The sequence below is a fragment of the Marinomonas balearica genome (assembly GCF_004362145.1).
GTDB lineage: Bacteria > Pseudomonadota > Gammaproteobacteria > Pseudomonadales > Marinomonadaceae > Marinomonas > Marinomonas balearica.
On record NZ_SNXC01000004.1, the window covers coordinates 1 to 57,671 of the forward strand.

Below are 57,671 nucleotides of genomic sequence, written 5' to 3' on the forward strand. Positions count from 1 at the left end.
GTAGTGTGGGGGATCCCATGTGAGAGTAGGTCGTCGTCAAGCTTCTAATACAGAAAGCCCTGATCAGAAATGGTCAGGGCTTTTCTCGTTTCTGAACGCGTAATCCAGAATAAAAAAGAATAGCCTACTCTGCTCCCTGAGCCTGCCGAAGGGAATTTGAAAGGGGTTACAAAGAGGTTATAAAGTGTCCATGGCTTCGACAAGCTCAGCCAACGGTAACACTATAGCTATCTTATCCTACCTTCACAAATACACCGCTGTCACCTAGATAAGTTCCAGCATGTTCCCTGAGCTTGTCGAAGGGAAAAAGACCATACCGTCCCAATAAGTGTGTCTAACGAGGTATTGTAAAAGAGAGACTATGAATAATCTAAAGCTAAATCAAACTCAGATACAAGCCGTTGTTGATCAACTCACATCACAACCTGACGGTGTGAACTGGTTGTTAGAGATAGCAATGAACAGTCTGTAGTGGTCAACTAAACAGGGTTGTACTGCTCAACTAAGCGTTCAATATAGTTTTTGAACTCCTTCATTCTAAAGTACATAACTAAGTTGAAAGCAGCCAAAATTAGCATAATCACAGGTACTACAATTGGAGGGTTGTCCGAATCGATAGTTTGTACGACTACTAGCAAAAGGCATGCTATTAAGAATGAAATACCAATACCGATGGGAGTAAGTGAGGGATTATTTGAGGTGACGGAAAGTTGGCCGTTTTCATACGACTTTTCTACTTCTATTTTTGAAAAAGTACGTTTGATGCTAATTCGGTTAACGTAAATAGGCTCTATTTTATATCCCTTGGTTTTACATAGAGTCGAGAGTTTGTCTAAGTCCATGAATTCTTCCTTGAAAATCTGCGAACATGCTAGAGTATAAACTATGTACCTTCCCTTCCAAAAATTCGCATTATTCGTCATCTATCTCGCAAATATACCGTTTGTCTATTGGACTCTCGGCGCTCTCAAAACATCTTTAAATTTTATCGATTCTTTCAAAACTCGACATTAAGTGGCGAAATTTCTCGCCTTGAATAGCGACGTGACCACGTAGTAATTGAGCTGCCTGATCAGCGTCTCCCTGTGTGAGAGCTTCTACAATGTCTTCATGTTCAGACATAGATTGTGGCATACGCCCTCTCACATGGAGTTGAAGGCGGCGATAAGGTTTTAACCTTTGATGGAGGCGTTTTGTTTCCTGTTCTAAAATACTGTTGCCTGATTGCTTGTAGATGATCATATGAAACACTTCATTGGCGTAATAGTACGTATCTGCTTCTCCCGCGAGCATGGCTGCCTTACATTTACTATTTGCTTCTTTTAATTGTTCCAAAGCCTCGTCAGATATTCTTAACGCCGCCAACCTTCCGCAGGATGCTTCTAGTTCTGCCATTACTTCAAACAGCTCGATTAGCTCAACAGGGCTGTGTCTTCTAACGAAAACACCTCGTCTATGGATTTGTTCTACGAGGCCTGATTTGCTGAGTTTTTGTAGAGCTTCGCGAATAGGTGTTCGGGAAACCTTAAACTGTGCCGCAAGATTAACTTCGTTAAGTCTTTCTCCGACTTGGTAGTCTCCACGTAGGATAGATTCTTCTAAAGCGCTTGCAATAATGTCTGAATTCTTCATGAGCTTAAGTGTATCACAATGATCAAGGAGTGAATAAATTGTATACAATAACTTGTTTTTGTGTATTTTTATTTATAGTCTGTATTATAAATGAACAGTGATGTGTTGTTATGTTTGCAAATAAGCCCATTCTTTATGACACATAATGCAGTGGGTAACTCTCTAAAATAAAAATAAATCAGTTGGAGAAAACAATGAAAACGATCCTATCAAGCAGCCTTCTTGCGATGACTTTGCTCGGCAGTAGTGTTATTGCCAGTGCGGAAGAACTTAGGCTATCGCATCAATGGTCAAATAAAGACATTCGCCATAAGGTCGCGCAAATGGTGGCCGACGAGGTGAAAGCGGCGAATGTTGATCTCAGCATTCGAATTTTTAGCTCGAAATCTCTTTTTAAACCACGTGAACAGTACCGCCCCGTTAGTCGCGGTCAGCTGGATATGACTTTGGTTCCTCTCAGCTACGCCGGTGGTCAGCAACCTGCGTACAATCTAACGTTAATGCCGGGGTTGGTTAAAAATCACGATCATGCCGCACGTTTAAGTGATTCTGCTTTTATGCAAGAAATTGAAAAGAAGATGGCAGAAGACGATGTGATGGTGTTGGTGCATGGTTATTTAGCCGGTGGTTTTGTAGGAAAGGATCGATGCATTACCAAACCCTCGGATGTGAAAGGTTTACAGATGCGCGCCGCGGGAAAATCTTTTGAGCAAATGCTAGCAGGTGCAGGTGCCTCTATTGCTTCTATGGCGTCGTCTGAAATATATAACGCGATGCAAACAGGCGTTCTAAACGGCGCGAATACATCATCCTCTTCTTTCGTTTCTTACCGTATTTATGAGCAAGCCAAATGTTACACACCAGCGGCGGATGTTGCATTGTGGTTTATGTATCAGCCTTTGTTGATGAATAAAACGACGTTTGAAGACCTTAATGACGATCAACAAAAAGCGCTAAAGCTGGCTTCGAAAAAGGCTCAAGACTTTTATTTGATGGAGGCGAAAAAACAAGATTCTGCTTCAGCGGAGGTTTTTCGTAAAGCGGGTGTCGATGTTGTAGAAATGACGCCGGAAGATTTCTCTGAGTGGCGAGAATTAGCCAAAACCACGTCTTACAGGAAGTTTGTCGAGGATGTGTCTGATGGTCAAAGGTTATTGGATTTAGCGTTAGCGGTTGAATAGGGATAAGTTCATGACGTTACCAAAGAAGCTTTCGAATGGAGGTCAAGGGATACCACATAAGTTTATATATGCGGTTTCTTGGCTTTCTACCGTGTCGGGTTGGTTAGCCGCGCTGATGATTGTTGCCGCTGTGGTTATTACGTGTCAGATGATCTATGTTCGAGCAGTGCTTAATCTTTCAACCATTTGGCAAACAGAAGCGGTTGTTTACTTGATGATCTCTGCCACTCTGATGGGGCTGCCGTATGTGCAGCTTTTAAGAGGTCATGTGAATGTTGATCTTATTCCCCTTTTGTTATCTGCTGCGAAGCGTAAATACTTGTACTTTTTTACCTTGCTGCTTTCCATAACAATTGTATTCGTAATGGTCTTTTACGCATTCGAGCATTGGCATTTAGCATTCGAGCGTAATTGGCGATCCGATACAGTTTGGGGGGTTCGGTTGTGGATTCCGTATTTGTCACTTCCTGTCGGGTTTTTCTTACTGTTGCTGCAATTAACTGCTGATTTTTCAGCTGTGTTGATCCGCAAAGATACCCCTTTTGGCTTGGAGGAAAACTGATGGATCCTTTGATTTTAGGCGCAATTGTCGCCGCCATGACAATATTAGTATTATTTTCAGGGGTATCTGTCGCACTGGGTTTGTTGATTGTGTCAGGTGGTTTTTTATTAGTATTTGATGGCTTGCGGTCATTGGAGCTATTGCCTGAAATATTTTTCGGCAAACTTGATAGTTTTGCTCTGCTGTCGATTCCCATGTTTATTATTATGGGATCTTCTATTGCATCAACCCGTGCAGGCGCTGACTTGTATGAAGCGCTTGAGCGCTGGCTCACGCGTATGCCAGGCGGCTTGGTTATCTCAAATTTGGGAGCCTGTGCTTTATTTGCGGCTATGTCGGGTTCTTCTCCTGCAACCTGTGCAGCAATAGGTAAGATGGGAATACCTGAAATGCGTAAGAGAGGTTACCCTGATGGCGTTGCGGCGGGATCAATTGCGGCAGGGGGGACGCTTGGAATCTTGATTCCACCGTCTGTCACAATGATTGTTTATGGCATCGCAACAGAGACCTCTATTGGTCGCTTGTTCTTAGCGGGAGTCGTTCCCGGGTTTATGTTAGTTGTTTTGTTTATGGCTTGGTCTTTGTACTCAACGAAGAGGTCTGGGAATAAAGAGCTTCTCGCAACAGTTCGCTACAGCTGGCGTCAGCGCTTTGAAATCCTGCCTCGTGTTGTGCCATTTTTATTGATTATTGTTGGTGTTTTATACGCTATGTATGGCGGAGTAGCGACTCCCTCAGAAACGGCAGCTGTGGGAGCCTTGCTGTGTTTGGTCATAGCGATGATTATCTACCGTTTATGGCATCCAAAAGATCTATGGGTGGTTCTTCGAGACAGTACTCGTGAAAGTGTGATGATTCTCTTCATCATTGCGGCTGCGGGTGTGTTTAGCTACATGCTTTCTAGCTTGTTTATTACTCAGTCAATTGCTGAATGGATCGGTACATTAGATGTAAACCGTTGGGTATTAATGATTGCGGTTAATATCTTTCTATTAATTGCTGGGTTCTTTTTGCCCCCTGTTGCCGTCATATTAATGTCCGCGCCAATTTTGCTTCCCATTATTACCTCTGTTGGTTTTGATCCTATTTGGTTTGCGGTGGTGTTGACGATTAACATGGAAATTGGACTGATCAGTCCACCTGTTGGGCTGAATTTATATGTCATAAATGGCATTGCTCCTGACATATCTCTAAAAACCATTCTGTTGGGGTCGTTGCCCTACGTCGCTTGCATGATCATTGCGATTGTCCTTTTGTGTTTGTTTCCAAGTATTGCAACTTGGTTACCCGATCTAGTCATGGGAGTAAGTCTATGAGCATGATGATGGAACTATTGAGTAACATATTTGATCGACGTTATCGGCCTCTCGCGAAAAGTAAATTAGAGGAAGATAGCTCAATCATTACGCTAGTTGATCAGTTAATTGGTACGGCGGGTGAATCGTCTGGTATAACACTGGCAACTCAAGTGTTAGATCGATTTGATATGTTGGATGATGAGGAGAAACTTATTTTCTTCCATCACTTAGCCGATAACATGGACATTGATCCGGTTGCCGTTGGAAAGGCTTTACAGGCGTATCAAGAACAGCCGTCTAAAAAGACATATTTAAGGTATATGGCGGCGGTGGAGCCAAGGCGGCAAGAACTAGTAAGACGTTTAAATCAAGTTTCTGGAGCGACCCGAAAGCTCGTTAATATGCGCGCAGATTTGCTAAGGCTAAAAGGAACGTCTGATACGCTTGCGGCATTAGATTTGGATTTTAGACATTTATTTGTCTCTTGGTTTAATCGTGGTTTTTTAGTTCTTCGCCCAATTAATTGGGAAACCCCTGCGTATATATTAGAAAAAATAATCGCTTATGAGGCTGTTCATGCGATAGACAGCTGGGATGATTTGCGCCGTCGGATGCAGCCAGAGGATCGTTGTTGTTTTGCGTTTTTTCATCTATCCATGCCGGACGAGCCGCTAATTTTTGTAGAAGTTGCGCTAACTCAAGGAATTGCGAATTCGGTACAAGATGTTTTGTCTGATAATCGGCAAGAAATATCAGTGGATGATGCAGATACGGCCGTGTTTTACTCCATCTCAAATTGTCAGCAAGGTCTGAATAGTATTTCCTTTGGTAACTCGCTTATTAAACAGGTTGTTGCAGACTTATCTTCAACATTTAGTAACCTAAAGAACTTCGTTACTTTGTCTCCCATTCCTAGCTTGATTTCGTGGGCGCAAGAGCGTGGGATTAATACAGAAGAACCGCCATTTAATGATATGAAATCGTTAGCCGCACACTACTTACTCAATGAAAAAGCGGCAAATGGTAAACCACGAGATCCTGTAGCGCGCTTTCATTTAGGCAATGGTGCGAAAATACATGCGATTCACAATGATTCAGATGTGTCCTCAAAAGGGCTGCTTCAATCGGGCGGAGCAATGGTGAATTACCTCTATGAGTTAAATACAGTGTCCGAAAATCATGAAAAATTTGCTGCAACAGGGTATATCTCTGCTGTTCAAGATGTCCATAAACTCAGTGAACACCTATCTCCATTATTAAGGGGGAACAATGTCCAATCCACTTTATGAGGGTTTATTTGCCGCTCATCAAGGTAAGCAAACCACGTTTATTATTGATTCTCAAAACAATACAGAAGTGTCTTACGATGCTTTTTTAAAGCAAGCATCACAATACGCAAATGCGATTACTCAGCAAGGTTTACAGCCGGGAGATCGTTTAGTTGCGCAGGTTGGTAAGTCTGTTTCAACACTGACGCTTTATGCCGCCTGTGTTCAAGCTGGGGTTGTTTACTTACCCCTTAATACGGCTTATACCCTGTCTGAAGTAGAATACTTTGTCCAAGATTCAGGCGCTAAGTTAATTGTCTGTGCGCCTGAATCCGAGCCCGGTATGGCAGAGATTGCGAAACAGCATAATGCCGCATTAATGACCCAATCCAATGATGGCTTATCAGGTAGCTTGCCTGATATGGCACAACAGCTCGCCACTGAGTTTTCTGCAGTAGAACGTTCCGTCGATGATATCGCCTCATTTTTATATACCTCAGGTACCACGGGGCGTTCAAAAGGCGCTATGTTAACGCAGCAAAACCTATTGTCGAACTGTAATGTACTGAAAGAGGTTTGGGAGTTTACAGAAGACGATGTGCTGCTTCATGCACTGCCGATATTTCACATACATGGCTTATTTGTCGCAGTTAATGTGGCGTTGAAGTCTGGCGCTAAGTTGCTTTTAGAACCGAGTTTTAATCTTGATCGGGTCATTGAGAAGCTCCCTGAAGTAACAACGCTGATGGGCGTTCCTACTTTTTATACGCGGCTTCTAGGTGATGAAAGGTTCAATCGTGACCTGACAAAACAAATGCGATTGTTTGTCTCTGGCTCAGCTCCTTTGTTGTCTGAGACGCATGTTCAGTTTGAGCAACGAACAGGCCACCGGATTTTAGAGCGGTACGGCATGACAGAGACGAACATGAATACGTCTAATCCTTATCATGGCGAGCGTCGAGCAGGAACGGTTGGTCTTCCGTTGCCCAATGTGGAATTAAAAATTACTGACCCCGTTACAGGAGAGACGTTACCAACTGGCGAAATAGGGCAAATTGAAGTCCGTGGGTCTAATGTATTTAAAGGCTATTGGAATATGCCTGAGAAGACCGCTGAAGAACTTCGTAGTAACGGATACTTTATTACGGGAGACCTAGGAATGATTGACGGAGATGGATACGTCAGCATTGTTGGCCGAAATAAGGATTTGATTATATCCGGTGGCTACAACATTTATCCGAAGGAGATTGAACTCATACTGGATGAACAGCTGGGTGTCGTTGAAAGTGCTGTTATTGGAGTTCCTCATCCTGATTTCGGAGAAACGGTCGTCGGTGTTTTGGTTGCGAATGCAGAGTCAGTGGATCTGGAAAAAATCCAGCTAGCAGTAAAAGAGAAGCTCGCTCGTTTTAAGCACCCTCGGAAACTTGTCATAATCGATGAATTACCGAGAAATACGATGGGTAAGGTGCAAAAAAATATATTGAGGGAAGAGTATAAGTCGTTGTTTGTATAAAGCTAAATATGAGGCTTAGTGAACATAGCTACACCTTAACTTATCAAATTAAGGTGTAGCGTAAAAAACGAAACGTATTAGGTTTTGTTTTTGGGTAAACGAGTGTCTTGTACGCTCGTTTTTAGTTTCTTAAGGTGAGTATTAAACTCTGGACCACGCTTCAGAAGTACGCCCGTTGCTAATGCATCAATTAACGTCAAGTAGACGATACGTGAGCTCATAGGTGTATAAATATCGGTATCTTCTGTTTCTTCAATCGGCAGTATGATTGAACAATGCTCAGTAAGCGGAGAATTTGGGTTAGTAATACCGATAACAGAAGCGCCGGCTTCACGTGCAACACGAGCCGTTTCGATCAAAGGCAAAGTGCGGCCAGTATAAGATATCAATACCACAGCATCGCCGGGATGAGTGCCCGCAGCAGCCATTCGCTGTACTAAAATATCCGTATAAGCGACGACAGGTACATTTAAGCGGAAAAACTTATGGTGCGCATCTTTTGCTACAGGGCCTGAAGCACCTAGACCATAAAACTCGATACGACGAGCACCAGCAAGCACATCCACTGCACGACTGATAAGAGATTCAGGCAAAAGTTCTTGAGCACGAGTAAGATTATTTTTGGCTGCTTCAAAAATTTTGTTTGTTACGGCACCGGGTGCATCATCGGGTTCGACATTGAGGTTCACATAAGGTGTTCCTGTTGCCAAGCTTTGTGCGAGAGCCACTTTAAAATCCGGAAAGCCGCTGCCGATTAAGCTTCGACAGAAACGGTTCACTGTAGGTTCGCTGACTTCTGCACGAGCAGCCAGTTTCGCGATACTTGAATGTATAGTCGTCTTCGGATCAACTAAGATCGCTTCCGCAACTTTTCGCTCAGACTTACTTAACGTACTGAGCTTTTCCTGGATTTTACGAATAATATCGTCATGTTTGTTCATTAATTTACTTCAACGGTAACTATTGACTGTAGGTGTTGTAACTATCATTCTGACAGCGACTTTGCCAGTTGACAACAAAAGGATGAAAAATGACCACATTATCAGCGCTTTTTGAGCAAATGAAGGGGTATTTGCCTCCTCAAGAGGCGGTAAAAGTGGAAAATATCGAAGATGGGTTCTCAAATCATGTAATGAAATTACATTGGTGTAATGCGCCCAGAGCGGTATTGAGGGTGCCAATCTTGGATACAACAGTCTTTTTGATAGATCGTAAAGCAGAGTTGAATGCGCTAAAAGCCGCGCAAAAGGAAGGTATTTCTCCCGCTCTAATATGGGAGAACGATCAAGGTGCAATACTCTGTGAGCACATTAATGCTCCTGCATTGAGCTGGGAGGTCAAACATCAAGACAATGATATTAAACGAATTGGGCGTGTTTTTTCTCGTGTACACCAGCTCGATGTACAGGCTAAGTCACAAAATATTTATCAGGTTATCGATCACTATATACAAAGCATTCGGCTTAATGATGCACACGGTAAGCACAGTGAAGAAGTAACCTATCTCCGACATTGTTGCCAGCGTATGAATCGAGTGGATTACCACGCAAGGCAAGAGGTGCTGTGTCATAACGATTTAAACCCTAAAAATATTTTGTTAAATGAAAAGGAGGTTTGGTTTATCGATTGGGAATACGCCGCGTTGGGTGACCCGTTATTTGACCTAGCTGTCGTGTCGCGATCGCATAATTTAAACATTGATCAGCAAAAAGTACTTATCAATGCGTATGACGAGACATTGGAGATAGAGGACACTCTTGATATTATTCGCGATTACAGTATCGCATATGGATTGAGAGAAATGGCATGGTTGCTTCTGAAGCACTTAGTAACGCCCAACGATATTCAGTCGCTAGACTACTATCGAGAATTCAAAGAATCGAAAACGTTGAACCCTTTCATCTAAATTACATTAAAAAGCCGAGGATTAAATCGTAGGCTTCTTAATCCGTTTTATAAACCGGAATTTAACCAAGAAAACACTATGTGGAATTTAGCGCAAGATTGGCAGGAAAAACTTTCTCCAGAATTTGATAAAGAGTATATGCAGTCTTTGCAGGCCTTCTTAGCCTCGCAGACAGAACAAGAAAAAACCGTATACCCTCATTCACAAGAATGCTTTTCTGCTTTAAACCACACACCGTTTAAGCACGTTAAGGTTGTCATTCTAGGGCAAGACCCTTACCACGGACCGGATCAGGCTCACGGGTTGTCGTTTTCGGTGAAACCGGGTGTCAAAACGCCTCCTTCGTTGGTGAATATTTACAAAGAACTTGAATCCGATTTAGGGATACCAAAGGCGAATCATGGTTATCTGGAAAGTTGGGCTGATCAGGGCGTTTTATTGCTCAACAGTGTGCTCACGGTAGAAGCCAGCAAAGCTGGGTCTCATCAGGGTAAAGGTTGGGAAACCTTTACGGATAAGATCATTGCAATACTAAATGAAGAGCGTAAACACATCGTCTTTCTTCTTTGGGGATCGTACGCTCAAAAAAAGGGGAGAATGATCGATCGATCGAAACATTTGGTGTTGGATAGTGTCCATCCTTCGCCGTTATCAGCGTACCGCGGTTTTTTCGGGTGTCGACATTTTTCACAAACAAATGCCTATCTAGAGCAAGTTAATCAGGCTCCTATAAATTGGGCGTCGCATTTGTAAAAAGGGGCGCTTCTTTAACTCGGTCAATCTAAGGGGCTTTTCCTGTTTTCTATTGATGACATTTTAGCTATATAGTCAGATTTACACGGGCGAAGCTTACAAGCAGACTCTTTTGTAAATATCGCCCGTTTTAGATCAACCCTCAGTGGTAACAAATGGCGCTTTGCTTATCCAATCTTTGGAATGAATGTTATCGAGCATAAAATCCGTTAAGTGTTCAACATCTACTTTATTTCCTTTGAGAAATTCAGAGCTGACCTGCAAAGAGCCTTTCACATTTTCTTGTATCAATGGTGGTCGAATGGTTGTCCACTCCAAGGCTGAATTTTGTAAAATTGCCAGTTCCTTCTCTTTTGCTGGAATCACAACAGGCGCTGTGATCGAGAAAAATAGCCTTATCAAGCCTCTAATGAACACGACTTTTTCGCCTTCGAATCTTGTTCCTGCACTGGCTAAATTAATGAACCTTTTCACGTTTGCATGTGTCATTGAGTCAATTAATTGAGTCATTGCATCTGCGAAGTTATCGGCATTTAAAGATGTTTTTCTCGTCGCGGGAGCGCCAATGGTCGATAACACAACATCGATACCTTCTACGACTTGATTGAGCGCCTGTTCGTCAAAGTAGTCGCCCTCGATTATTTCTATCGCGTCTCCAAAAGATGCCAGTTTGTTCGGATCTCTTGCTAACACTCTTACAGAATAGTGGCGTTCTAGAGCTTTTTTAACCAGCACTTTACCTGTGAAGCCTGTCGCACCTAAAATCGCAATCTTCATTCCTCTTCTCCTGTAAATATTAGGTTTTACCCATACTCGCATTGACTCTCCTCTTTAGCAATGAGGAGAAAACAGCAGACAAATGTTTGAAGAGCGCAGCGTTGTTTGTAGCAGTAACTACAAGGCTTTAATCATCATTATTGCGCTCTTTCGGTCAGTCCGATAAATATTGAACGAACTCCGGCTGCATTGGTTGTGGTTGTCTTTCCCTGACGAACCGCCCAATTTATAACGACTAAGACAAACGTTCAGGAGAAGGCAGTGGGCCGATACTTCTAGATCGAAAAGTGCAATTGGAATAACGGAATGAAGAGAGACATCGGATTGTATAGGTCGAAGGTGTTCTTGTAGGTTGTGAGTCGAAGGCATTTCTGAGCTTGTCGAAGAGCACATGGCTTCACAAGCTCAAAATGCTGCGAATAGGTCATTTTCAATATAAGAAAATGACCTAACTTTGTTTGTTTTTGAATCTAACTCACGTCTTTTGCCAATATCTCTTCCAAGGCATTTTTAAAGACGTCAACGGGCTGGCCGCCAGAGATGGCGTATTTGTTATTGATGATTACAGTTGGCACGGAGCTGATGCCATTTTGTTTCCAGAATTGCACTTGTTCTCGAACATCATCTGCATACTGTTGAGTTTCTAATATTGTTTTCGCTTCCACTGAATTCAGATCCACACTGGCGGCGAGATTAGCTAACACAGAATAATCACTTATGTCTTGGTTGTGAGTAAAGTGTGCTTTGAACAAGGCTGCTTTCAATTCGGCTTGTTTGCCTTGAATACCTGCCCAGTGCAATAAGCGATGTGCGCCAAAGGAATTACGCATTCGGCTGTCAGCGGTAAAATTAAAATCGAAGTCGACTTCTTTTCCTCGACTTTGAATCATGGTGCGGTTTTGATCTGACTCTTGCTCGGTAATTCCGTACTTCTCGATGACGTGCTCACGCACATTTTGCCCTTCCGAAGGCATATTCGGGTTTAGTTCAAAAGGTTGAAAAGATAAATCGACTGAAATGGTCTCATCTAGCTGACCAAGGGCTTTGTTTAAATTACCTAATCCCACTACGCACCAAGGGCACATAACGTCGGATACAAATTGGATGTTAAGTGATGAACTCATGGTTAGAAACCTAAAATATGAATGTTAGAAGCTTGTTATGGGCAAATCATGAAAATAAAAGCAGATAACGGGGAGGGCAGTGAAAATGCCTCTAATTTGCACAATGCAAAGAGGTTAAGAAGTCGTTGTCTGGGATAAAGCTTATATGTTTCTTAAGCTTTCGAGATTGAAGTGGCTTCGATTTACTCACGGAGTGGTTCTGATACAATTCGACTTTTGGTCGCTGTTAATTTTCTGTGAAACGGGCTAAGAATTTGGGGATAGCGATACCGATCAATTTACAGCGCCTTTTCTCAATGTACTAAAAGTGAGTGAATGCCTAATACAGTTAACAAAAGATTAAGCTGGGTTAACAAAAAATCACTTAGATAAAAACTCTCTGTGGGAAATGTACCGTAAAAGTAATACCTCTGGTTAATGTTTTTTTATTTAAATTATGGTGTTCATCATAATTTTATTGAGTTTTTTATATATCTATTTGTAATATCTTCTTTCTAAATAATATAACGAAAAAAACACTTGGAACTGAATGTGCCTTCATAAAAGCAATGAGTGTTAATAAAATACTTTATCGGCATCTCTGCATCGATAATATTGCAACATACGTTAGACTAGGGAAGTAAAAAAGCGAGACAAATCTTTCAATACGAATTTTTTCATCCCCAAAGGCCCCAGAGTAGGAGCCTGATACTCTCGCTCTAAAACTAGCCTATTTTGAGATTATAAACCGTCGAGGGAAATGCCAATCGTAATAGCGCCAATCGCTGCCCCCGTATTTGGGTCTACAATCGTACTATTAAGCTGAGACTGGAATGCGCCAGTTGATTCATCTTCTTCTAATTCTCCGATGTTAACTGCTCCAGGCCCCATAGAGTATGTTTTTTGCCACTTGGCCTCATCGCCTTGCCAATAATCCGAAGTAATGTCAGATTGCCCAACGTTTAAACCTTTGTTGTCCATAATGAAAATTTCAGTATAAAGGTCTTCATGCTCAGCTTTAACGCCTTCGAGATAGCTTGAAACAGGCCTACTCAATACAGAGTCAATTAAACTGGTGTCTCCCCCGTTCACACCTGCTCGCCATTCTTTATCCAATGCATCGATTTCGGCATTCGAAATATTAATGTGTTTTCTGTTCTGAGCTTTTATAGCATCGATGATCATTGGGTTATTGATCCATGCCATAGCAGTATCTTCTAGATGAGCTTTAATCTCTGGGGCGAACTCATTTGCTTGAGCGGAGTAAGACAAGAAAACCAAACAAACGGATGCAATAGGCGTGAAAGTGTATTTCATATTTTACCTCTTATTTGCTGTAGTTGATCATATTTTTTGAAGTATAGACAATAAAATAAAAATGCAAAACTGTTTCGTTTTTGTTTCTCACGCTATTAGATCTCTCTCTTTGGCTGGCGTCATATTAATAAATATTTATAAATTTCTCCTTATCTGAAATTTTATTCTACACTTTCTAAAAACTTTTTAGGAAAGGACTGTATTGTGGAAAGATTGTCTATTTTACAACGCATTGTTCTATTTATGGTGGTGACATTTTCTATTGCTGCGATTGTTAATGTTGTTTCTGTTAGTAGTGTATTGAACGAAAAGTTTCTCGAACAATCCTTGAATGGAAACCGTTCAATTACAATGAACATGGCAGATCAAATGGCAAGTGGCGTTCGTTTTAAAAAAAGCAGCATTTTAATGAAGCCGATAACTGCATTAATACATACGAAAAACATGGCTTATTCAGGTGCGTCAGTGACTGATATGAAACAAGAAATACTGTTGACTCATGTTGCTCATGAAGAGGCGCCACCAATGGAAAGTATGAAACAAGGGCTCCGTTTCGAAGAAACGAAAACCGAACATCGCCTTGTCGAACATCAACTTCTGATCGCAACCCCGATAATTAACCTAAAAAATGAGAAGCAAGTGGGTTGGTTAATCGTTTACTGGAATCTAGATAGTGTTTTTGAGTCCATCAATGTGGTAGTGATGAGCCTCGTTATTAATACAGCCGTGTCATTACTCATCGCTATATTTTTGATTAGTATTATTATTTCAAAACAAATAACGACCCCGCTAAAGACATTGCGAACCCTTCTTAAAGAATTAAACAATGGTAATGGGGATTTGACGTCTAGGTTGCAGCAAGTGGGAACACCAGAGTTAAAAGCAGTGTCTCGCTCTATCAACAGTTTTGTTGAGACGCTACAAACTTTAATTAAGGATGTGGACATTCAGAGCAGTAATCAATGGAACATCGTCAAAAAAACACGAGAATCTGCCGATAACGTTCAATCTCGCTTATTAGAAAAAGATAAAAAAATGGACATTGTTCTGACTTCTATGAACGAATTGGGTGACAAGGCCATGGAAAGCAGCTCCTATGTCACCCAGATAACAGATAGCCTAAATGAAGCGAGTGAAATTACGAAGGATGGCCGAAACCAAGTAGAAGAAAACAAAAATGTTATTCACGGTGTTTCCAAAGAAGTAGACGCGGCTGCATTAGTGGTTGAAAATTTATCAGAGCTTAGCCTTCAAGTAAGCACGGTTATGGATGTGATTAGAAATATCGCAGAACAAACCAACTTATTAGCCTTAAACGCTGCCATTGAAGCAGCTAGAGCTGGAGAGCAAGGGCGGGGATTCGCTGTTGTAGCCGATGAGGTGAGAGAATTAGCAGGAAAAACCCAAAAATCAACAGATCAAATTAAAGAGCAAATCGACAACCTAATCCAAGGCACAGAAGAAGCCGTGACATCGATAAAGCTTAGCAGTGAGCAAACCAAAAGCGCAGTGGCTCAGGCCGACAGTTTACTCTCCATGTTCACAAACCTAGCCAACAAAGTTCAACATATTAATCAGTTAAATCAGAACATATTAAGTGTCACCGGGGTCCAAAAAGACATTACCAATTCGGCCAATGCTGAAATCTCTATCATTCGTGATATAAGTAAAGATTCCTACGACTTGTCTACAGAAAGCATCATGTTTTGTGACAACCTCGCCAAACAGTCTGAGAAAATAAAACACTCTTTATCTAAGTTTCAGGTATGACAGGACAGGTTCTCTAGGCAAAAAAAACAATACGGTTGGGTGTCTAACAATACGACCCTTGAGTCAGAATATATCTCAACATAGAGGAACCATACCTAAAATTAGAAAGCGCAGGATGGTACCTCTTTTAATAAGGACGCTGTATTTATGAATTTATATCATAGGTCAAACAGACAATTAGTTTCTTTATTCAGAGACAAATTATTGAACTCGCGATCAATCCAACCCATAAGGCAGCGCTAGAAGCTCGGCTGCCTTACCATCAAGCATTACCAACTCTAGCTCTTCTTGATCCACATTGAGAATGGCTTGTGCTACATAGCTGCTTTCGAAGGAGGCTACGTCATGCAGTGTGCCGATGGTTTTCCCTTCTTGATTGGTTACGTCCATTCCTGCCGTTAATTCAGATTCTGAACTGACAAGCGCCATGTGCTTTTTGGACTTGCCTCGGTATTTCATACGGGCGACGATTTCTTGGCCTGTGTAGCAACCTTTGGTGAAACTAATGGAACCGTTGCGTTGCATGTTGAACCATTGCGGTAAGATTTCTTCGCTGTCTTTGAGTTCTATAAATGGGCGCGTTGCAAGCAAGGAGATAACACGGTGTGCTTCCTCATTGGTCGCTGCTTGGTCTTGTAAATGCTCCGTTGCGGCAATCGAAAGCGTCTCATTGAAGTAGGTGTTGTTCAATTGGATTGAAAGAACATCTCCTATTTTTTGTGTCGGGTGGAGCAGGGCGTATTCATCCTGAGGCGTCTCGTCGTTATCAAGAGAGCGAGCGTATTCAGAAAAGGCTGCGTAGGTATCTGAAGCATCAGTCAGAGTAGCTTTAAAGAACACGGCGTACTTCTTAAAGTGAGCCAGCGTCTTTTCGACCAATGACGAGTGTAAGGTTAAAAGGTACTGCTCATCTGCGACCTGACAAATAAGAAAGTTCGAGATCACTCGACCTTTGGGCGTACAGGTCGCGCCAAAGCTGCTGGCTTCGTTTGTTACCTTGGAGACATCTGCGGTGACTTGCCCTTGAAGAAACTTCTGTGCGTCTTTGCCCTCAACGTGGATAAAGCCCAGTTCTGTCAGTGAGCGAGCAGCGTTAGTGGGTAAAACAGTGTTTAACAGGTCAGCAAGTTGCATGGTGTCTCCGAAGCGCAATGGACGTGGTTCTATCTAGATGGGGTAAATGAGGTTGTTTTTCAATAACAGGCAGTAGAAAAAGATTAAGACGATTAAATTGATCAATATCATAGCAGGCGGTTTTCGCGTCGAGGTTCGCCAGCTATAATGTGCGCTATCGATAGAGAGAGTATTTGCTATGAGTGAAACTAAAGAGTCCATTGGCTTCAAACGACTTAAGTGGCATTGCCGTCGAGGCATGCTTGAGTTGGATTTATTGCTTGAACCCTTTTTGGACGAGGTCTTTCTTACTCTGGATGAAGAAGATCAAAAGCGCTTTTATAAACTGATTCAATGTGAAGATCAGGAAATCTTCCCTTGGTTTATGCAGAAAGAAGTACCGGAAGATCCAGACTTAGCTCGTATCGTGGATATTATTGTGACGCGAGTTCAACCTGAAAACTATCAAGCTTAAGTTTTCCCACTTTGACGTTGCGATCTGGCTGCTTGTTCTGATTTGCCTGATCGTGACGCTCGATTCCCTCCTTGTTCCTATTTGGATCTTTGCAATCGTTGGTGTGACGGCGGTAAGCGCGGGTATTTTTTGTCTTTTCTCTCGCTCGAAAAATCAGTGTAAGCTTGAGTTTGGGCAGGGGGAGCAACAAGGGAAGCTGCTGTATTGGTCATCCACAAAAACGCCTATCCCACTCAAAATAGATCAAGTGACTTGGTTTGGTGTTGTTTGCTCGGTAAACGATGGTGAGATACAAACGGATAGCTCAGAGCGATCGATCAAACGACGATTGATGGATACGGTAAATGCTTACTGTTTGTCGCTAAAACCGAGAAAGAAGATCGTGCTGTTTCGAGATCAGATGCGCTACACCGATTTTAGGTGTTTGTGCTCCATTGCCGCAGTGCAGAGTATGAATAAGCGATATAACTAATCGATATTCCTAGTCGATAGAGTGCAATCTATCGACTAGGAATGAGAACAGTAGGCTCAGCCTGATCAAGTTTCTCTGGGTAATCTAATGTGTAATGTAAGCCGCGGCTTTCTTTGCGAGACATGGCGGATTGAATGATTAAATCTGCCACAACTGCGAGGTTTCGCAACTCAAGTAAATCGCTTGATACCTTGTAATTACTGTAGAACTCATTGATTTCGGATTGCAGCATATCCACACGGTGTTTAGCACGCAAAAGGCGTTTATTTGTTCTTACTATACCAACATAATCCCACATAAAGCGTCGTAACTCAGCCCAGTTGTGAGTGATTACTACGGCTTCATCTGAGTCTGTTACTTGGCTGTCGTCCCAATCTGGAATATCCAACGTTGCGTCATTCGAATCGCTTTTACGGATGTGTTTTGCCGCAGATCGAGCAAAGACAATGCATTCGAGTAAAGAATTGCTTGCAAGTCGATTGGCGCCGTGGAGTCCTGTATACGCAGTTTCACCGATTGCGTAGAGATTGGTGATATTCGTTGCACTGTGTTCGTCCACCACAACACCGCCACAGGTATAGTGCGCAGCAGGTACGACTGGAATCGGCTCTTTAGTAATGTCATAGCCGCAGTCGAGACAGCGTTGATAAATCGTTGGAAAGTGTTCTTTTATAAAGTCTGGATCTTTGTGCGAAATGTCGAGGTAAACGTGCTTTTCTCCAAGACGTTTCATTTCATGGTCAATGGCACGTGCAACGATGTCACGTGGAGCGAGTTCGCCTCTTTCATCAAACTCGAACATAAAGCGTGTCCCGTCGGACAATAATAGACGTCCGCCTTCGCCACGAACCGCTTCAGATATTAAAAATGTTTTGGCTTTTGCATCGTATAAACACGTAGGGTGAAACTGATTAAATTCCATATTTCCGACATGGCAACCTGCACGCCAAGCCATAGCAATGCCATCACCCGAAGCTGTGTCAGGGTTACTAGTATATAGATACACCTTACTTGCGCCGCCACATGCCAAGGCAACTCGACCGGCGTGGAACACTTCAATCGAATCGTTTTCAAGATTAAGAGCGTAAAGACCGACGACTTTATTGTCTTGATCAGAGACCGATGACGAGAGCTTTTGGGTGGTAATGAGGTCAATGGCGACTCTGTCGGCAAAGAAATGGATGTTAGGGTGGTTCTTAGCGTTTCGAATCAGAGTTTTAGAGATCGCTAATCCTGTCGCATCGGCACTGTGGATGATGCGTCGATGACTGTGACCACCTTCTTTTGTTAGATGGTAATGATCCCCTTCGCCGTTGCGCGTAAATGGAACCCCTTGATCTATCAGCCAATCTATACTTTCTTTTGAATGCTCGACAGTGAACCTTACTGCGTCTTGATTACCTAGTTCTGCACCCGCATTGATCGTATCTTGAATATGAGATTCAACAGTATCTTTTTCTGATAAAACCGCTGCAACACCTCCTTGCGCATACAAAGTTGAGCCTTCCTTGATGTCGCCTTTTGTTAATACGGCGACGGTATGTTTGTCCGCAAGTTCCAATGCTAATGTTAAGCCGGCTGCTCCTGCGCCTATTATCACAATATCAAAATGGTGGTGTTGACTCATATTTTTGTTCTAGCTCCAATTAAGGGGATTAATGTTACTATTTATTGCGCTGTGGAGTGAATACTTACAAGCAGTATTTGCACATTACACAGGCTATTTATCTTGTATTGTGCGGTTATGTCGCCATATTGATAGGCGTAAAAGACTAAATCGAATGGCAATAGGTCAAAATTGAGCATCAAAATAGCTAACGCTCGGGAACTTAATGAAACACGGCTTGTCCATTATTGTAAGTTGAGTGTGGGCACATAGAAGAGGTTGGGGTACGAGGTGCCTATGCAGGAAGAGACGTCAAATGATAAGGCGTTGGTTGAGAGAGTGCAGCAAGGCGATAAAAGAGCTTTCGATTTGTTGGTTGCCAAATATCAACATAAAGTTGCCGCGTTAATAGGGCGCTACATACAGGATAAGCATGAAGTATTAGATGTCGCTCAGGATAGCTTTATTAAAGCGTATCGAGCAATTGACAGCTTTAGAGGTGAAAGCGCTTTTTACACCTGGTTGTATCGAATTGCAGTAAACACTGCGAAGAATCACCTCGTCGCTCGATCACGACGTCCTCCGAGCTCTGATATTGAGCTTGACGACGAAGAAGTGTTCAGTGATTACGACGGTTTAAAAGACATAAGCACACCAGATGCTAACCTTAATAGAGACCGTCTTGAGGCAATTATTCACGATGCAATCAAGCAATTGCCAGAAGAACTTCGTGGTGCACTGACACTAAGGGAGTTCGACGGTTTAAATTACGAAGAAATCGCTCAGATAATGAACTGCCCTATAGGAACAGTGAGATCGAGAATATTTCGTGCGCGAGATGCTGTAGAAAAGAAAATTCGCCCTTTACTTGGGGCAGGAGACTGATTGTATGAAAGATCAATCTAAACATACAGGAATGCAAAACACAGATCTAAAAAATAACGAGCTGCAAAGTACGGAGCTGCCTGAAGTTCTCTCTGCTTTTATGGATTCAGAACTGTCAGCAGATGAACTCGATAGATTATTAGAAAAAGACGCGTCTCAATGGGCGTCCGATTTTGATCGATTGCACCGTGTTAATCATGCGATCCATCATGAAGCGAGCCCATTGGAGATAGATACTCAGTCTTTTTTGCAGAGTATGCATAACAAAATGGCGCAGGAAGAGGCGTCTGTTGCTCATGCTGAGAATGTTGTTCCGATTCCAGAGGCTTCAAAAGTTCGCAATTTATCGGAGCCATCGACAAAGAATACTGGCGCGCGTAAGCCAACATGGCTTTTTGGTGGTGCTGTGTTTGGCGGTGCCTTGGCGGCAAGTGTTGCGTTTGTCGTAGTATTGGGCGGTAACCTATTATTGGATAATGGCGTTGGGAAAGATCAAGGGGTTGAGCAAGTCGCTAATAACCTTGATGTAAATTCGCAAATAGCGCCGATTGAGAGTTTAAAAAATAATTCAGGGTTGGAAAATAACGAACGTTTGCAGGAGTATCTGAAACGTCATGCTGAACAATCTGCATTGACGTCCGGACAAGGCATGATGCCAATGGCACGGGTAGTGAGTTACCCAGCCCCAAGTTCTACGCAAGAGAAGTAGTAAAGTATGTTTCGTTCATTGGTTTATTCGTTTGTGTGTATGTGCTTACTCGCGTCATCCGCTTTGTATGCTGAATCACTGGATCATGCAGACACGGATCACGCAAAAATGGATAAACATGGAGCGCAGTCTAGCGGAGAAATGACATCTGTCATGCCGTTCGATTGGTTGAAGAAAATGACGCTCTCTTTTTCTACGTTAGATTATGACGGTATTTTTGTTCATTCGGGGCAAAATCGTTTAAACAGTATGCGTATTCGCCATGGATTGATTGGTGGTGTGGAATACGAAAGCCTTGAAGATCTTGATGGCGCAGATGTTACCTTAATTCGTGTCGACGACAGTCTAATTTGTATTTCACCTGACGAAGCGGCGCTAAATACCTCTGCGTTTTGGAACCAGCCATTCAATCGATTTAAAGAATTAGACGAAGAGCGGATAAAAGAAGGCTATACGTTAAAGTTAAGCCGTAAAAATACGCGTATTGCTGGACGTGCCGCACGAGTCATTAAGTTGATTCCAAAAGACGAACATAGATTTGGACATGCGTTTTGGCTGGACAATGAAAGCGGTTTTCTTTTGAAGCATGATATGTACGATCGTAAAGGTCGTCTTTTAGAGCGAACTCAGTTTGTATCCTTAAGCCTGAATCCAGACTTGAAAGTAAAAGACTTCACCCCTAACAAGGATTCGTACAAAGTTTCGTTTGAATCTGAATCTCCCCAAGAGGTAGAAAACGGTTGGGAATTTGAATGGCTTCCCAAAGGTTTCGGTATGGTTTGGAAGCAAGCGCATTTAATTCGTAACGATGCGAATATGTTGCTGCTGTCGGACGGTATGGCCACTGTGTCGGTGTTTATCGAACCATCGATAAAAAAAGTACCGCTTCATGTGATGTCTAGGGGGGCGACACATGCCGCAGAACGAACGGTTACGATGCGCGGAGAGCGTTACTTATTAACACTGGTGGGCGAAGTGCCACCGGCTACCATTGAAACCCTAATGTCTGTATTTATGCCAAAGGCAACACAATGATCGAAGAGAGTGGCACTGTATTGGCCGTTGAAGATGGCTTTGCGGACGTTGAAACGATTCGCACAAGCTCCTGTGAGTCCTGTCGTGCTCGTCACGGATGCGGTCATCATACGATCGCTAAAGTAACGAACTCGAATCGTATGCAAATGAAAGCGATTGCTCCAATACCTGTTCAAGTAGGGCAAAAAGTTGTTGTTGGCATTCCAGAGGATACATTGTTACAAGCTTCAATGTGGATGTATGCCATTCCGCTACTGGGTTTGATGCTTGGCGCAACGATACCGTCGTTGTTTACTGATAATACGTTTTTTCCTATTTTCCTAGCGTGTATAGGGTTTGCTGGTGGCCTGTATTTGGCTAAACGTAAATCCCAAAAAGAAACAGACAATCCGAATTTTTACCCCAAAATTTTACGTATAGATTCAACTCATAAGCAAACTATCAACATAGTTCAGAGCTTTTGAATTCACCTTTCTTCACCTGGCACTGTAATGATATTGGTATATCTAAGGAGACCAAATTAATGAACAGATTGCTTAAAACCATGAGCGTAGCTGCCGTCAGTTTTGCTCTAATGTTCTCTGTGTATGCAAATGCTGCGGCTAACCTGCCCGATTTTACCGAGTTGGTAGAAAAAGCCTCTCCAGCGGTTGTTAACATCAGTACTGAACAAACATCGTCGAGCGCCTCTGGGCAGCAACTCAACCCGGATGCCAAAGAGTTGAACGAGTTCTTTCGTCATTTCTTTGGTCAACAGCCTTTTGGCCAAGGTCAACAACAGACACCCAAAAGACAGCAGCGACAACGCAGTTCTTTAGGATCCGGTTTCATTATATCTGAAGACGGATATGTATTAACAAATAACCATGTTATTGATGGCGCAGATGTGATTCATGTTCGTCTTAACGACCGACGTGAGTACGAGGCGAAGTTAGTAGGAACCGATGCGCGTACCGATCTCGCGTTGCTTAAAATTGATGCCGAAGATCTCCCTACCGTTAAAATGGGGCGCTCAGACGATCTAAAAGCCGGACAGTGGGTTGTGGCAATTGGGTCTCCGTTTGGTTTTGATTATACGGTCACAGCAGGCATTGTCAGTGCGCTAGGTCGTAACCTTCCTAGCGACAACTACGTACCGTTTATCCAAACCGATGTAGCGATTAATCCAGGAAACTCAGGCGGTCCTTTATTTAACCTAGAAGGCGAAGTTGTAGGGATAAACTCTCAAATCTACACTCGCTCTGGTGGTTTTATGGGCGTATCGTTTGCTATCCCGTCTAAAGTGGCCATGTCTGTTGTGGATCAATTGAAAGCAGACGGTAAGGTATCTCGCGCTTGGTTGGGTGTGATCATTCAAGATGTAAATAATGATTTGGCTGAGTCGTTTGGTTTAGACCGTCCTCATGGCGCATTGGTAAGTCGTGTCATGCCGGATTCGCCTGCTGAGAAAGCGGGACTCCAGGCAGGTGATATTATAATGTCTTTTGAAGGTCAAACGATCGAGCATTCATCTGAGTTGCCGTATATTGTTGGACGTATGAAGGCTGACAGCGAAGTCACGGCGACGGTATTCCGTAACGGTAAAGATAAAGTTATCGATTTCACATTAGAAAAACGACCAGAAGATTCGAAACTGGCCAGCCAAAGCGAACAACAGCAAAACCGCTTAGGTATGGTTGTCGGTGAGGTTCCAGAGAAACTTGCGACGCGTTTAGGCATCCAAGGTGGTGTCGTAGTGGAGCAGGTGCTAGGTGGCACGGCCGCGCGCAATGGCCTGCAACAAGGTGACGTGATCACCATGCTAAACGGTCAACGTATTAGTGATGTTGAGGGCTTCAATGGTATTGCGGAAGTCATACCAAATAATCGCTCAGTACCGATGCGAGTCATTCGAGATGGCTATCCTATGTTTATACCCTTTAAAATTGTGGATTAACGAACGGTAGATCATTCGTATAAATGTAAAAGCCCAGACGTTTGATTACGTCTGGGCTTTTTTGTATTTGTTTAGAACAAGAGATGTTTAGAACTGTTTTATCGAGTCAGTTAAGAATGGGCTTCGACAAGCTCAGCCAACGTCTTTTGACTGTCAATTCACAATGATTTCGCAAAAATTTTCGAGTTACGTTGATAGTTATAAAGCGCTTGCTTTTGAGTCGGTAAGTCGTCAATGTCGGTTTCTTTAAAGCCGTGTTCTATAAACCAGTGAGCGGTGCGTGTGGTTAGCAGAAATAAGGTTTTTAGACCCTGTTTTCTCGCTTCCGCTTCTATTCCTTTTAGCAGCAGTTCACCGCGGTTTGAACCTCTATAATTGGGAGACACGGCCAAACAGGCGAGTTCGCCCGATAGCTCTTTCTCAAACGGATACAGAGCCGCGCAAGCGACAATAGCACCGTCTCGTTCGATGACGATGAAACGGTAAATTTCGTTTTCTAATAGTTCTCTAGAGCGTCTGACTAAAGCGCCTTTTTCTTCCAGTGGTGCCAATAAGGCCATCATGCCGCCGACATCGTCAATGTTTGCTGCGCGCAGTTGCTCGTAGCTGTCTTCGTCGATCATTGTGCCTGCGCCTTCTCGGGTGAAAAGCTCTCTTAGCAGGCCGCCATTTTCATTAAAAGAGATCATGTGCGCACGGGGAACATCAGCTCGAACCGTTTGTACACATGCTTCTAACGCTGCATGTGTTGAAGGGCTTAAACGTCTACCATGTAGAATGGTCTCGGCATCACGAGCGAGCAATTCTGACATGATAGAACCCTCGTTGTTGAAGACGCCGCCTTCTTCTGAGTAAATAATAAGCTTGTCGGCTTTGAGTTGAATAGCGGCTTGCGTCGCGACGTCTTCGGCTTTTAGGTTAAAGACTTCTCCTGTCGGAGAAAAACCCAAATGAGGCAGCAAAACCATGTTGTCGTCTTTTAATAGGCGAAAAATCGCTTCGGAATCGATACGACGCACTTCGCCAGAAAAACCATAATCGATGCCGTCAACTACGCCTAAAGGGCGCGCAATAACGAAATTACCGCTGCATACTTTTAAGCGAGCATTTGCCATTGGGGTGTTCGCGAGCCCCATGGAAAGTTGAGCTTCTAGTTGAACTCGAACCGCTGCAGAGGCTTGGATAATATCCAATAGCTGGTCATGTGGCGTTACTCTATAGCCATCTTCAAGTTGACTGCTTAGTCGTCGATTATTAAGAACTCGGTCTATTTGTGGGCGAGCGCCTTGAACCAGAACCAATCGAATGCCAAGCGAATCCAAAAGCGCAAGGTCATGAATGATGCCGGAAAACATCGGGCTTTCTAACGCCTCTCCTGGGATCTGGATGACGAAAGTTTTGCCCCGGTGGGCATTGATGTAAGGTGAGGAATGGCGAAACCATTCAACATAATTTAGCTCGTCAGACACGATGAAATTTTATTCCTAGTCATTTGTACGGTTTTTCTGTTGGGCAATCCTGTCTTTACTCAAAACGGATACGCTCCCATATTACTATCTCTGTGCGTTAAATTTGCTAATGAGAAATGCAAAAACGCTCAACTAACCCTTTTATTACATGTTGCATTGGGCCTATTTGATCCAAAGCTAAATATTCATTTGGCTGGTGGGCCTGATCTATCGAGCCTGGACCAAGTACTAAGGTTTCCATCCCGAGTTTATTTAGAAAAGGACCTTCCGTTGCAAATGCGACGGTTTCAGCGTCATGTTGGGTAAGTTCTTCGCAGGCTTTTATAATAGCCGATTCTTTTGGTGTAGAGAACGAAGGCACATCTGGAAATAGGCTTGAAAGCTCAATTTCGGTGTTGGTTTGTTCTGCGATGGCAGGTAATCGTTTTTTCACTTCGTTAAATAGCGCATCATTGCTCATACCGGGCAGCGCACGCATATCGAACTCTATTTCACATTTTCCACAGATCCGGTTTGGATTGTCGCCGCCGTGTATACAGCCTAGGTTCAATGTAGGGTAGTCGATAACGAAATTTGCATCTCGATAGGTTTGCTTAAGTTCATTTCGAAAGCGCATCAGTTCGCTCATCACTTCGTGCATGGCATCCATTGCGCTGCGACCAAGATTTGGATTCGAGGAATGGCCTGCCTGACCCGTCACACGAATTTTGTCCATCATAATGCCTTTATGAGCGTGGATCGGTGTTAATGATGTTGGTTCACCGATAAGTGCATAACGAGCATTCCACTTTGTTTGTTGCGACAGTGCGCGTGCGCCAGCCATTGAACTTTCTTCGTCCGCTGTCGCAAGGATAATGAGAGGTTCTTTTAGATTGCTCAGATCCATGTCTTTAAGCGTGTCTATGACGATGGCGAAAAAACCTTTCATGTCGCAGGTTCCTAAACCAAAGAGCTTGTGATCTCGTTCGGTAAGCTTAAACGGATCGGATTCCCAGCGTCCTTCATCATACGGCACGGTATCAGTATGACCCGATAGAACCAAACCGCCGTTGCCTTTTCCTATTGTGGCAATCAAATTAAATTTCTCTGGTTGATTTGGCAGTGGCAAGACTTTGCACTCAAACCCTATGGTTGATAGCCAGCTTTCTAATAGCTGAATCACCTCTTTATTTGACTGATCCCAACTTACTTGACTACAACTGATAGAAGGTGAGCCAATTAGCTGTGACATCATTTGAACAAGTGATGGAACCTGTGACATAAATTTCTCCTGAAAAGTTGCCATTCAATATGTGAGCGACCACTGATTAATTTGTTACACTTGCACCTCGGTTGCTTTGATGCTTTTTAGGTCGTTTCGAACGCCTCAAAGTAACAAAGAATAAAAGACGTAAATTCTGTGTCGAATTCAAAGAGGTTAGAACACATATGGCCACTGAGCTTGAACTAAAATTAATGGTTCAACCTGAGCATCAAACAAAAGTATGCCTATTTCTAGACGAGTTTTGCAGTGACGGCGCTGAAAATCAACACTTTCGTAGGCCAACTTTGTCATTAATGAATGCCTACTATGATACACCTGAAGCGACATTACTGAATGCGGGCATCGCTTTGCGCATTCGCGCGGTCGATGGACGGTTCATTCAAACGGTTAAAACACGTGGAAGTAGCCGTGTTGGAATGCATGAGCGAGGTGAGTGGGAATGGGATGTTCCTACTGACTCATTAGATCTTTCGCTTCTTAAAGAGGTTCCACTGCCTGAAGAATTAAAAGACCTTTCATGGTCAAAAGACATTGTGGAAGTGTTTAGAACAGATTTTGAACGTCAGATTTGGGACATTCAATATAATGGCACAGAGATCGAAGTAGCTTGTGACAATGGTGATGTAACCTCTCCATACGGAAGAGATCAAATTAGCGAAGTGGAATTGGAGCTAAAAACGGGAAACGGCGAAGACCTATATAGTTTTGCATTGGTTCTTTGTGACAAGTTACCGCTTCAAGTGAATTTGGTCTCCAAAGCGCAGAAAGGCGCTCGCCTGAAAAATAGGAAAATTGAATTTCCTGACACGCCATCTGCCAATAGCACAAACCTAGAATTTGCCGTGTACTGGTATGAAACGTGGATCACTTACTGGGAAGCCATGTTTTATCTGCAAGACGAAATATTAATTCAGCCAGTTCGAAATTCGATGTTACAACTTAAAAAATGTTTATCTGATGAGTTGCACAATGAACTTGATGAACTGGATCGTTCGCTGTCTGATGCAATGAATGCGGACAATGACAATGTGTTAGAAGCGCTGGCCAAAGTGGAACATACGGGCAAAGTGATGCTGCATATTGGGTTGTGGCTGAATCAGCAAATTCAGTTCTAAAAATAAAAATAAAAGGGTGTTTGTTTGTCTTTATCTCATCTTACTCAAGCCTCAATCCTTGTATCCGAGGATGTTAAAGCACTTAAATTTGAACATGTTTCTGATGCGCTAGAACGTAGTCAATTGTCCTTATTAACGGACGAAGAAAATACTCGATACAAACAACTCTGGTTGCTAAGTGATTACTTACATACCCAATGGGTTAAAAATATCAAATGGATGAGGCTTGAAACTGATTTGGATGTGTTATCTCCAAGTTTGTCTCATTTGTTCTGCGGTCATCTGAAATGGAATACCGATGACCCAGAAGCGGATTTGCCTGATTGGGATGAAGCAACCTTTATGCGTCAGTTGCGTTTATATCGTCACTGGTGGATGACGCAATTGATCGTAGCAGACATCGAACAAAGAATATCCCTTGAACGTCTGACTTTGATATTGAGCCAGTTGGCCGATGTGGCGGTCAACGCCAGTTTGTATTGGAGCGAAAAAAACTACCAAAGTCTCTATGGAGAAGCGCTCGACATTGAAGGAAACAAACAATCACTCGTTGTTATCGGGATGGGAAAATTAGGCGGAAAAGAACTCAATCTATCGTCCGATATCGATTTGATTTTTGCCTTTCGAGAACACGGCGAAACTCAAAATGGCCGCAAAAGCATCAGCCACCAAGAGTACTTCACTAAGATCGGTCAAAAACTTATTCAGCATCTTGATCAGGTGACAGCAGAAGGTTTTGTTTTCCGCGTAGATATGCGATTGCGGCCTTTTGGGCAATCAGGTGCGCTGGTTTTGAACATGGATTCTTTAGAGAACTATTATCAGGATCAAGGGCGGGATTGGGAGCGCTACGCCATGATCAAGGCACGTGTGATGTCTGGATCAGAGCAAGATGTTGCGGATTTCGAAGCGATTCGTAAACCGTTTGTCTATCGCAAGTATTTGGATTTTGGTGCGATCGGTGCGCTGCGCGATCTCAAAGGGATGATCGCAAAAGAAGTTCGTCGTAAAGGCATTGAGCATAATATCAAATTGGGCGAAGGCGGTATCCGAGAAATTGAATTTGTCGTGCAAGCACTGCAAATTTTACACGGCGGGCGTAATACAAGCCTGCAAACACCGTCTATTTATACCGTCTTACCCTATCTTAAAAAAGCCAAATACTTGCCCGAAAATGAAGTAGATGAACTGCTCGAAGCGTATCGTTATTTACGTCGTACTGAACACGCATTGCAGTCAGTGAAAGATGAGCAAACTCAACTTTTACCAAACGATGACCTTGAACGTCAGCGTTTGGCGCTAAGAGTAGGGGAACCTGATTGGAGTTCGCTTGAGACGACTCTTTGGAAACATCGGAACAATGCACACAAATACTTCGTTGAGCTGATCGACGCGCCTGAAGAAGAGAGCGCCTGTGATACCTCAGAAACTTGGCGGCTGATTCTCAAAAGACCCGATAAATCCCATTTGTTAGATCTCGCGTTAGAGCAGGTTAACTGGATAGACCAACAAAGCATTGAATCGAAAATGCGATCGTTTATTTCGTCTAAAATCGTGACCTATATGCAACCCATTGGTCATGAACGCCTCGCTACTTTTATGGGGATGTTTATGACGTTGCTGGCAGAGGAAAACGAGAGCGATCAAAAACCAGATCTTGTCTTGGAGCGGGTTCTGCCCATCCTTGAAGCGATAGCTCGACGCACTGCCTACCTTGTTTTGTTGTGTGAAAACAAAGCAGCTATCCAACATTTAATTAGACTGTGCCAAGAAAGTGCTTGGTTTTCAGAATCCATCACAACGACTCCAGCTCTTTTAGATGAATTACTGGATGCCACCACGTTATTCTCGCCGCCTAACAAAGCCAAGTTAGAAGAAGAGCTTTCTCAAATACTGCTTCGATTGCCAGAAGAAGACGAAGAGGCTCAAATGGATGCACTGCGCCGCTTCCGTCGCTCGATCATTCTTCGAATCGCAGCCTGTGATATAACGGGTGTCTTGCCTGTCATGAAAGTAAGTGATCACTTAACGTGGCTTGCTGAAGTGATTTTAGATGTGGTGCTTCGTCAAAGTTGGCATCATTTAGTTCACAAACACGGTTATCCTTCAAAGAATGGTGAGCCTGTATCTGAACCTGAAATGATTGTTGTCGGGTATGGAAAATCTGGTGGTTTAGAGTTGGGCTACGATTCAGACCTCGACCTTGTGTTCATTCATAACAGCGACATCAACGGTTCGACCAATGGAAATCGCAGTGTGGATAATTTGACCTTCTATACCCGATTTGGTCAAAGAGTCATCCACATGTTAACGAGTTTTACGTCAGCTGGCCGTTTGTATGAAGTCGACATGCGTCTTCGCCCTTCGGGGAACTCTGGACTGCTAGTAAGCAGTTTGGAAGCCTTTACGAACTACCAAGAAAAAGAAGCGTGGGTTTGGGAACATCAGGCACTTACGAGGGCGCGCGTTTTAGCGGGTCCGCATGCTCTCGCGATGGCGTTCGAAAAGGCTCGACATAGCACGCTTAGCAACGAAAGAAATCAGGGCGAACTAAAGCAAGAAGTTATCAAGATGCGCGAAAAAATGCGCGGGCATCTGGATAAAGGCAGTGACTCAAAGGGCTTTGACTTAAAACAAGGGCAAGGCGGCATCATAGACATCGAATTTATGGTGCAGTACTTAGTATTGGCTTGGTCGTATAAACATCCAGAACTTATGACGTACTCTGACAATGTTCGTCAAATTGAAGCGGCGAATAAGCTCGGATTACTTGAGGACGATATAGCGCAAAAAATGACAGACACTTATACCTTGTATCGCTCGCTGACTCATAGGCAGAGCCTCCAGAAGCAGGGGCGAGTGGTACAACTTGAAGAACTGGAAGAGAGTCAGGGTGTGATTCGAGGGTATTGGAAATCGTTTTCAGGGGAGTGATGATTTCATTTTGTAAAGTATTGTTTTTTTTAACAGTGCTTTGTACGGATAATTTCGTTTATCTATTTTTGTTTTTATTTATATAATTGAATTATAAAGTCTTTTATTAATATGAGCGGTGTTCATTTTTGTCTTTTTGCATATTAAAGGTTTTGTAAAAACGGCCGTAAAGAGTCGTTAGAGTCGCTGTTCATTGCAACTCTGTTCAGACTTTTCTTCTAAGGGGGATGTATGTCAGAAGTAGGAAGTGTTGCTCAGTCGTACGGGATGGAAGCGTTAAGTGCCAACCTTGCGAAAAAGCAACAAGTACAAGAGGGGTCGCAAACGCTTCAGCTGTTAGACAGCACAGCGAAGAGCGCACCTCAAGCGAGTGCATCTTCTGCGCCAGTCGGAAACGTTGGTCAGAATATTAATATTCGCGTATAAACAAAAAACCAAGCTATCGTCCATAAAGTGCATACTTTTAAGTTCGATAGTTTGGTTTTTTTATGCCTGTTTATCCTGTATCTGTTTAACGCTTAGAACGAAGCGTCCACTGCAGCCCAGTATTCGCGGCCATGATCTACATAACCGTATTCTTCGTCAGTAAATTCTTCGTCAAGAGTATTATTGATTCCCAGACTCAGTTTTAGATTTTTGTTAAATTTGTAGTTCGCACCAACATCAATAAGCTTGTATGACGGTGTTGGATCGTCCTCTTCATTGGATTTTCCGTAGTACGTGTAATCTGTCCACAGGTTGAGCTTGTCTGTTGCAGTCCAGTTTACAGAAAGTGACGCTAGGTGTTTTGGAGAATCTAATAATGGCACTCCGTCGCGTCGCTCGTTGTCTGACTTAACTTCAGAATCACTGTACGTGTAATTGAGGCTAGTCGAAAGAGTGTGTGTCAATTGGTATTTAGTGCTTAGTTCCACCCCTTTTGTTTCAACTTTGTCGATATTTACCCATATTCTATCTCGACTGCCTGCGCTGCTGGAACAAATAGTGGTATCGCGGCAGTTCATTCTATCTAGTTTGTCGTCGAAGTCGGTCTTGTAGATTGCAACTGTCGTAACAAAACTGGTGCCACTGTATGTGGCACTTAATTCAGAACTAACGGAGGATTCTGGTTTCAATTCAGAGTTTCCATAGGTAACAGCTCGATTTGATCCAATTGCCCAATCATCGCTAAGGCGTCTTAAGGTTGGTGCTTTGTAGCCTGTTGAAACGCCGCCTTTTAGTGTCCATGTGTCTGTGACGTTCCATACACCATAAACTTTAGGACTTAAATGATTGTCAAAGTTTTCGTTTTTGTCTGCGCGAAGTCCGGTCACTAAAGCAAAGTCATCAAACAGATACCATTCGTCTTCAGCAAATAGCGATATTTGATCACTGGAAAGCTTAGTTAAGCCACTGTCTGCTAGATTGGAATTGTCTTTAAGTTCGGCATCAATATAGCTCCCACCGACTGTAAATGTATGATTATCGGTTGGAACGATCCACTTAGTATCGAATTGAGTATTGGTTATCTCTGAATCATCTGTTGTGTTATTTGTTACTTCTTGCTGAATAAAGCTATTTTCGGTCAGGTCACCGTATCGACCGCTATGAGTGATAGCAATCGATTCTTTTTTATTCTCTTGCAAGCTATCGTTCTCATCTGTCACTCCAGCTGTTCGAGTTCTTTCTTGAGACGCTTTACTTATGTCTAAGCCGATCTCATGATTTTCGTTAATTGATAGATCAAACTTCGCAAAGTAGGTATCGATTTCTTTCTCAGGATAACCACCATCAATGTTGTCTTCTTCTTGGTCTAAAAACTCTGCGCCAAATTGAACGCTTAAGGTGTCTTCGATTATTGGGCCGCCAAGATATAGGCTACTCTTTTGGGTGTCATTAAAGTTGCTACCTTCTGAAACGATTATTTCAGAATGCAAGTTACCGCGCCAATTACTTGGATGTTTCTTGGTTATAATGTTTATTGCCCCGCCCATTGCGCTCGATCCGTATAGTGTGGACATCGGTCCTTGCACAACTTCAATACGTTCAACCATTGATAGAGGAGGGAGCCACTCTTGCTCATAGCCTTCAGCTATTCCTGATCTTGCTTCACGTGAACTTTGCGTTCTTCCGTCAACCATTATCATCGTATAATCGCCAGAAAGCCCACGCATACCTAAATTTGTTCCTCCTCCTGAGCGTGTTAATTTCACACTAGGGATATTCTCTAATACTTCACCAATGTTTCGATAAGCGCCTTTTTCTATTTCTTCTGCTGTAACAACGCTGATAGAAGCCGGCGCTTCCGTTGTATCTTGCTCAAACCCTGATGCCGTCACAACCAGTGTGTCGAGTTGCTCTTCTGCATAGGTTGTATTGGCGGCTGAAACAGCAAGCGCTGTCATTGTGATGATTGATGCTTTTTTCATTGAAAAAGTCTCCAGTATACAAAGTCGTAGACGTAGTGAGAGCACCCCTAAAAAGGGGAATAGGGGTTCTCGTTCGTCTTTTAATTTAAAATTTAGTTAGAAGCGGTTTTGTTTAGTGCTTTATGTAGTTTTATTGCGTGGGCGAGGCTGCAATCTCTAAGCAGATCGAATGCGGCGAGCGCGTTGTCATCTACAAATGGATGAGGGGCATCGGCTTGTCGTTCTTTTAGTTGAGCGATTCTTTTCGTTGAGTTATCACGTGTAGGGTGGTTTGACAGGAACACATCCACCCCTTTTTTCTCGCCGATTTCTTTCATGCGCTGAGCGGAAGCTGAATATTGTCGGATGCGAGGTTCATTTGGGCCAAAATTAAGTCCAGTTCCTCCCCAAAGTGCTGCCCAATGCGTATTGTTCCCTTCTTTTAAGGGGATAATCATAGAAAGCGTTCCAAGCGTATGTCCGGGTGTGACGTACAATTCTATACTGGTGTCGCCTAGCGTTAATTCATAACCATCATGGGCCGAAATATCGCGCGTTGGTTTTTTGCCCCAACGTGGGTTATTGATTTCTTGAACAGGTTTCTCTAATTCGGTCCAATCTTCGTCGCTCATAATGACCCGCGGGTGGAAGTTGTTTACCAGATATTCCTGACCCCCGTAGTGATCTCCATGAGCGTGTGCAATGACGAGATATTTGATGTCGTTTGGATCTAGCCCCAGCTTTTTAAGCCCTGCAACAATGATGTTTTCTGCTTGCCCATTACTGTTCATAGCATCAATCAGGATAATACCTTCTGATGTCGTCACCGCCCAGCTGGCCACTTTTCTATTGCCTACAAAGTATAAGTTATCGAACACTTGAGTCGGTTCGATCACCGCTTTCGCAGAGCGACGCTTACGCTCCTCATCGGTTAATGTTCTTTTTTTGCCGCTTTTTCGTTTCATCCCCGCAAATGCAAGTGGCTTGTCGATATTGCATAAGCTGTGAAGACCAGAGTAATTAGCGCCAGCTTTTAAACCTTGTTCTGCCAGTTCAGTGGGCGTGAGTTCTGTACTTGCAAATGAAAGTGTTGAAAAGAGGGATAAAGAGCTGATTGTAGCCATCGATAATAATGATTTTTTCAATAAGCTTTGTTTTGTAGAGTGGCGTACTGACGGTTTCGCTGGCATTATGGGATCTCAAATTAGTTTATTCAAACGAAAATGTTAACTGTTCTCATTTTTACATAGATTCTTGTTAATTTCATGGAACATGCTGTTGCGATCTTTGCAATGCTTGTTTGAGCTTTGGCATTTTCTTTAACACTAACTGCTATTAAGCCTGTGAGGGGGACCGTTGCGCGATGTATGATCTAAATGATCTCCAGAGTTTTGCTATGGTAATGGAGACGGAAAACCTGACCGAAAGCGCTCGATTGCTGGGGGTGTCTAAATCCACACTGAGTCGACGCATATCCAATTTAGAAGGGATTTTGGGGCAGCCTCTTTTGCTGCGCCATGCAAATAAGATGTCTGCAAACGACGCTGGGCGAGCTTTCTTTCCGTTTGCTAAAAAAATATTAGATACGGCAAAGCAAGGTAAGAAAACCCTAGACCATTTACAAGATGAAGTGGTTGGTGAGGTTGATGTTACGGTCTTTTCAAGCTTCGCTCGATCTTGGTTCCCTAATGAAGTGTTGTCGTTTCTCGATAAGTATCCAGATGTGAGCATCAATCTCAGAACGGATTCAATACTCAGTCATGATATAAAATCCGACATTACTCTTTGGTTAGGTGAAATAAAAGATACACATCTGAAAGCAGAGCTGTTGGGTCAAGTGTCGTGTGGTTTGTATATATCGAGCGGTTTTTCTTCGCGCTATAAAAATCCAGAAACGATCAAAGAGCTTGAAGATTTGCCGTGGGTGAATCTACACAATTTGTATACGCCCAGCGACGAGTTAGAGCTTTGCCATAATGAACAAGGAATGGAAGCGATATCGATTCCAAGATCCAGATTACTGTCAGATCAAATAGGCATGCAAATGGAAGCCATTGTATCGGGAAACGGTGTGGGTATTTTGCCAGACTATATGGCAGAGCGTCGCGAAAAGCATCATCCAGGGGATCTGATTCGAGTGTTCCCTGATTGGCAATTGCCGTCGCTACCAATGTACTTGATATATCCGTATGGACACTTGCCAAAGCGCATACAGGCTTTTTTGCAGCATTTGCGTACTGGCGCGGTCGACGTTTTAGTTTGATAACTTGTTTGCCAATATGCGCAATATTGGAAAGTGGAACTGCGCAATATTGGACAATGGAACTTGCCTCGGATAACGAAGCGTTGTCCACAAGCTGAAGCCAGTGGACATGTTCATACCTTTCTTAACTTGCGCGTTGAACATTTAGCAATATGGGAGTCCCCGTTTTGGGGTCTTCGAAGAGATCGCATTGGATTCCATACAGCTCTTTTAATAACGGTTGCGTAATCACGTCTTTTGGGCTGCCCGTCGCAATGATATTGCCGCCTTTCATCGCGATAAGGTGATCAGAATATCGGGCGGCCATTGTAATATCGTGTACAACCATCACGACACTTTTACCCTCGGATGACAGATCACGAATGAGATCAAACACTTCAATTTGATGCCCTAGATCCAATGCGGATGTCGGCTCATCTAGAAGCAATAGCGGTGTTTCTTGCGCAATACACATCGCTATCCAAGCACGTTGGCGTTGTCCTCCAGATAACGTATCTAATGGTCGGTCTGCTAAATCGCTTAAATTTGCTGAATTTAAGGCAAACTTAATAGCATCCGCGTCATTCATTCCCCATTGTTTTAATAGCCCTTGATGAGGGTGTCGTCCAAATCGAATGAGTTCTTTTACCGTGATGCCATCGGGTGCTAGTGTTTCTTGGGGCAGTAATGCCAACTTCTGAGCTACTTTTTTGGAAGCAATAGAGTGAATGTCTTTTCCGTCGATCTTCACATCACCAGCAGTCGGTTTGTGTATACGTGCTAAGCCATTTAGCAAAGTGGATTTGCCACACCCATTTGGTCCAACAATGGAGGTCACTTTGCCTTCTGGGAAATGTACCGTGAGATCGTGAACAATATCGCGCGCCCCGTGAGCGAGCTTTAAATGCTCGGTACTTAAACTGGATAATGGTTGAACTCTTGAAGAGTGATGAGTAGAAGAACGTGTCATAGAGAGCTCTGTTTAGGCTTACGAATAAGAATCCAAATGAGGTAGGGACCACCAACTACAGCGGTGACAATGCCAACGGGCAATTCGATTGGAGATAAAATCGTTCGACCGACAAGGTCGGCTAACACCATCAAAATCGCGCCACAAATCGCACTTGAAACGAGCGGAAGACCTTTGTGTTTTGCAAAAGTGCGTGCCATTTCTGGGCCGACAAGGGCAATGAGCCCAATAGGGCCGGACATAGCCACGGCAAACCCCGTCAAAGTAACCGAGATGACGACTGCAAGGAACCGTATCTGGTTGGGTTTTTGTCCCAATGTGATGATAACGGAATCCGCAAAAGACAACAGCCTGAAATATCGCGTAAGGATTATGCAGGCAATGACCGCCAAAAGCGTGATGAACCCCATCCAAGGGACTTGTTCTTCATCGCGTCCAGAAAGGCTGCCAACGGTCCAAGGGTACGCTGCATTGGCAACATCAATATGTACTTGGGACAATAGCAGTTGTGAAACCGCGCCCGATACGGCACCGATTCCAAGCCCAGCAACAATAAAGCGATAGCCACGTGTTCCACTGCCACCTCCAATCGCAAAGGCGAGCGCGGTTGCAGTGGCCGCACCGACCAGCGCCATATGAGAGGGGGACAGGCTGATGCCAATTCCCACAACAGAGGCAACCGCAAACGCCATAGCGGCGTTATCAATACCAATAATACCGGGCGTAGCCAGACGATTACGAGCTACATTCTGCATTAAGCACCCAGCGAGAGAGAATGCGGCGCCCGTGTAAATACCCGCAAGAATTCGATTAAGCCTTAAGTCATTGATTAAAAACTGGGTCATCGAATCGCCTTCGCCAAGAAGCGCCTTAATGACCTGATCCGGCGAAACGTAAACAGTTCCAATCGATAATGACAAGATGCCTGAGCCAAGCAACAACACAGTAAGAATGAGGTTTCTGATGACAGCATCGGATTCGATGACGACATTAAGCTGGCGAGAGCCAATTTTCCATGCTGTGGTCTGATAGTGAGGGAAAAAATGATTCATAGTTCCCTATGCCTAAGATAAGGTCGGCAGGCGTTTTGCCCGGACGATCATAAGTAAAATGGGTGCACCGATGATGGCGGTTAGAACGCCTAGCGGCATTTCTGATGGTCTTGCAATAAGTCGTGTAAAAATATCCGCAAACAATAAAAGGCTAGGACCAATAGGGATGCAGATGATCATTGTTCTACGAATATCGGCGCCCACTATCGCTCTGGCGGCAAATGGCACCACCAGTCCGACAAACACAATAGGGCCTGCGACAGCCGTAGCTGACCCGACCAAGAGAGCGACCGCTAGAATGACAAGATAACGAATGACCTTGGGGTTATGTCCTAGACCCAGCGCCACTTTCTCTCCCAACGCCATGGATGCCAATGGTTTTGATACATACAGAGTAATAATAAGGGCGACAAGCCCATAAGGTAATACCAGCAAGAGGTTGTCCATTGAGCGGCCAGCAATGCTGCCAGTTACCCAGAAACGAATTTCATCTGCGGCGCGTTCGTCAAACATCAATAATATCGACGTCAACGCAGTCAACAAGCTGGAAAGCGCCGCGCCGGCCAATACCAATCGAACAGGATCTTTGAACTGACCTTGCATACGCGCCGCTGCGGTCACAAAAAGGCAACCGAGCAAGGCGCCCAGCTGTGCCATTCCTATGGTAAGAGTGGCAATGCTAGCGCCAAAAATCAGTGCGACAGCAACGGAAAACGAAGCACCTGCACTGACGCCAAGCAGTCCGGGTTCTGCGAGTGGATTTCGGGCGAGGGATTGCATGAGTGCTCCAGAAAGCCCCAATGCAATGCCGACAAAAATTCCGGTGAGTGTTCTAGGGATGCGCAGTTCAAACAATATGAAATTGGCTTCATCATTGCCAAGTCCTACTAACGCTGACAACGCATCGGTAGCTCCAACTTCGCCTGCGCCAATGAGCATCGAAGATAAGGTAACAAGCACAAACAAGCCAGAGCACACGATAAAACACGGTAAAAGTGCGCGCTGACTTGGGGCTTGTTCCCTAAAAATATCGTTAATAAATCTCTGCATTTATAGTGTTAAACAGTGACGTTATTTAGCTAAGAGAGCATCGGCTACGTTATTGATGATCTCTGTAGCGGCAATTGGCCCTGAAGCACTGGTCCAAGTTTGGCCATCAACTAACGTCACATGATCTTGTTTGATGACATTCAATCGAGAAAATGCTGGAGAAGATTTCGCAGCTTCCAACGCATCAACACCGTCTTTATTCAGCGTCGCTAGGAACAACCAGTCCGTATCGATGACAGAAAGGTTCTCCAAACTTAATGGGCTGGAATGTGGACGTTTGCCTCTTAATAAATTTTTATGTGTGGGTTCTAGACCTACGGAAGAAAGTAATCCATTCGCGAACAGGTAATCAGCCATCACAATAGGTCCTTGAGGCATCCAGCGAGCGAGCATCGCTTCACGCTTCTCAGCCGGTATGCTTGATTCTAATTGCGATTTTGTTTTTTCAGCTAGTTGATGGACATCTTCGATGGCGCGTTGGGCTTGTGCAGTTTTACCAATTGCTTTGGCGAAGAAGAGGGTTTCTTCTTCCCAAACTGAAGACTTTGAACGATCGAAGTTAGGTGCGATCGTCGGCGCAATTTTAGATAAAATTTTGTATTGAGACTCTGATAAGTAATACGGCGCCATGATAACGTCAGGTCGTAAACCTAATACCGCTTCAATGTTCGTTTCTTTTGTTGTTCCAACGATTTGAATATTAGGTACTTGATCTGAAATATATTGCGCAACTCCGTCACCGCCTCGGGTGCTGATACTGCCTAAGACCTCAACATCCATTGCTGTTAGTGCATCCAATGCGCCTTCGTACAGCGTAACGATGCGTTCGGCATTGTCGTCAACCGTGACTGCTCCAAACTTGGTTTGCAGTGTTACATCGGCAAATACACTGGATGAAACAAGGACGCTGACGGTAGAAAGTGTGCTTAACGCAATTGAACGAAATGAGAACATAACCACGGATCTCCATGAAAAAGTCGATAGCTGACGAGTCGGCAGCCTAAATAATTCCGAGAATGATAATACTTCCCATTATTTATTCAAAACTCTTTTTATGGAACGCTGTGTTTATGTTTTCGGAACACGTCCATTTCGTTCTGGCTTAGAGTGGCGCAAATACCGTTTTTGACGCTCGCCCTGGTATTTCTTTGGCTAATCTTGGAACCAAATATCCCGGCAATTTTTTCGCTACCTCTCCCATTAACAGTTGCGCCTCTTCAATGGCGATATCGAAGTGTGCTGCGCCTTCCACTGGATCAAAGGTAAACATATAGTAGGGGAGTAATCCCACTTCGAATAAGCGATCACTCAAATTGACTTGCGCGTCAACTGAATCGTTCACGCCTTTTAAAATGACGCCTTGGTTTAACAAGGTGACACCCACGTTTTTAAGTTTTTGCATTGCGAGCGCAACGTCATGATCTATTTCATTTGCATGATTAATGTGAGTGACAAGGACAATGGACAATCTACTACGAGTGACCCAACTAATGAATTCATCGTCGATTCGCGAAGGAATAACGACGGGCAAGCGTGTGTGAATCCGCAAGCGTTTGACGTGTTTGATGCTTTCTAAGCTTTTGACTCGTTCAGACAAAATTTTGTCTTTAAGCATCAAAGGATCACCACCGCTCAAAATAACCTCATTGATGTTTGGATCGTTTGCAACGTAATCCAAAACATTTTGCCATTCATGTTGCGCTAGCTGATTATCGCCGTAGGGGAAATGACGACGGAAGCAATATCGACAATTCACTGCACAGGTGCCCGTAGTGATAACGAGTACACGGCTCTCGTATTTGTGTACGAGTGCTTTTTGCGGGTTATGCTCTGCTTCGTTTAAAGGGTCTTTTACATAGCCTTCAACGTCACTAAGTTCTTGATATTGAGGTAACACTTGCAATAAAAGAGGGTCCGTTAAATTGCCCTTTTCTATTCGAGATAAATAAGGCCGCGGCACCAAAAGTCGAAATGCTTGAGTCGCACCGATGTGCGTTGCTGCAAGGTCAGGCGGCAGGTCCAATGCTTCCAGTAGTTCAGGCAATCGGGTGATAGCACGCCTTAGTTCATGGCTCCAAGGCGTTTGTTCGTTATGAGTTTGAATCTGGATCACGTCAAATATCTGCAAAATTCGATTTATTTAGGGTATTATTGCGCGCAACTTTTTGGATTTAATGGCTCAGTTTGATTTTTACGTTGGCCTTGAAGGTTGCAATAGTCGGAATCATAAACCATACAGGCGGTATCGCTAAAGCACTTTAGCAATAGAGCACTGAATGGTGTGAGCCTTTTACTAACTCTTAATAAGAGATTGTGAGGAATTATGGGTAGTTATTCAGCCAGCGATATTCGTAATGGTAACAAATTAATGATTGATGGTGACCCATGCGCGGTGCTGGACAACGAGCACGTTAGGCCAGGTAAAGGTCAGGCATTCAATCGTATCAAATTGCGTAACCTTAAAACGGGTCGTGTTTGGGAACGTACATTCAAATCAGGTGATAGCATCGAAGGTGCGGATGTTATGGATACGGATATGGAATATCTGTATACGGACGGCGAGTTCTATCACTTCATGGCAACCGACGGTTCTTTTGAGCAGCATGGCGCAGATGAAACCGCTGTAGGCGACACTGTTAAGTGGCTTAAAGACCAAGAAACTTACATTGTTACCTTATACAACGGCGCACCATTGGCAGTGACTCCTCCAAACTTTATTGAGTTGGAAGTGACTGAAACAGATCCTGGTTTAAAAGGTGATACTGCTAACGGCGGTTCAAAACCTGCGACGTTAGCTACTGGCGCAATAGTACGTGTTCCTTTGTTTATTAACATCGGTGAAGTACTGCGAATTGATACTCGTACGGGCGAATACGTATCCCGCGCGACTGGTAAATAATACTGGATCATTGCTGTTGGATTAAACCAATGGCGTGATTTGTGATAAAAGCCCTCACAGGATGGTTAATTGCGACTATTCTCCTGCGAGGGCTTTTTTATGACCATCTTTATGATCAATAGTAATCTGTCTTACCGAGATTTCGATATATGTACCATCCTGATAATTGGCAACCTACTGCGGACATCCATACATTAAAAGTAAGAGCAACGCTCTTTCGACTTATTCGTTCCTACTTCGCCAGTGAGAATGTATTGGAAGTAGACACACCGTGCCTTTCTCTTGGCAGTATCAGTGATCCTCACATTGAAGTATTGAGCTCGACGACAAAAACAGGGGGTAACGAGGTTACCTATTATCTGCAAACATCCCCCGAATTCGCGATGAAGCGCTTACTCTGTTCCGATGCGCCCAGTATTTATCAGTTAGGAAAAGTCTTTCGAGCAGAAGATTTGGGACGTCGCCACAGTATTGAGTTCACTATGCTGGAATGGTATCGCTTAGCGTTTGATCACCGGCGACTGATGAAAGATATCGAGCGTTTATTCCGTTTTGTATTCAATAAAATGGCGCAAGATTTATCTTTGGAGCTTCATTCTAGTGTTCGCTCTTGTTTGGATTCTCATGATGGGTTTAGCTGTGAAAAACTGTCATATCGTGACGCTTTTTTACGCCACCTGAACATTGATCCATTTGTGGTGGATATCAAAGTACTTCAACTGGAGGCTCATCGAATAACGGAATATGGATTGGAAGAGTCGGACAGAGATACCTTGTTAGAATTATTATTTTCAACAGCAATTGAGCCTCATATCGGCTTGACGGTGCCTTGCTTTGTGTATGAATACCCTGAATCTCAGGCAGCGCTGGCTAAGAAATACAAGGATCAAGACGGCAATGCGGTCAGTGCTCGATTTGAGCTTTATTGGCGTGGCATGGAGCTTGCGAATGGCTACAATGAGCTAACGAATGCGGCGGAACAAGAGTTTCGTATCGACCAAGATATGGACGAACGTGAGCGTAACAAACAGCCAGAAAGAACCGTTGATAAGCGACTTGTGAGTGCCTTGCATTCAGGTATGCCGGATTGTGCCGGGGTTGCGCTTGGAGTTGATCGGCTTTTGATGTTGTTGTTGGATAAACCACATATTGATCAGGTGATGTCATTTGCAGGTAATCGTGCTTAGGTTTTCATTGCCCGCAATTTATTCACGTTAAAAGTGAATATAATGACAAAACACAGAATGTCTTTTTTGTTACATTCTCATTTCTTTGTTATCCCTCTTTTTTCTTTCTTTTTAATGTTGATAAGGTTCGTTTTTCGTATGGTGCTGAAGAAGCTAAGTCGTACTGTTGCTATTGGTGTTGTAGCACTTTCTTTTAATGTAAATGCGAAAACGGATTATCCCGTTACCATCGAAAATTGTGGTACTACTCAGGTTTATGAGAGAGCGCCAACTTCAGTCGTTACGATTGGACAAGCCGCGACAGAAATTTTGTATTCGTTGGGCTTGGCTGAGACGGTAAAGGGAACGTCTGTGTGGTTCAATGATGTGTTGCCTGAATACGCAACCGTTGATGCCGACATCCCGCGTCTGGCAGACAATGATCCAAGCTTTGAGGCAGTGCTGGGCCAGCGCCCCGAATTCGTTGCGGCGCAATATGAATGGCATGTTGGCAAGCAAGGCACGGTTGCGACTCGTGAGCAATTCCATGATATTGGCATATCCACCTATAACCTGCCGATGGATTGTGACAACAAAGACAATTCCGTAGGGCCTGAAGGGACTCGATTGGATCTGTTTTCTACCTCTTCGTTGTATAAATCGGTCACTCAGCTCTCGACTATTTTTAATGTACCTGAAAAAGGCAATGAACTGGTTCGCTCTTTAAAGTCTCGCGAACGCAATGCGATTGAACGAGCTAAAAAAGCGGGAGCAGACGGGCGTTCCGCCGTGTTCTGGTTTTCTAGTGCTGCCATGGAAATCGACCCTTTTGTCGCAGGTCAAAAAGGGGCAGCAGGCTACATTATGAAAACGCTAGGGATCAAAAACGTAGTGCAATCTGATGAAGAATGGCCAACCGTTGGGTGGGAAACCATCGCAAAAGCAAACCCTGATATTATTGTCATTGCTAAAATGAAGCGCCGTCGTTTCCCAGCAGATGACTACCATAAAAAACTGGAATTTTTACGCAGTGACCCTGTCACAAAAGAAATGAAAGCCGTGAAAAATGGCAATATCATCGTGATGGATGCGCTTGAAATGGATTCCAGTATTCGCGTGATTAGAGGCCTAGAGCAACTCACTCAAGCGGTCGAAGATATAAATTAAATGCCATTGATCCCATTACGAGGAGCGTTATATACACGCTCCTTTTTACTGCTTGCTAGCTTCGCTCTTATTGCGTTTGCTTTGTTATTTGGTGTCGCTATTGGCGAAACGAATATTCAATTGTCGATCGTGGTTAAGGCGTTGCTTAATGGATTGTTTGGTCTGGATTGGGCCGTTAGCCCCATTGATCAGGGTATTGTCTGGAATTATCGATTTACACGAACGATTGTAGCGGGTTGCTGTGGTGCTGCCTTGGCAATCACGGGGTTAGTACTGCAATCCTTATTACGAAATGCCTTAGCCGATCCTTACTTGTTAGGAATTTCAGCAGGTGCGTCAACGGGTGCCGTTATGGTGACGATAGCTGGGGTTGGCGCAGGCGTATTAAGTATGTCATTTGGCGCTTTAATAGGGGCGCTATTGGCGTTCGCGTTTGTGGTGATGCTAGCCGTTTTCGCAACTGGGCGATTTGCTTCTGATATTTCATCTCAAGTGATTCTTGCTGGGATTGCAGGGTCTCAGCTTTTTAACGCTCTGACCGCATTTATCATCGCCAAGTCGGCCAATGCTGAACAAGCGAGGGGCATTATGTTTTGGTTGCTTGGCAACCTTTCTGGAGTCCGTTGGAATGAAGTCGCATTGGCTGTTCCAGTTCTTGTGATTGGAGTGGCACTGGTTCTTTGGCACGGGCGTGCGTTAGATGCTTTTTTATTTGGCAGTGATGCAGCGGCCTCTGTGGGAGTGCCAGTACGAAGAGTACAGGTCGTTTTAATTGGCGCTACGGCTATGATGACCGCTGTAATGGTATCCATGGTGGGCGCTATTGGCTTTGTCGGGCTGGTGGTTCCTCATGTAGCGCGTTTTCTTTTTGGTAGCAAACACCTTGTCCTCATACCTGCTAGCGCGATTATTGGCGCTGTATTTTTAATTATTTGTGATATTGGAGCAAGGACGATCTTGTCTGGTCAGATATTGCCTATTGGTGTGGTAACGGCATTGATTGGAGCACCCTGTTTTGCGGTCATATTGGTCAAAGGCTCTCGAAAATGACAATAAAAGTGCGCGATATTTCATACCACGTCTCGGGAAGGCCACTTCTTAGCAACGTATCATTTGATGTGAAAGCAAACGAGCGAGTCGCGCTCATGGGGCCAAACGGTTCTGGAAAATCGACCCTGCTTCGACAGATATGTGGGCTTGCTCAAATTCAAGCGGGGCGAGTGTTACTTCTAGATAAGCCCGTGTCGGACTTTAAACGACGTGAACTTGCGCAAACCTTGTCGTTTGTTCAGCAAAAGGCGCATACCGATGACAGCATTCAGGCATTTGATGCCGTCTCTCTGGGAAGAACGCCTTGGTTAAATCCATTTGCACGCTGGACAAATCAACACCAACAGCACGTAGATGATGCCCTTCGACAAGTTGGGATGTGGGAAAAGCGTGCGCAAGGTTGGCAAACGTTATCCGGTGGGGAACAACAGCGTCTTCATATTGCACGTGCGCTGGCTCAGGACACGTCCATTATTGTTATGGATGAGCCAACCAATCATCTCGATGTTAGGCATCAGCTTGTTGTGTTGTCCTTGATTAAGAAAATCCAAAGCACCTTATTGGTCGCCGTGCATGACCTCAACCATGCGCTGCATTTTGATCGCGTGATTGTGATGAGTCATGGACAAGTCGTCGCGCAGGGAAAACCGAGCGAAGTGTTAGTGCCTGATTTTATACAGGATGTGTTTGGTATTAACGCTCGTGTGATTAATGATTCAGAGTTCCCGTCACATATTCAGATAATTCCCTAGAATGCTTTATACTGTGATCCATATTGGAACAAAGTATTTGGGTTCAAATGACGCAGTCTGTAAAACAATTCAATTCAAATAATAAACGTACTGCTTGGCTTTATGTCGTGATCGCATTTATGTGTCTCATTGCCGTGTGGCGAGTCAGTGAAGTCTATCGTCAGCAACAGCTTACAAGTTTAAAAAGTAATTCCGAAATACAGCTCAATCAGCTCGCTAACGTTTTAGAAAGCGCGATTGCGAAATATCAGCATATGCCGATTCTATTAGCCTCGAATGACCGTGTAAGAAGAGCGTTATTTAGAGGTATTCCGACGGATATTAACTTACTGAATCGCGAGCTGGCTCAGATTAATCGTATAACGGAATCGTCTGATATCTATATTATGGATCGTGATGGGTTAACCATCGCAGCCTCAAATTACGATGAAGAAGCAACCTTCGTCGGCAAGAACTTTTCATTCCGTCCTTATTTTCAAGAAGCCATAAAGGGAAGAGAGGGGCGCTACTATGCCTTGGGAACAACCTCAAACCGTCGCGGTTACTTCTTTTCATACCCTGTTTATTTTAATCAAACGATCGTGGGTGTCGCCGTCGTAAAAGTCGACCTAAGGCAATTTGAAAAACGCTTTGATACTCAATCCTATGAGTTTCTATTGCTGGATCCAGACAATGTGGTGTTCAGTTCGTCTCGCTCTGATTGGCTTTATAAAGTAATGGGAGAGTTGTCGCACGATGAATTGACAAGAATTGCAGACAGCCGACGATATAAAGACAGAGTCATTGAAACGCTACCTATTGTCAGTGTAAGGCCAGTTGATCAAATTGCTTCCATCGTGGAGTTACTGCAAGCGTATTCAGACGACAGTGGAAGAGAAAGCTTCGAACGACGATCTTATCTGAAAATGAGTCAGCCCATTCAGTTATTTGGTTTTAAAGTGGTGCTATTAAAGCCTTTGCAGTCACTGAACGATGAGATCGTCTTATGGCGTGCGATATTTGCGGGTGGCGTCATAATTACCGCTTTGTTAGCGGGCTTAGCATTGCTTCGTAAACGTATGTTGCAAGAACGCTCAGATGCCATTGAAATGGCCCGACATAATCAGGCTTATATTCGGGAAGTAATACAAAATACGCAAGCTGGTTTGGTGACATTAGACGATAAATTTTGCATCGAATCGTTTAACCCAGCCGTCGAGCAAATCGTCGGTAAACCGCTTTCAGATTTAATCGGCCAACCGTTAGAAATGCTCTTTTTCTGTACACCCAGTTATTTGCATTTTTGGGGTCAAATGACTGATAAAGCCGACAGCGAAATTGAAGCTGGAGGTCGTTTTATCACGATAGAGGGGGAGCTAATAGCCAACTCATCGTATGCGGTGCCGGTCGAAATGACGTTGTGTGAGCTTCAACTCCCTAAGCGACGAGGCTACTTGGTGACGTTCCACGATATGACTGAACGTAAACGCTATGAAAAAGAAATCACCTTAGCGCGTCAGGCATTAGAAGAGCGTGTTCGAGACCGAACGGGGGCGTTAGAAGAAGCCAATGATCGACTTCGACAAGAAGTGATAGAACACAAAGAAACTCAGGAAGAGCTTATTCAGACAGCCAAGATGGCGGTATTAGGTCAATTAAGCGCTGGTTTAAATCATGAGTTAAACCAACCGCTCACAGCAATTCGAGCGTTTTCAGACAACAGTTTGAAGTTTCTTGAAAAAGGCCGAATTGATCAGGTTGAGATGAATTTACAACAAATTAGCCAGCTTGGTCATCACATGGGCGATATTATCGCTCGGTTTAAAGTGTTTGCGAGAAAGGGCGATGTTGCGCCGCGACCGATCAGTATTCAATCTGCACTCAATGGTGCAATACGCATCATGTCATCGAGAATGAAAGAAGGACAAATTGAGTTGTCAGGGCTCAATGATTGCCCGCTTATGGTGATGGGCGATATGGTGTTTTTAGAACAGGTTATAGTAAACATTCTGGCGAACTCTGTAGACGCGATTGAAGACGCTAAACCCCAGCGACGTATAATCGATATATCGGCGTGTACCGTAGAAGGCTCGAAAGTTCAGCTTGCCATTCATGATACCGGCCCTGGTTTTTCACAATCGGATTTATCCCGTCTGTTTGAACCGTTTTTCACGACGAAGTCACTCGGTGTTGGGTTAGGATTAGGGCTTTCAATTAGTCAACGGATCGTTGAATCCATGGGGGGAGAAATTGCTGCACAAAATCACCCTCAAGGCGGAGCAGAGTTTTATGTTACTCTACCCGCTTTTTTCGAGCATGAATTTGTAGAGGTAAGAGATGTCGCTGGATAAAGTGCTGCTCATAGATGACGAACAAGCGGTTAGAATGGCTATAGCACAAACGCTTCAACTGGAAGATTTTGATGTAACGGCACTGGCGAATGCTCAATCTGCAATCGATCTCATCTCCATAGATTGGCATGGCGTGATCGTTTGCGACATAAACTTACCGGGTAAAAGTGGTTTGGATTTCTTTAACGAAGTAAAGAAAATCGATCCGGAAATTCCTTTTATCTTAATTACTGGGCATGGAGATATATCCATGGCAGTAACAGCAATTCGAGAAGGTGCGTACGATTTCATTGAGAAGCCCTTTTCTAATGAAGATTTCATTGAAGTGGTCAAAAGAGCCAGTGAAAAACGTCAGCTGACGCTCGAAAACCGTAATCTTCGTCTTGAACTTGCCGCACAAAATGCGCCGGGTCCGCGAATCATTGGTAATACTCCTGGAATGCATCGTTTACGTCAGGCGCTTTTGCATGTTGCAGATACTGGAGCGGATATCTTGATTCAGGGCGAAACCGGAACGGGCAAAGAAATGGTTGCTCGTTATATTCATGAACACAGTTCTCGTCGCTCCAATCCATTTGTCGCAATAAACTGTGGTGCGGTGCCGGATTCTATTATGGAATCCGAGCTGTTTGGCCATGAAAAAGGCGCCTTTACTGATGCAAAAGCCCAGCGTATTGGCAAATTGGAGCATGCAAATGGCGGTACTTTGTTTCTTGATGAAATTGAAAGCATGCCTATGTCGATGCAAATTCGACTGCTACGCGTATTAGAAGAGCGTCGTGTTGAACGACTTGGCTCGAATAAAGCCATTGATCTGGATTTGCGCATTCTTGCTGCGACCAAAGTGGATCTAAAAGACCTAAGTGACGAAGGCGTTTTCCGTCAAGATTTATATTATCGGCTGAATGTTGTGCGGGTCGATATTCCTTCGCTAAGAGAGCGTAAAGATGATATTCCGCTACTCTGGCAGCACTTTGGTCTTGTAGCGACTGCGCAATATAAGCGAGAATCTCAGCCTCTTTCAGCAGCAAGAATGCACAGCCTATTGAATTATGATTGGCCGGGGAACGTACGTGAGCTGCGTAACCTTGCTGAACGTTATGTGTTAATGGGTGAAGCAGGCTCGTTTGAGTTCGATCAAATTATCATTAACGAGAATAACCCCGGCGTAATGACGTTACCCGAGCAAGTAGAGCGTTTTGAAAAAACGCTTTTAGAGCAGGAGCTGATGCGTAAAAAAGGCTCAATAAAAGGAACGATGGATGCTCTGGGTTTACCGCGAAAAACCCTATACGACAAAATGCGTAAGTACGGCTTAGACAAAGACGTCTACAAGCAGTAACGAGTGAATCTTAAGCGTTTGGCGATTTATGTTTCTCTGAGCATGTCATATTAATTGGACTCTACATACAGCTCAGCACGTTTTTGAATCGCCGCGACCGTTATCATGGCCGAAAAAATGAATGGAATCATCATTAGGTTCAAAAGCTGCCAGCCAAAAATATTTTGCCAATAGCCCGCCAACAGACTTGCCGCCGCACTGCATGTAAATACAATTAAGTCGTTTAGACCTTGTACCTTTGCTTTTTCTGCGGGTTGATAAGTGCCTGTTAAAAGACTAGTCGCGCCGATGAAAGTGAAGTTCCACCCAATTCCTAACAGCGCCAATGCGATACTGAAATGCCAATAAGTGATTCCAAATTGCGTCAACGCGATACAACCGACGAGCATCAGACAACCTGTTTGAATAACTTTACTGCATCCAAATCGACTAATGAGCTTTCCGGTAAAGAAGGAGGGTGCGAACATGCCAAGCACATGCCATTGGATGGTCGAAGCTGTATCACTAAAATTGTGGCCTGAATGCATCATAGCCAGTGGCGTTGCCGTCATGATCAAGACCATAACGCCATACCCAATAGCACCTGCAACAATAGCTCCCAACAGATCGTTTTGTTTAAGCAGTTCTTTGTAGGATCTTGTATGGCCTTGCTGTTCTTCTATTGAAGGTTTTTTTAAAGGTAAGAGTTGAATAATGACCATAGTGAGAAGATAGACAATGATCAGTGCTAAAAAAGCACCTTGATACTGTACATCTGGGAACCAATGTTCGAACCAAACTGCGACATTAGGGCCCAATATCGCTGCGATAATCCCAGCGGCCATAATCAAGCTGATAGATTGTGGGATTTTGTTCTTAGGCGCGTTTTCTGCTGCCGCATATCGATACTGCTGACCTACACCAATTGACATTCCGAGCGTAAAAGTCCCACAACAAAAAATATAAAAATTGTCGACTGACAGTGCCATATAGGCCAAACATGCCCCAACGACGCCGAACACATTTCCGATTAAAAAGCCTTTCTTCCGACCTACCCATTTCATCACGTGTGCGGCGGGGAGGGTGATACACATTAGCCCAATATACTGGAGAGCGATCGGAACCGTGGCGTAATCAGGATCAGGTGCGAGATGCTGGCCGACTAATGCAGCGACTGAGATAAGCAGTATATTGCCAGTGATAAGTAATGCTTGCCCAAGAGCGAGGCCCCAAACAGTCGTTCCAAACATAATCAGTCCAATGGTGTTAAGCAAGGCGAAATGTAAATAAGACAAGTGTTTAAATAGTATACAGTCCAGATGTCGTTACTGGAACCAGCTATTCGTATCTATTCGCGTGTCTATGGGATGTTTTTGTGATTTAGATGCAAGAGTGTTGCGAGCATGATGTTCCTCGCAACACTCAAAAATAATCATTAAGAGGCAGGTTGTTGGCTTTGATCTGTTGACGATGCATCGCCATTTGCAATTTCTTTCTCGAACGCTTTGAGTCGTTTATGTATCGAAAGCAACTCTACGATCGTTGTCCATGAGCTCACCAGAAACTGAAAGGAGCCTTCAACTTGGTTAAATGCAGAAATGATTCTTTGCATGATACCCAACGTAAACACACCTGCAACGATAGACGGCCCGAGTGCGATAAAAGGTATGAACTGGCCGAAACCTAGATAAGAATATCGAACGACATTGAAGTACAAATAATGGAAATAGAGTTTGAAATAGTTTTGTCTGACTCCGCTGAAGAGTTCTTTTAAATGCTCCGGCTCCGCCCGATCAACATGATCTTCTCCGTAGACTAGCTCTTTGCGGTAAGCAGCTTCAACTTTTTGATTGTTGAACTCAAGGCCAGGCAATTTTATACCTGAAATGGCAAGTAATGCTGTACCAAATGCAGACCAAAGAATGGCAACAAATACTAGTGCTTGTGGTACTTCTCCTATTAATGGAAGCTCTTTTACATAACTGGAAAGCGTCCATAGAATTGGGAGGAAAGCGATAAGAGTCATGATTGAATCTAGAAAACGTACCCCTAATCCTTCGACAATAGAAGCGAAGCGCATAGTGTCTTCTTGAATACGTTGGGAAGCCCCTTCAATATGTCGCACGTTTCCCCATTTTTTCGTGTACGCATTGTTCATTGCAGTACGCCAGCGGAAAACATAATGGCTGATAAAGAAGCTTTTAAATATAGATACAGTCATGGATATCAGAACGATTACTGTGACGGAAGACAGTTGGAAGAAGTACTCTTGTAAAGTGACTTCTCCAGGAGTTGTTAGACTCTTTTGAATAAGGTCGTAGAAAGTGCCATACCATTCATTGATCCAAACACCAACCTGAACGTGGAACCAGGTGATAAACATAATTAGTGCCGAACCGGCAACTGACCATTTTCCCCACTGTTGTCCACCGTAAAGCATCCAAGCGCCAACGAAAATGCCGTAGCAAACAAGCATAAATTGATAAAGCCAAGCATCAATAGCAGAACTCTGAGCACTCTGGAATGCAGCGTTAGCGCTTGCATCAGCATCTGGAGTCAAGGCTAGAGGAAATTCAATACCGACTATATGCGCCAAGCTTAAGGTTGATCCGAGGTCTTGTACAACTGTATACCAACCAACGACGCACAACAGTGCCCATATCGCAAAACTGAGAAAGAATAATTTGGGTTTTGGAAAAAAAGAATCGAACACTTTTAGGCTCTCTATTCAAAAAATTGCATAATTGATCAGCTTAAACCACTTATTCAATGAGGACAATGAAGTAAGTGCATTACCAATAAGCTATGACTGTATGGAAGTATTTAAGTTTCATAGTTGTTTATTCATATTGAACGCTCTAAGCTGAGTTTTTGAGAAACATTGCTTACAGAGGATGCCGGTTAGATGCCAGATAAAATGGTTTACTTAGTCAATGCATTTACATTTCAGGGAGCGGGTGGAAACCCTGCGGGGGTGGTACTTAATGCGGATTTTATGACTCGGCAGGAAAGACAACGAATAGCGACAAAAATAGGTGTTTCAGAAACGGCCTTTGTGAGTCAAAGTGATGTTGCGGATTTTAAAATAGAATTTTATACGCCGACAGATGAAATTGATTTTTGTGGCCATGCGACCGTCGCAGTATTTTGGTTAATGAAAGAACTAGGGATACTAAGCGACGAGCATTACACCCAAGAAACTAAAGTTGGTGTGTTAGAGGTGTCGGTTGATGCGCAAGGATACGTCGTTCAAGAACAAAGCAAACCCATCCTAAAAGGAAATGTGCCGGACATAGATATTGAGCGCATGTTTGGCATTCCTCACGCAGTGTTGCACGATAATGTACCTCCCCCTGAAATCATTTCAACGGGAATAGCAGATGTATTGATACAGGTGCCAAACGGTGTACTTGATCAAATAAAGCCTAATTTCGAACTGATCAAACAATTTTCTCAAGAAAACTCTGTTATCGGCTTCCATGTTTTTGAGATGAACCCTGCCGTTGAACATTTCACCGCAAGTACTCGAAATTTTGCGCCTTTATTTGGCATTAATGAAGAATCGGCAACAGGCAGTGCCAGCGGTGCTTTGGCTGCGTATTTATTTAGGCACTATGGCATTGACGAAGCAAAATTTGAGCAAGGTCGTGTGATGGGCAGCCCTTCTGAAATACAAACATTACTGGATATTAAGAGCGATGAAATTCAAAAGGTTTGTGTAAAAGGTACGGCGTCTTTGGGTAAAAAATGGAGCCTAGAAGGATTTTAGTAAAGAAAAAAGGTGTTTGTTGCCAAACACCTTTTGAGTTTTATCGTTTGTCTTCTTAAAGATTATTGAAAATCTAAATTACTCAGACTTCAATTTTTCCATAACGTTTTGAACCGCAAGTTCAAAACGCTTAAGACCTTCGTTAATATCTTCTTCTGGGATGATTAACGACGGAGCCAATCGAATAACATTAGGACCTGCAACCAAAATAAGGAGGCCTTGGTTTGCACTTTCGGCGAAGAAGTCTTTACCATGTCCAGCGAGTTCATCAACCAGTTCTGCACCGATTAATAACCCCATACCCCTAATGTCTTTGAATAGGTTGTATTTGGCATTAATGGCTTTCAATCCGTCAATATATAACTCGTGACGTGCATTTACGCCTTCTAACACCTCGTCTGTCCCAATGATGTCAATCACGGCTTCTGCGATAACACACGCCATAGGGTTGCCGCCATAGGTGCTACCGTGAGTACCGAACGCTAAGCTGGCTGCGATTTTGGCCGTTGTCAGCATCGCGCCAACTGGGAAACCGTTACCGAGAGCTTTTGCTGATGTAAGGATATCAGGCGTTACACCAAGTTGTTCGTAAGCGAACAATGTACCCGTACGACCCACTCCAGATTGCACTTCATCGAAAACGAGCAGTGCATTGTGTGCATCACATAATTCACGAACCTGTTTAGCAAATTCAAGGTTGGCTGGAATCACGCCGCCTTCTCCTTGAATTGGTTCCATCACAACAGCACATGTTTTATCTGAGATTAGCCCCTTAAGTTGCTCAATATCATTGTAGTCACAATGCTTGATGCCTCCCGGAGCCGGTTCAAAGCCTTCAGTGTATTTTGGTTGTCCGCCGACTGTTACGGTAAATAAGGTTCGGCCATGGAACGACTGGTAGAACGAAATAATCTCGTTCTTCTCAGGACCTACATGGTCATATGCGTAGCGTCGAGCAAGTTTGAATGCCGCTTCGTTTGCTTCACCACCGCTGTTTGCGAAAAACACGCGTTCAGCGAAGGTTTTTTCAGTTAGCTTTTTAGCTAATCGAAGCGCCGGTTCATTGGTCATTACATTGGACAAATGCCACAGTTGATCTGCCTGATCTCGCATTGCTTTTACCAATGTGGGATGGGAGTGGCCTAATGCTGTCACGGCAATGCCGCCCGCAAAATCCACATACTCTTTTCCATTTTTATCCCAAACTCGAGAGCCTTCACCGCGCACTGGAATAATATCCGAAGGTGCGTAATTTGGAACCATTACTTCGTCAAAGGTTGCTCTCGTTACTTGCTCTGCCACTTTATTTACCTCTTAAAAATTCAGGCGGCCAATCGTTTGACCGCCTTAGATTTATATCAGATTTCTGAGTTCGCGAATAGCAACAGAGACCATAGCGAGACTTAAATCTGTTTCTGTTTTTATCTCGTTGAACGTTGCACGATAATGTTTGATGTTATCGCTGTTGAGTTCACGCCAGTGACTTAAGCGTTCTTCGAGTTCGTTAATTTCTGCGCTGGTTTGAATGACTTCCTGAGTTAATGTCCTAAGTCCATTATCCACTTCATCACCTAAGCCCGCTTTCGCTCTGCGTGACCACATATCTTCTGCTGGTAATTCGTTTACGCTGTGGCGTAACCAGTGAAGATCAAGATCGGTTTCAAGCGTGAAATATGTTTGAGCGACGTCGAGAACTTCACGCTCAGTGTTAGACGCGACACGAATGATATCCAACCCATAGAACAGATAGTGGTTTGATGTCATTGCTCTTGCGACTTCTGCAGGGACTCCTTGCTCAGTGAGTGAAGAAGTTAAGTCTTCTAGGTGCTCCAAGCTTGGGTCGGTCAAGATGGCCTGCATATTAGTGCGAATGGCTGCGATACCCGGTTTATAAGTTTCTATTAAACGTTGAATAGACAAGCTTTCACGTGTATTGCGCAGTAACCACAACGTCGCACGTTCAACCAATACTTGAATTCGGATCAGCAGTTTATTAAGAATGCTGTTATCCACTTCAAATTCGAGAGCGTTGATCGCGTCCCACAATGCAGGAATACCGAATATTTCTTCGGCCGCCATGTAAGCACGAACAATGTTGAGTGCAGACGCACTTGTCTCTTCTTGAACATGAGTGCCGAATGTTGGCCCCATGCGATTGCCGACATTATTCGTTACATGCGCAGCGACAATTTCTTGCGCCAGCGGATGAGTGTTCATGTCGTCGCCAAAGCGCTCGGTCAAAGGTTTAGGGAAGTAATCTTTAATTTGTTCAATTAAATCCGCGTCATTGCCAATGCCGTCTTCCACTAACTGGGTATAGAATTTGATTTTCGCGTAAGCGAGCAGAACGGAGATTTCAGGTCGAGTTAATCCCGCGCCTTTGTTCATGCGCTTGCGGATTTGGCCGTCGGTAGGTAAGAATTCAATCTGACGGTGTAAGCGTCCTTCTCGTACTAGAGACAGCATTAAGCGCCAGTGATCCGCCAGTTTTTCAGAAGCTTGAGAGTTTTCTAGAGACAATACGTGGCTTTGGCCAACGTTATGGCTAAGAACGAGCTTGCCGACTTCGTCTGTCATTTCAGCTAACAATACATTACGCTGCTTTTCTGTCATGTCGCCATTTTCGACAACACGATTAAGCAAGATTTTAATGTTAACTTCGTGGTCTGAACTGTCTACACCTGCTGAGTTGTCAATCGCATCGGTACTCATTAAGCCGCCTGTTTGAGCAAACTCAATACGCGCGCGCTGAGTCAAACCAAGGTTGCCCCCTTCACCGACAATTTTACACCTTAGCTCGTTACCGTTGACTCGAAGTGAATCGTTTCCACTGTCCCCAACGTCTGAGTGACTTTCAGATTCGGATTTTGCATACGTACCGATACCGCCGTTCCAGAGAAGGTCGACTGGCGCTTTCAAGATCGCGGAGATTAAATCGGTCGGTGCCATTGATTTAACATTACCTTCAATGCCGAGTGCTTTGCGGATATCGGCATTTATGGGAATGGATTTCGCACTGCGGCTAAATATACCACCGCCTTTTGAAATCAACTCTTTATTGTAATCTTCCCAAGATGAACGTGGTAATTCGAACAAACGTTTGCGCTCGACAAACGATGTTTCAGCGTTCGGAATAGGGTCGATGAATATGTGCATATGGTTAAATGCTGCAACAAGACGCGTATGTTCAGAAAGAAGCATGCCGTTACCAAATACATCGCCGGCCATGTCACCGATACCCACGGCGGTGAAGTCCGTCGTTTGGCAGTTAATACCGATTTCTGTAAATTGACGTTTTACCGATTCCCAAGCACCGCGTGCTGTGATCCCCATTTTCTTGTGGTCGTAACCGTTTGAACCACCAGACGCAAACGCATCACCCAACCAGAAACCGTATTTCTCGGAAATGCTATTGGCGATGTCGGAGAAAGTCGCCGTTCCTTTGTCTGCTGCCACCACGAGATAAGGGTCATCTTCGTCATAGCGAACAACCGATTTTGGCTGAACAACTTTGTTCTGCATTAAGTTGTCTGTGATGTCCAATAAACCAGAAATGAATGTGGTGTAACAATGAATAACTTCCGCTTGTACTTGCTCACGAGATGCGTTTTTCTTGAGTTGCTTAGCAACAAATCCACCTTTCGCCCCTGCGGGTACGATAACGGCGTTCTTAACCATCTGTGCTTTAACCAAGCCAAGTACTTCGGTACGAAAATCTTCCATTCGATCAGACCAGCGTAAGCCACCACGAGCCACTTTACCGCCGCGCATGTGTACACCTTCAACCCAAGGCGCATAGACAAATATTTCAAATTGCGGTCTTGGCAGTGGCACAGCAGGAATTTGCGTCGGGTCTAGCTTGAAAGACACATAATCTTTTACATCACCCAGCTCTGTATTCTGATAGAAGTTCGTACGAAGCATTGCCTGAATAACAGACAAATAATGCTTAAGTATCCGATCCTCGTCCAAATTAGCGACCTGATCAAAAGCGGCCTCAAGCTTTTCTTCTAGTTTGGCTACTTTGTCTCCACGCTTATTTTCCATCTCTGGATGGAAGCGTTGCTCAAAGAGTTGAACCAACAAACGTGCAATGTTGGCGTTCTTCTCTAAGGTCTGCTGCATATATGGGCGTGAGAATGGGATTTGTAACTGATTTAAGTACTTAGTGACAGCACGAAGCATAGTAACCTGACGCCAAGTCAAGGACGCGTCGAGTACCAAAGAGTTAAAGCGATCATTTTCAACTCGGCGAAGGAATACTTGATTAAATGCGTCTTGGAAGGCTTCTCGCTGTGCTTTCTTTTCAAGGTTGACACCATCGTTAACGCTAATCGCGAATTCAACGACCCAAGTGTTTGCTCTTCCGTCCCCATTTTGGTCTAGCTCGTAAGGGCGTGCTTCGAGTACTCGAAGACCCATGCATTCCAAAATTGGAAGTACGTCGGACAGCACAAGGGTTGTTCCCGAACCGTATACTTTAAAGAAATAGTTATTCTTTGATTGGCCGACTTGACGGTATAGATGAGTGGAAATCTCTCTCTCACTGGCAAGTTCATTTAAGCGTTCAATATCAAGTACTGCGGTATTTGGCGCAAAGTCTTCTCTGTACGCAGCTGGAAGGAATGGCGCGTACGCTTCGAAAAGGTGATTGCCTTTTTCTTCGCCTGTACTGGTATGCAACGCTTCAAGAAGCTTGTCGTCCCAAGATGCCATGGCTTCTTGCATTTTTGCTTGGATGTCTTGAGCGTTAATAACGCGATTCGTTTGAGGATCGGCTATTTGAATCGTGAAGTTAACGCGCGCGAGTACGAGCTGCGAGAATTGAACATTGAACTCTGAACTTGTGCCATTGCAAGCATCCATAAGGATCTCTTGCATCTTCATACGTAATTCTGTGTTGTAGCGATCACGAGGTACATACACGAGCGCGTTGAGAAAACGTCCGTAAATGTCTTTACGCAAAAATACGCGCAATTGGCGACGTTCTTGTATGGCAAGGATGCTTTCAATTGTGTGAGTTAGATCCAACGCGGGTGCTTGTAGCATTTCGTCGCGTGGGTAACTGTTCAGAATGTGCTTAAGGTTCTTGCCCTTATGGCTGTTGTTGTCGACATTGATGTTTTCAACAATATGCTCAAGCTTCTTGCGCAGCAAAGGAACATCTTGCAGGCGTGCCACATAAGCCGCTGAAGAATACAGACCAAAGAAGCGCCACTCACCAACGACCTTGCCGTTTTTGTCGAATCGTTTTACGCCAAGGTAATCTAAGTGAACAGGGCGATGTACGGTGGAAATGGCCGTCGACTTCGTAATGACCAACATGTTGTTGGGGTTAACGGCGAGTTCGGCGATTCGATCGTTTAATGTGATATCTCGTTTTACTTTGCGTTTGTCGAGATCACGGAATGTCCCCATAC

48 protein-coding genes (1 of these 48 running past the window's edge) are annotated in these 57,671 nt (G+C 43.8%); 27 read left to right on the forward strand and 21 right to left on the reverse strand.

The features are described 5' to 3' along the window. Window positions 1-479: 479 nt before the first annotated feature. Window positions 480-842, reverse strand: a complete 363-nt coding sequence (locus DFP79_RS01405; protein WP_133502177.1) for a hypothetical protein — start codon at window positions 840-842, stop codon at window positions 480-482. A gap of 136 nt (window positions 843-978) precedes the next feature. Beyond that, entirely contained in the window at window positions 979-1,632 is a 654-nt protein-coding gene (locus DFP79_RS01410; RefSeq protein ID WP_133502178.1) for a GntR family transcriptional regulator, read from the reverse strand. Window positions 1,633-1,826: 194 nt separating this feature from the next. Between DFP79_RS01410 and dctP the strand changes: the two genes are divergently transcribed. Genes dctP through DFP79_RS01435 form a run of 5 tightly spaced genes read left to right on the forward strand, consistent with a single transcriptional unit; the run spans window position 1,827 to window position 7,457 of the window. Beyond that, window positions 1,827-2,813, forward strand: a complete 987-nt coding sequence (dctP, locus tag DFP79_RS01415; RefSeq protein ID WP_133502179.1) for a TRAP transporter substrate-binding protein DctP — start codon at window positions 1,827-1,829, stop codon at window positions 2,811-2,813. A 10-nt stretch (window positions 2,814-2,823) separates the two neighbouring features. Next, on the forward strand, window positions 2,824-3,375 hold the full coding sequence (locus DFP79_RS01420; protein ID WP_133502180.1) for a TRAP transporter small permease: 552 nt from the start codon (window positions 2,824-2,826) through the stop codon (window positions 3,373-3,375). Continuing rightward, a complete protein-coding gene (locus DFP79_RS01425) occupies window positions 3,375-4,691 on the forward strand; it encodes a TRAP transporter large permease (protein ID WP_133502181.1) in 1,317 nt (438 codons plus the stop codon). Before DFP79_RS01420 ends, DFP79_RS01425 begins: the two co-directional genes overlap by 1 nt. Beyond that, the gene (locus tag DFP79_RS01430) at window positions 4,688-5,962 is read left to right on the forward strand and encodes a malonyl-CoA decarboxylase domain-containing protein (protein WP_133502182.1); all 1,275 of its coding nucleotides are present in this window, start codon (window positions 4,688-4,690) and stop codon (window positions 5,960-5,962) included. The genes DFP79_RS01425 and DFP79_RS01430 overlap by 4 nt, the downstream gene beginning before the upstream one ends. Next, complete coding sequence (locus DFP79_RS01435; RefSeq protein ID WP_133502183.1) at window positions 5,943-7,457, forward strand: malonate--CoA ligase; 1,515 nt, start codon at window positions 5,943-5,945, stop codon at window positions 7,455-7,457. Before DFP79_RS01430 ends, DFP79_RS01435 begins: the two co-directional genes overlap by 20 nt. Before the next feature lie 77 nt (window positions 7,458-7,534). On the opposite strand, the gene hexR is transcribed toward DFP79_RS01435, so the two are convergent. After that, complete coding sequence (gene hexR, locus DFP79_RS01440) at window positions 7,535-8,398, reverse strand: transcriptional regulator HexR (protein WP_133502184.1); 864 nt, start codon at window positions 8,396-8,398, stop codon at window positions 7,535-7,537. A gap of 89 nt (window positions 8,399-8,487) precedes the next feature. Between hexR and DFP79_RS01445 the strand changes: the two genes are divergently transcribed. Beyond that, complete coding sequence (locus tag DFP79_RS01445; RefSeq protein ID WP_133502185.1) at window positions 8,488-9,363, forward strand: phosphotransferase; 876 nt, start codon at window positions 8,488-8,490, stop codon at window positions 9,361-9,363. A gap of 78 nt (window positions 9,364-9,441) precedes the next feature. Then, window positions 9,442-10,116, forward strand: a complete 675-nt coding sequence (gene ung, locus DFP79_RS01450) for a uracil-DNA glycosylase (RefSeq protein WP_133502186.1) — start codon at window positions 9,442-9,444, stop codon at window positions 10,114-10,116. A 135-nt stretch (window positions 10,117-10,251) separates the two neighbouring features. Here the strand turns inward: ung and DFP79_RS01455 are convergent, their stop codons facing one another. From DFP79_RS01455 to DFP79_RS01465, 3 genes are all read right to left on the reverse strand, one after another. Further along, window positions 10,252-10,893, reverse strand: a complete 642-nt coding sequence (locus tag DFP79_RS01455; protein ID WP_166637617.1) for an NAD(P)-dependent oxidoreductase — start codon at window positions 10,891-10,893, stop codon at window positions 10,252-10,254. A gap of 470 nt (window positions 10,894-11,363) precedes the next feature. Beyond that, window positions 11,364-12,017, reverse strand: coding sequence for a DsbA family oxidoreductase (locus DFP79_RS01460; RefSeq protein ID WP_133502188.1), 654 nt, complete (start codon window positions 12,015-12,017; stop codon window positions 11,364-11,366). A gap of 720 nt (window positions 12,018-12,737) precedes the next feature. Continuing rightward, entirely contained in the window at window positions 12,738-13,313 is a 576-nt protein-coding gene (locus DFP79_RS01465) for a hypothetical protein (protein WP_133502189.1), read from the reverse strand. 204 nt (window positions 13,314-13,517) lie between these two features. On the opposite strand from DFP79_RS01465, the gene DFP79_RS01470 reads away from it, so the two are divergent. Then, window positions 13,518-15,083, forward strand: a complete 1,566-nt coding sequence (locus DFP79_RS01470) for a methyl-accepting chemotaxis protein (protein ID WP_133502190.1) — start codon at window positions 13,518-13,520, stop codon at window positions 15,081-15,083. Window positions 15,084-15,299: 216 nt separating this feature from the next. Here the strand turns inward: DFP79_RS01470 and ygfZ are convergent, their stop codons facing one another. Continuing rightward, the gene (ygfZ, locus tag DFP79_RS01475; protein WP_133502191.1) at window positions 15,300-16,217 is read right to left on the reverse strand and encodes a CAF17-like 4Fe-4S cluster assembly/insertion protein YgfZ; all 918 of its coding nucleotides are present in this window, start codon (window positions 16,215-16,217) and stop codon (window positions 15,300-15,302) included. Window positions 16,218-16,395: 178 nt separating this feature from the next. On the opposite strand from ygfZ, the gene DFP79_RS01480 reads away from it, so the two are divergent. Both DFP79_RS01480 and DFP79_RS01485 read left to right on the forward strand, forming a co-directional pair. Continuing rightward, on the forward strand, window positions 16,396-16,671 hold the full coding sequence (locus DFP79_RS01480) for an FAD assembly factor SdhE (protein ID WP_013660048.1): 276 nt from the start codon (window positions 16,396-16,398) through the stop codon (window positions 16,669-16,671). Between the two features lie 52 nt (window positions 16,672-16,723). Further along, window positions 16,724-17,143 carry a hypothetical protein gene (locus tag DFP79_RS01485; RefSeq protein WP_133502192.1) on the forward strand — a complete coding sequence of 140 codons (420 nt, stop codon included), beginning with the start codon at window positions 16,724-16,726 and terminating at the stop codon, window positions 17,141-17,143. Between the two features lie 28 nt (window positions 17,144-17,171). Here DFP79_RS01485 and nadB read toward each other — a convergent pair whose 3' ends face one another. Next, window positions 17,172-18,770 (reverse strand): L-aspartate oxidase, encoded by a 1,599-nt coding sequence (gene nadB, locus DFP79_RS01490; protein ID WP_133502193.1) that lies wholly within the window; start codon window positions 18,768-18,770, stop codon window positions 17,172-17,174. Window positions 18,771-19,046: 276 nt separating this feature from the next. On the opposite strand from nadB, the gene rpoE reads away from it, so the two are divergent. From rpoE to DFP79_RS01515, 5 genes are read left to right on the forward strand one after another with little or no spacing between them, the layout of a single operon-like run. Beyond that, window positions 19,047-19,634, forward strand: a complete 588-nt coding sequence (rpoE, locus tag DFP79_RS01495) for an RNA polymerase sigma factor RpoE (RefSeq protein WP_133502194.1) — start codon at window positions 19,047-19,049, stop codon at window positions 19,632-19,634. A 4-nt stretch (window positions 19,635-19,638) separates the two neighbouring features. Continuing rightward, the gene (locus tag DFP79_RS01500; protein WP_133502195.1) at window positions 19,639-20,343 is read left to right on the forward strand and encodes a sigma-E factor negative regulatory protein; all 705 of its coding nucleotides are present in this window, start codon (window positions 19,639-19,641) and stop codon (window positions 20,341-20,343) included. A gap of 6 nt (window positions 20,344-20,349) precedes the next feature. Then, the gene (locus DFP79_RS01505) at window positions 20,350-21,378 is read left to right on the forward strand and encodes a MucB/RseB C-terminal domain-containing protein (protein WP_243730168.1); all 1,029 of its coding nucleotides are present in this window, start codon (window positions 20,350-20,352) and stop codon (window positions 21,376-21,378) included. After that, window positions 21,375-21,842, forward strand: a complete 468-nt coding sequence (locus DFP79_RS01510) for a SoxR reducing system RseC family protein (RefSeq protein WP_133502196.1) — start codon at window positions 21,375-21,377, stop codon at window positions 21,840-21,842. Before DFP79_RS01505 ends, DFP79_RS01510 begins: the two co-directional genes overlap by 4 nt. Window positions 21,843-21,901: 59 nt before the next feature. Continuing rightward, window positions 21,902-23,314 carry a DegQ family serine endoprotease gene (locus DFP79_RS01515; protein WP_133502197.1) on the forward strand — a complete coding sequence of 471 codons (1,413 nt, stop codon included), beginning with the start codon at window positions 21,902-21,904 and terminating at the stop codon, window positions 23,312-23,314. A gap of 158 nt (window positions 23,315-23,472) precedes the next feature. Here DFP79_RS01515 and argA read toward each other — a convergent pair whose 3' ends face one another. Continuing rightward, window positions 23,473-24,783: an amino-acid N-acetyltransferase gene (gene argA, locus DFP79_RS01520; protein ID WP_133502198.1), complete on the reverse strand. Its 1,311-nt coding sequence runs from the start codon at window positions 24,781-24,783 to the stop codon at window positions 23,473-23,475. 106 nt (window positions 24,784-24,889) lie between these two features. Continuing rightward, the gene (argE, locus tag DFP79_RS01525) at window positions 24,890-26,044 is read right to left on the reverse strand and encodes an acetylornithine deacetylase (protein WP_133502199.1); all 1,155 of its coding nucleotides are present in this window, start codon (window positions 26,042-26,044) and stop codon (window positions 24,890-24,892) included. A gap of 167 nt (window positions 26,045-26,211) precedes the next feature. On the opposite strand from argE, the gene DFP79_RS01530 reads away from it, so the two are divergent. The 3 genes from DFP79_RS01530 to DFP79_RS01540 all read left to right on the forward strand — a co-directional run bounded on the left by DFP79_RS01530 (window position 26,212) and on the right by DFP79_RS01540 (window position 30,522). Beyond that, entirely contained in the window at window positions 26,212-27,162 is a 951-nt protein-coding gene (locus DFP79_RS01530; protein ID WP_133502200.1) for a CYTH domain-containing protein, read from the forward strand. Between the two features lie 24 nt (window positions 27,163-27,186). Continuing rightward, window positions 27,187-30,096, forward strand: a complete 2,910-nt coding sequence (gene glnE, locus DFP79_RS01535; RefSeq protein WP_133502201.1) for a bifunctional [glutamate--ammonia ligase]-adenylyl-L-tyrosine phosphorylase/[glutamate--ammonia-ligase] adenylyltransferase — start codon at window positions 27,187-27,189, stop codon at window positions 30,094-30,096. Window positions 30,097-30,327: 231 nt separating this feature from the next. Continuing rightward, window positions 30,328-30,522: a hypothetical protein gene (locus DFP79_RS01540; RefSeq protein WP_133502202.1), complete on the forward strand. Its 195-nt coding sequence runs from the start codon at window positions 30,328-30,330 to the stop codon at window positions 30,520-30,522. Between the two features lie 92 nt (window positions 30,523-30,614). On the opposite strand, the gene DFP79_RS01545 is transcribed toward DFP79_RS01540, so the two are convergent. Together DFP79_RS01545 and DFP79_RS01550 are read right to left on the reverse strand one after the other, a co-directional pair. Continuing rightward, a complete protein-coding gene (locus DFP79_RS01545; RefSeq protein ID WP_133502203.1) occupies window positions 30,615-32,504 on the reverse strand; it encodes a TonB-dependent receptor domain-containing protein in 1,890 nt (629 codons plus the stop codon). A 92-nt stretch (window positions 32,505-32,596) separates the two neighbouring features. After that, window positions 32,597-33,673 carry an MBL fold metallo-hydrolase gene (locus DFP79_RS01550; protein ID WP_133502204.1) on the reverse strand — a complete coding sequence of 359 codons (1,077 nt, stop codon included), beginning with the start codon at window positions 33,671-33,673 and terminating at the stop codon, window positions 32,597-32,599. A 173-nt stretch (window positions 33,674-33,846) separates the two neighbouring features. On the opposite strand from DFP79_RS01550, the gene DFP79_RS01555 reads away from it, so the two are divergent. Next, the gene (locus tag DFP79_RS01555) at window positions 33,847-34,746 is read left to right on the forward strand and encodes a LysR family transcriptional regulator (protein ID WP_133502205.1); all 900 of its coding nucleotides are present in this window, start codon (window positions 33,847-33,849) and stop codon (window positions 34,744-34,746) included. A 124-nt stretch (window positions 34,747-34,870) separates the two neighbouring features. Here the strand turns inward: DFP79_RS01555 and DFP79_RS01560 are convergent, their stop codons facing one another. The 5 genes from DFP79_RS01560 to epmB form a co-directional block, all read right to left on the reverse strand. After that, window positions 34,871-35,695 carry an ABC transporter ATP-binding protein gene (locus DFP79_RS01560; RefSeq protein WP_133502206.1) on the reverse strand — a complete coding sequence of 275 codons (825 nt, stop codon included), beginning with the start codon at window positions 35,693-35,695 and terminating at the stop codon, window positions 34,871-34,873. Continuing rightward, complete coding sequence (locus DFP79_RS01565) at window positions 35,692-36,747, reverse strand: FecCD family ABC transporter permease (RefSeq protein WP_133502207.1); 1,056 nt, start codon at window positions 36,745-36,747, stop codon at window positions 35,692-35,694. Before DFP79_RS01565 ends, DFP79_RS01560 begins: the two co-directional genes overlap by 4 nt. A gap of 12 nt (window positions 36,748-36,759) precedes the next feature. Beyond that, entirely contained in the window at window positions 36,760-37,797 is a 1,038-nt protein-coding gene (locus DFP79_RS01570; RefSeq protein ID WP_133502208.1) for a FecCD family ABC transporter permease, read from the reverse strand. Between the two features lie 21 nt (window positions 37,798-37,818). Further along, window positions 37,819-38,751, reverse strand: a complete 933-nt coding sequence (locus DFP79_RS01575; protein WP_133502209.1) for an ABC transporter substrate-binding protein — start codon at window positions 38,749-38,751, stop codon at window positions 37,819-37,821. Between the two features lie 148 nt (window positions 38,752-38,899). Further along, window positions 38,900-39,910, reverse strand: a complete 1,011-nt coding sequence (epmB, locus tag DFP79_RS01580) for an EF-P beta-lysylation protein EpmB (RefSeq protein ID WP_133502210.1) — start codon at window positions 39,908-39,910, stop codon at window positions 38,900-38,902. A 210-nt stretch (window positions 39,911-40,120) separates the two neighbouring features. On the opposite strand from epmB, the gene efp reads away from it, so the two are divergent. From efp to DFP79_RS01615, 7 genes are all read left to right on the forward strand, one after another. Next, complete coding sequence (gene efp / locus DFP79_RS01585; protein ID WP_133502211.1) at window positions 40,121-40,696, forward strand: elongation factor P; 576 nt, start codon at window positions 40,121-40,123, stop codon at window positions 40,694-40,696. Between the two features lie 149 nt (window positions 40,697-40,845). Continuing rightward, window positions 40,846-41,883 (forward strand): EF-P lysine aminoacylase EpmA, encoded by a 1,038-nt coding sequence (gene epmA, locus DFP79_RS01590; protein ID WP_133502212.1) that lies wholly within the window; start codon window positions 40,846-40,848, stop codon window positions 41,881-41,883. A 138-nt stretch (window positions 41,884-42,021) separates the two neighbouring features. Next, a complete protein-coding gene (locus DFP79_RS01595; RefSeq protein WP_133502213.1) occupies window positions 42,022-43,029 on the forward strand; it encodes an ABC transporter substrate-binding protein in 1,008 nt (335 codons plus the stop codon). Continuing rightward, the gene (locus tag DFP79_RS01600) at window positions 43,030-44,079 is read left to right on the forward strand and encodes a FecCD family ABC transporter permease (protein ID WP_133502214.1); all 1,050 of its coding nucleotides are present in this window, start codon (window positions 43,030-43,032) and stop codon (window positions 44,077-44,079) included. After that, the gene (locus DFP79_RS01605; RefSeq protein WP_133502215.1) at window positions 44,076-44,831 is read left to right on the forward strand and encodes an ABC transporter ATP-binding protein; all 756 of its coding nucleotides are present in this window, start codon (window positions 44,076-44,078) and stop codon (window positions 44,829-44,831) included. The genes DFP79_RS01600 and DFP79_RS01605 overlap by 4 nt, the downstream gene beginning before the upstream one ends. 47 nt (window positions 44,832-44,878) lie before the next feature. Beyond that, on the forward strand, window positions 44,879-47,161 hold the full coding sequence (locus DFP79_RS01610; protein WP_133502216.1) for an ATP-binding protein: 2,283 nt from the start codon (window positions 44,879-44,881) through the stop codon (window positions 47,159-47,161). After that, window positions 47,148-48,503, forward strand: coding sequence for a sigma-54-dependent transcriptional regulator (locus DFP79_RS01615; protein ID WP_133502217.1), 1,356 nt, complete (start codon window positions 47,148-47,150; stop codon window positions 48,501-48,503). Before DFP79_RS01610 ends, DFP79_RS01615 begins: the two co-directional genes overlap by 14 nt. 50 nt (window positions 48,504-48,553) lie before the next feature. On the opposite strand, the gene DFP79_RS01620 is transcribed toward DFP79_RS01615, so the two are convergent. Together DFP79_RS01620 and sbmA are read right to left on the reverse strand one after the other, a co-directional pair. Then, complete coding sequence (locus DFP79_RS01620; RefSeq protein ID WP_133502218.1) at window positions 48,554-49,732, reverse strand: MFS transporter; 1,179 nt, start codon at window positions 49,730-49,732, stop codon at window positions 48,554-48,556. A 185-nt stretch (window positions 49,733-49,917) separates the two neighbouring features. Further along, the gene (gene sbmA / locus DFP79_RS01625; protein WP_133502219.1) at window positions 49,918-51,195 is read right to left on the reverse strand and encodes a peptide antibiotic transporter SbmA; all 1,278 of its coding nucleotides are present in this window, start codon (window positions 51,193-51,195) and stop codon (window positions 49,918-49,920) included. Window positions 51,196-51,387: 192 nt separating this feature from the next. Between sbmA and DFP79_RS01630 the strand changes: the two genes are divergently transcribed. Next, on the forward strand, window positions 51,388-52,251 hold the full coding sequence (locus DFP79_RS01630; RefSeq protein WP_133502220.1) for a PhzF family phenazine biosynthesis protein: 864 nt from the start codon (window positions 51,388-51,390) through the stop codon (window positions 52,249-52,251). A gap of 78 nt (window positions 52,252-52,329) precedes the next feature. Here DFP79_RS01630 and DFP79_RS01635 read toward each other — a convergent pair whose 3' ends face one another. Next, the gene (locus tag DFP79_RS01635; protein ID WP_133502221.1) at window positions 52,330-53,553 is read right to left on the reverse strand and encodes an aspartate aminotransferase family protein; all 1,224 of its coding nucleotides are present in this window, start codon (window positions 53,551-53,553) and stop codon (window positions 52,330-52,332) included. A 51-nt stretch (window positions 53,554-53,604) separates the two neighbouring features. Further along, window positions 53,605-57,671, reverse strand: partial view of an NAD-glutamate dehydrogenase gene (locus DFP79_RS01640; protein ID WP_133502222.1) — the 3' portion only. 757 nt of this gene lie beyond the right edge of the window; 4,067 of the gene's 4,824 nt are visible here — the last part of the coding sequence; its start codon lies off the right edge, out of view — the gene reads right to left on this strand; the stop codon is at window positions 53,605-53,607.

What these genes read in the sequence shown, in the direction of transcription:
- DFP79_RS01405 (WP_133502177.1), bottom strand. Translation starts at nt 842, where the DNA reads ATGGACTTAGACAAACTCTCGACTCTATGTAAAACCAAGGGATATAAA.
- DFP79_RS01410 (WP_133502178.1), bottom strand. Translation starts at nt 1,632, where the DNA reads ATGAAGAATTCAGACATTATTGCAAGCGCTTTAGAAGAATCTATCCTA.
- dctP (WP_133502179.1), top strand. Translation starts at nt 1,827, where the DNA reads ATGAAAACGATCCTATCAAGCAGCCTTCTTGCGATGACTTTGCTCGGC.
- DFP79_RS01420 (WP_133502180.1), top strand. Translation starts at nt 2,824, where the DNA reads ATGACGTTACCAAAGAAGCTTTCGAATGGAGGTCAAGGGATACCACAT.
- DFP79_RS01425 (WP_133502181.1), top strand. Translation starts at nt 3,375, where the DNA reads ATGGATCCTTTGATTTTAGGCGCAATTGTCGCCGCCATGACAATATTA.
- DFP79_RS01430 (WP_133502182.1), top strand. Translation starts at nt 4,688, where the DNA reads ATGAGCATGATGATGGAACTATTGAGTAACATATTTGATCGACGTTAT.
- DFP79_RS01435 (WP_133502183.1), top strand. Translation starts at nt 5,943, where the DNA reads ATGTCCAATCCACTTTATGAGGGTTTATTTGCCGCTCATCAAGGTAAG.
- hexR (WP_133502184.1), bottom strand. Translation starts at nt 8,398, where the DNA reads ATGAACAAACATGACGATATTATTCGTAAAATCCAGGAAAAGCTCAGT.
- DFP79_RS01445 (WP_133502185.1), top strand. Translation starts at nt 8,488, where the DNA reads ATGACCACATTATCAGCGCTTTTTGAGCAAATGAAGGGGTATTTGCCT.
- ung (WP_133502186.1), top strand. Translation starts at nt 9,442, where the DNA reads ATGTGGAATTTAGCGCAAGATTGGCAGGAAAAACTTTCTCCAGAATTT.
- DFP79_RS01455 (WP_166637617.1), bottom strand. Translation starts at nt 10,893, where the DNA reads ATGAAGATTGCGATTTTAGGTGCGACAGGCTTCACAGGTAAAGTGCTG.
- DFP79_RS01460 (WP_133502188.1), bottom strand. Translation starts at nt 12,017, where the DNA reads ATGAGTTCATCACTTAACATCCAATTTGTATCCGACGTTATGTGCCCT.
- DFP79_RS01465 (WP_133502189.1), bottom strand. Translation starts at nt 13,313, where the DNA reads ATGAAATACACTTTCACGCCTATTGCATCCGTTTGTTTGGTTTTCTTG.
- ygfZ (WP_133502191.1), bottom strand. Translation starts at nt 16,217, where the DNA reads ATGCAACTTGCTGACCTGTTAAACACTGTTTTACCCACTAACGCTGCT.
- DFP79_RS01480 (WP_013660048.1), top strand. Translation starts at nt 16,396, where the DNA reads ATGAGTGAAACTAAAGAGTCCATTGGCTTCAAACGACTTAAGTGGCAT.
- nadB (WP_133502193.1), bottom strand. Translation starts at nt 18,770, where the DNA reads ATGAGTCAACACCACCATTTTGATATTGTGATAATAGGCGCAGGAGCA.
- rpoE (WP_133502194.1), top strand. Translation starts at nt 19,047, where the DNA reads ATGCAGGAAGAGACGTCAAATGATAAGGCGTTGGTTGAGAGAGTGCAG.
- DFP79_RS01500 (WP_133502195.1), top strand. Translation starts at nt 19,639, where the DNA reads ATGAAAGATCAATCTAAACATACAGGAATGCAAAACACAGATCTAAAA.
- DFP79_RS01505 (WP_243730168.1), top strand. Translation starts at nt 20,350, where the DNA reads ATGTTTCGTTCATTGGTTTATTCGTTTGTGTGTATGTGCTTACTCGCG.
- DFP79_RS01510 (WP_133502196.1), top strand. Translation starts at nt 21,375, where the DNA reads ATGATCGAAGAGAGTGGCACTGTATTGGCCGTTGAAGATGGCTTTGCG.
- DFP79_RS01515 (WP_133502197.1), top strand. Translation starts at nt 21,902, where the DNA reads ATGAACAGATTGCTTAAAACCATGAGCGTAGCTGCCGTCAGTTTTGCT.
- argE (WP_133502199.1), bottom strand. Translation starts at nt 26,044, where the DNA reads ATGTCACAGGTTCCATCACTTGTTCAAATGATGTCACAGCTAATTGGC.
- DFP79_RS01530 (WP_133502200.1), top strand. Translation starts at nt 26,212, where the DNA reads ATGGCCACTGAGCTTGAACTAAAATTAATGGTTCAACCTGAGCATCAA.
- DFP79_RS01540 (WP_133502202.1), top strand. Translation starts at nt 30,328, where the DNA reads ATGTCAGAAGTAGGAAGTGTTGCTCAGTCGTACGGGATGGAAGCGTTA.
- DFP79_RS01545 (WP_133502203.1), bottom strand. Translation starts at nt 32,504, where the DNA reads ATGAAAAAAGCATCAATCATCACAATGACAGCGCTTGCTGTTTCAGCC.
- DFP79_RS01550 (WP_133502204.1), bottom strand. Translation starts at nt 33,673, where the DNA reads ATGCCAGCGAAACCGTCAGTACGCCACTCTACAAAACAAAGCTTATTG.
- DFP79_RS01555 (WP_133502205.1), top strand. Translation starts at nt 33,847, where the DNA reads ATGTATGATCTAAATGATCTCCAGAGTTTTGCTATGGTAATGGAGACG.
- DFP79_RS01560 (WP_133502206.1), bottom strand. Translation starts at nt 35,695, where the DNA reads ATGACACGTTCTTCTACTCATCACTCTTCAAGAGTTCAACCATTATCC.
- DFP79_RS01565 (WP_133502207.1), bottom strand. Translation starts at nt 36,747, where the DNA reads ATGAATCATTTTTTCCCTCACTATCAGACCACAGCATGGAAAATTGGC.
- DFP79_RS01570 (WP_133502208.1), bottom strand. Translation starts at nt 37,797, where the DNA reads ATGCAGAGATTTATTAACGATATTTTTAGGGAACAAGCCCCAAGTCAG.
- DFP79_RS01575 (WP_133502209.1), bottom strand. Translation starts at nt 38,751, where the DNA reads ATGTTCTCATTTCGTTCAATTGCGTTAAGCACACTTTCTACCGTCAGC.
- efp (WP_133502211.1), top strand. Translation starts at nt 40,121, where the DNA reads ATGGGTAGTTATTCAGCCAGCGATATTCGTAATGGTAACAAATTAATG.
- epmA (WP_133502212.1), top strand. Translation starts at nt 40,846, where the DNA reads ATGTACCATCCTGATAATTGGCAACCTACTGCGGACATCCATACATTA.
- DFP79_RS01595 (WP_133502213.1), top strand. Translation starts at nt 42,022, where the DNA reads ATGGTGCTGAAGAAGCTAAGTCGTACTGTTGCTATTGGTGTTGTAGCA.
- DFP79_RS01600 (WP_133502214.1), top strand. Translation starts at nt 43,030, where the DNA reads ATGCCATTGATCCCATTACGAGGAGCGTTATATACACGCTCCTTTTTA.
- DFP79_RS01605 (WP_133502215.1), top strand. Translation starts at nt 44,076, where the DNA reads ATGACAATAAAAGTGCGCGATATTTCATACCACGTCTCGGGAAGGCCA.
- DFP79_RS01610 (WP_133502216.1), top strand. Translation starts at nt 44,879, where the DNA reads ATGACGCAGTCTGTAAAACAATTCAATTCAAATAATAAACGTACTGCT.
- DFP79_RS01615 (WP_133502217.1), top strand. Translation starts at nt 47,148, where the DNA reads ATGTCGCTGGATAAAGTGCTGCTCATAGATGACGAACAAGCGGTTAGA.
- DFP79_RS01620 (WP_133502218.1), bottom strand. Translation starts at nt 49,732, where the DNA reads ATGTTTGGAACGACTGTTTGGGGCCTCGCTCTTGGGCAAGCATTACTT.
- DFP79_RS01630 (WP_133502220.1), top strand. Translation starts at nt 51,388, where the DNA reads ATGCCAGATAAAATGGTTTACTTAGTCAATGCATTTACATTTCAGGGA.